The sequence below is a fragment of the Paenibacillus sp. sgz302148 genome, from assembly GCF_056120465.1.
Map to the genome: position 1 here is coordinate 1 of NZ_JBVYOJ010000034.1, position 50,025 is coordinate 50,025.

Annotated in this window: 29 protein-coding genes and 1 rRNA gene; 7 read left to right on the plus strand and 23 right to left on the minus strand. The window is 40.7% G+C overall.

Annotated features, from left to right (window positions below; genetic code table 11):
* A 16S ribosomal RNA gene (locus AC0LWM_RS30785) occupies nt 1–62 on the minus strand; the annotation flags it as partial.
* Nucleotides 63–1,188: 1,126 nt separating this feature from the next.
* On the opposite strand from AC0LWM_RS30785, the gene AC0LWM_RS30790 reads away from it, so the two are divergent.
* Both AC0LWM_RS30790 and AC0LWM_RS30795 read left to right on the plus strand, forming a co-directional pair.
* Nucleotides 1,189–1,353, plus strand: coding sequence for an ATP-binding protein (locus AC0LWM_RS30790; protein WP_474678870.1), 165 nt, complete (start codon nt 1,189–1,191; stop codon nt 1,351–1,353).
* Between the two features lie 146 nt (nt 1,354–1,499).
* Nucleotides 1,500–2,726 (plus strand): hypothetical protein, encoded by a 1,227-nt coding sequence (locus AC0LWM_RS30795; RefSeq protein WP_474678871.1) that lies wholly within the window; start codon nt 1,500–1,502, stop codon nt 2,724–2,726.
* Nucleotides 2,727–3,048: 322 nt separating this feature from the next.
* Here AC0LWM_RS30795 and AC0LWM_RS30800 read toward each other — a convergent pair whose 3' ends face one another.
* The 6 genes from AC0LWM_RS30800 to AC0LWM_RS30825 form a co-directional block, all read right to left on the minus strand.
* Nucleotides 3,049–8,031 carry a sacsin N-terminal ATP-binding-like domain-containing protein gene (locus tag AC0LWM_RS30800; protein ID WP_474678872.1) on the minus strand — a complete coding sequence of 1,661 codons (4,983 nt, stop codon included), beginning with the start codon at nt 8,029–8,031 and terminating at the stop codon, nt 3,049–3,051.
* A 92-nt stretch (nt 8,032–8,123) separates the two neighbouring features.
* The gene (locus AC0LWM_RS30805) at nt 8,124–10,001 is read right to left on the minus strand and encodes an ATP-dependent nuclease (RefSeq protein WP_474678873.1); all 1,878 of its coding nucleotides are present in this window, start codon (nt 9,999–10,001) and stop codon (nt 8,124–8,126) included.
* Between the two features lie 99 nt (nt 10,002–10,100).
* Nucleotides 10,101–11,030 (minus strand): hypothetical protein, encoded by a 930-nt coding sequence (locus tag AC0LWM_RS30810; protein ID WP_474678874.1) that lies wholly within the window; start codon nt 11,028–11,030, stop codon nt 10,101–10,103.
* Nucleotides 11,023–12,951, minus strand: coding sequence for an AAA family ATPase (locus AC0LWM_RS30815; protein WP_474678875.1), 1,929 nt, complete (start codon nt 12,949–12,951; stop codon nt 11,023–11,025). The genes AC0LWM_RS30810 and AC0LWM_RS30815 overlap by 8 nt, the downstream gene beginning before the upstream one ends.
* Before the next feature lie 99 nt (nt 12,952–13,050).
* Nucleotides 13,051–13,533, minus strand: coding sequence for a hypothetical protein (locus AC0LWM_RS30820; RefSeq protein WP_474678876.1), 483 nt, complete (start codon nt 13,531–13,533; stop codon nt 13,051–13,053).
* A 912-nt stretch (nt 13,534–14,445) separates the two neighbouring features.
* Nucleotides 14,446–14,772, minus strand: a complete 327-nt coding sequence (locus tag AC0LWM_RS30825) for a helix-turn-helix domain-containing protein (protein ID WP_474678877.1) — start codon at nt 14,770–14,772, stop codon at nt 14,446–14,448.
* Nucleotides 14,773–15,286: 514 nt separating this feature from the next.
* Between AC0LWM_RS30825 and AC0LWM_RS30830 the strand changes: the two genes are divergently transcribed.
* The 5 genes from AC0LWM_RS30830 to AC0LWM_RS30850 all read left to right on the plus strand — a co-directional run bounded on the left by AC0LWM_RS30830 (nt 15,287) and on the right by AC0LWM_RS30850 (nt 21,767).
* On the plus strand, nt 15,287–16,135 hold the full coding sequence (locus AC0LWM_RS30830; RefSeq protein ID WP_474678878.1) for a hypothetical protein: 849 nt from the start codon (nt 15,287–15,289) through the stop codon (nt 16,133–16,135).
* 75 nt (nt 16,136–16,210) lie between these two features.
* Complete coding sequence (locus tag AC0LWM_RS30835) at nt 16,211–17,716, plus strand: tyrosine-type recombinase/integrase (RefSeq protein ID WP_474678879.1); 1,506 nt, start codon at nt 16,211–16,213, stop codon at nt 17,714–17,716.
* Nucleotides 17,717–17,726: 10 nt separating this feature from the next.
* The gene (locus AC0LWM_RS30840) at nt 17,727–18,827 is read left to right on the plus strand and encodes a tyrosine-type recombinase/integrase (protein ID WP_474678880.1); all 1,101 of its coding nucleotides are present in this window, start codon (nt 17,727–17,729) and stop codon (nt 18,825–18,827) included.
* A 17-nt stretch (nt 18,828–18,844) separates the two neighbouring features.
* Nucleotides 18,845–19,774: a tyrosine-type recombinase/integrase gene (locus AC0LWM_RS30845; RefSeq protein WP_474678881.1), complete on the plus strand. Its 930-nt coding sequence runs from the start codon at nt 18,845–18,847 to the stop codon at nt 19,772–19,774.
* 820 nt (nt 19,775–20,594) lie between these two features.
* Nucleotides 20,595–21,767: a tyrosine-type recombinase/integrase gene (locus tag AC0LWM_RS30850; RefSeq protein WP_474678882.1), complete on the plus strand. Its 1,173-nt coding sequence runs from the start codon at nt 20,595–20,597 to the stop codon at nt 21,765–21,767.
* A 200-nt stretch (nt 21,768–21,967) separates the two neighbouring features.
* On the opposite strand, the gene AC0LWM_RS30855 is transcribed toward AC0LWM_RS30850, so the two are convergent.
* The 16 genes from AC0LWM_RS30855 to AC0LWM_RS30930 form a co-directional block, all read right to left on the minus strand.
* Nucleotides 21,968–22,216: an IS3 family transposase gene (locus AC0LWM_RS30855; RefSeq protein WP_474678883.1), complete on the minus strand. Its 249-nt coding sequence runs from the start codon at nt 22,214–22,216 to the stop codon at nt 21,968–21,970.
* A gap of 632 nt (nt 22,217–22,848) precedes the next feature.
* Entirely contained in the window at nt 22,849–23,331 is a 483-nt protein-coding gene (locus tag AC0LWM_RS30860) for a transposase (protein WP_474678884.1), read from the minus strand.
* Nucleotides 23,332–23,489: 158 nt separating this feature from the next.
* Nucleotides 23,490–23,684 carry a hypothetical protein gene (locus AC0LWM_RS30865; protein WP_474678898.1) on the minus strand — a complete coding sequence of 65 codons (195 nt, stop codon included), beginning with the start codon at nt 23,682–23,684 and terminating at the stop codon, nt 23,490–23,492.
* A complete protein-coding gene (locus AC0LWM_RS30870) occupies nt 23,677–24,087 on the minus strand; it encodes a hypothetical protein (protein ID WP_474678885.1) in 411 nt (136 codons plus the stop codon). Before AC0LWM_RS30870 ends, AC0LWM_RS30865 begins: the two co-directional genes overlap by 8 nt.
* 1,431 nt (nt 24,088–25,518) lie before the next feature.
* The gene (locus AC0LWM_RS30875) at nt 25,519–26,583 is read right to left on the minus strand and encodes a hypothetical protein (RefSeq protein WP_474678886.1); all 1,065 of its coding nucleotides are present in this window, start codon (nt 26,581–26,583) and stop codon (nt 25,519–25,521) included.
* 539 nt (nt 26,584–27,122) lie between these two features.
* A complete protein-coding gene (locus AC0LWM_RS30880; protein WP_474678887.1) occupies nt 27,123–28,148 on the minus strand; it encodes a hypothetical protein in 1,026 nt (341 codons plus the stop codon).
* 1,816 nt (nt 28,149–29,964) lie between these two features.
* The gene (locus tag AC0LWM_RS30885; RefSeq protein WP_474678897.1) at nt 29,965–30,687 is read right to left on the minus strand and encodes a thioesterase II family protein; all 723 of its coding nucleotides are present in this window, start codon (nt 30,685–30,687) and stop codon (nt 29,965–29,967) included.
* Between the two features lie 278 nt (nt 30,688–30,965).
* Nucleotides 30,966–32,069, minus strand: a complete 1,104-nt coding sequence (locus AC0LWM_RS30890) for a Gfo/Idh/MocA family protein (protein WP_474678888.1) — start codon at nt 32,067–32,069, stop codon at nt 30,966–30,968.
* A gap of 9 nt (nt 32,070–32,078) precedes the next feature.
* Complete coding sequence (locus AC0LWM_RS30895) at nt 32,079–32,720, minus strand: spermine/spermidine synthase domain-containing protein (RefSeq protein WP_474678889.1); 642 nt, start codon at nt 32,718–32,720, stop codon at nt 32,079–32,081.
* A gap of 15 nt (nt 32,721–32,735) precedes the next feature.
* On the minus strand, nt 32,736–33,749 hold the full coding sequence (locus AC0LWM_RS30900; protein ID WP_474678890.1) for an LLM class flavin-dependent oxidoreductase: 1,014 nt from the start codon (nt 33,747–33,749) through the stop codon (nt 32,736–32,738).
* Nucleotides 33,750–33,784: 35 nt separating this feature from the next.
* Nucleotides 33,785–34,840, minus strand: a complete 1,056-nt coding sequence (locus AC0LWM_RS30905; protein ID WP_474678891.1) for a serine hydrolase domain-containing protein — start codon at nt 34,838–34,840, stop codon at nt 33,785–33,787.
* A gap of 8 nt (nt 34,841–34,848) precedes the next feature.
* Entirely contained in the window at nt 34,849–35,091 is a 243-nt protein-coding gene (locus AC0LWM_RS30910) for an acyl carrier protein (RefSeq protein ID WP_474678892.1), read from the minus strand.
* 28 nt (nt 35,092–35,119) lie between these two features.
* Nucleotides 35,120–36,859, minus strand: coding sequence for an ABC transporter ATP-binding protein (locus AC0LWM_RS30915; protein WP_474678893.1), 1,740 nt, complete (start codon nt 36,857–36,859; stop codon nt 35,120–35,122).
* A gap of 7 nt (nt 36,860–36,866) precedes the next feature.
* On the minus strand, nt 36,867–38,606 hold the full coding sequence (locus AC0LWM_RS30920; protein WP_474678894.1) for an ABC transporter ATP-binding protein: 1,740 nt from the start codon (nt 38,604–38,606) through the stop codon (nt 36,867–36,869).
* Nucleotides 38,603–48,439 carry an amino acid adenylation domain-containing protein gene (locus tag AC0LWM_RS30925; RefSeq protein ID WP_474678895.1) on the minus strand — a complete coding sequence of 3,279 codons (9,837 nt, stop codon included), beginning with the start codon at nt 48,437–48,439 and terminating at the stop codon, nt 38,603–38,605. The genes AC0LWM_RS30920 and AC0LWM_RS30925 overlap by 4 nt, the downstream gene beginning before the upstream one ends.
* Nucleotides 48,440–48,492: 53 nt before the next feature.
* Nucleotides 48,493–50,025 (minus strand): condensation domain-containing protein (locus AC0LWM_RS30930; protein ID WP_474678896.1); only part of this gene is annotated, 1,533 nt, incomplete at its 5' end.

Genomic DNA, 50,025 nt, shown 5'->3' on the forward strand with positions numbered 1-50,025 from the left:
ACTTGCATGTATTAGGCACGCCGCCAGCGTTCGTCCTGAGCCAGGATCAAACTCTCCATTAAAGAAAAGCTGATTGTGCTCATTGTTTATTGCTGTTTCGGGGTCCCCGGAAAGTATTCGGATTAAGCTTCGCAGCTCATCTTCACTTTTTGGGGTTCCGTTTGGCTTATTCGCTCGTTGTTCAGTTTTCAAAGAACAATCATTCATTCTTGTTTTCGTCCTAACCGCTTGTCTCTCGCGGCTGGAGTTATAATGTATCATAGATTATCGGATTAATGCAACAACAATTTCTTCCAAACGATAAATTAATTCATTTCAAGTAATATTTTTAGAAATGCATCGATGTTGGAATGATTTTCGCATATTATTATCCGGCCATTGTACACATCTGTTTTAAGTTATTACAACATATATAGCTTCTGTTACAATAACTTGATCTATTCGTCGATGAACTGAAGGTTCTAAGCGTAGGTTGGATCGGCAATCCCTGTTACAATATATTACTACTCATATTATTGGGAGAACCTAGTGGACGGAAAACGTTCCTTCATCCCGCTTTCCATTAAATTTTCATTCCACAAATCGTCCCCAATTACCTAAAAACAAATTTGTCTCGCTAATAGAAATAAAATCCAAACAACAAAAAAAGCCTTGATTATCAAGACTTTACGCTTTTAAATATTATGGTGCGGTCGGAGGGATTTGAACCCTCACGCCTTTTGGGCGCCACCCCCTCAAAGTGAACGCCCGTATAGGTTGCAATTCGATCGAGTCCGATAAAACCTTGATTTATAAGGGTTTTTACCGTTCGCATTCTGTTCTATTTGGCTCGTTAAGGATGTATTATGATGAATTTCGTCCCCAATATGTCCCCAATTGACCCCAGCTGTATCAACGATGGCGAGTAGGGGATCTCCCATTATAAAAATATCTTAAGCAATTCCAATTCTTAGGGACACTAGTAACTGGAATGACTTTGAGAACGAAACGCTCAACATCAGGCAGATTCGTCTCCTTACTCCCATTAATCACTCACTTAAATACCCTTTCATACCAACAAACTTACGCTCTCCATATGCACCGTATGCGGATTGCGCCGCGGCTCCGATTGAATCTGTTATAGTGGGCTAAACCCTTGATTTTACTGGGTTTTTCCGTTCGCATTTTGTTCTATTTGGGTCATTTGGGGTGGTTGGGGACACAGTTTATCACCACTTTCTTTATCCCCAATTTAGCATTAATTTAGAGAGCAAGATTCTACCGGTTGATCTATGGCATCAGCACTTTACAGATTCGACTTTGGCGGATGTAGTTCTGGATCGCCTGATCCACCATGAGAAGGGTATCACTTAGCTTGCCAACAGGTGGAAATTCTGGTATGTAAGAAAGGAGCCTGCTTGAGCGATTACGAGTGTCCACGAAATTATATCATGATAGGCAAATTCGTAAATATTCAGAAATAGTCGGAACCGTATACAATATAGTGAGGAGTTAAATATATGAAGGCAGATTTTGAAAATGAAGAAGAACTTTTCCCAAGACGCATCACTGATATTTCACAAGCTGTAACAAAGTTAACTTTAGAATATTTCCAAGCTAATTATAAAGTTGACATGAGCCATTCATTTCATAATTATAAATTGATAAGACTTCTGATTATGTTGAATCCAAATAAAAGCAGTATACTAGGTGAATCACTAGTAGATGCAGTTGAGTTTATTATCAATACACATAATTCGAAATTAGAACTTATGGATGATATAGTAACAGATTCCTTTAAAAAGCGTGATGAAGCACTACACTTTTTTTGGGAATATATTTGTACGATACAACTGTTAAAAGATAAAAAGTTATCGTTTAGGAAAAAAGCCGCTTATAGATTTAGCATGATTCACCAAATCATAGAACACATGCTGAAACGCGAATCATATTTATTATATGCTTCATTTAATGTAGAAAATGAAAAAAATATAGTAAACGATGTAAAATTAAATGAAATAATTGAGACTCTGCTTAAACTGCCATTTGAGTACTTCAAGAGTATTGACCAAAACAAACTTAAAAATATTACAATAAACCAATGGAGAAACATTGCTGCACATTCTTCTTACGAATGTAGAAATGAAACAATTAAATGTACATATAGTAACAATAAAAATAAAGTAATAACATTGAGTGAACTAGATGAGATTATATCAGAAATTTATGGTTTGAGACTTTTTGTAAAACTAGTTACAAATCTAACACTTGAGATATTACAAATCCGATTACCAAAGTATCAAAAGGTAATGATGTTTGTTCCGGAGAGCGTTGTAACTGATCTTAATACTTATTATGAGCAATTTAAAACCAGAATTAAAGCAATTGAATTAAAAGATTCAATTATGATTGAAGATAAGTTGTATAGTCAGGAAAATGAATCATATTTCGAGATTGATATTGAAAGTGAGTATAATGAGCGGTTAACAGTTGTTCAACTCGCAATACTGTCAATAATTCAACTTTCAAATATTATAAATGGTAATAACTGTTCTGTGAAACTAGAGGATTTAGTGTGGATCTTTAATATTATATTTTCTGAAGACGGTACAAGACTAAAACTTGCTATAAGTTTTGACGAAGTGTCTCTTCTTTTGGATAACCCAGTAGCATATATCGAGGTAATTAAAAGAAAACTACTACAATCATCTCCGGAGGAGATGAAGAGAATGTTGAAAATAGAGTAACTCTAACTTGATTACGTAACTTTGCTGCGGGCCTATCATAAACCCTTTTATGTTACGGTAACGCCCGCCTTTCCCTGGCAACAGTCGCCGGTCTGTCAAACTGTGTTTTATCAAGTTAACTCCCTTGGTTTTGTTACAAAATATTTTTACTAAAATAGAGCAAGCAACCTTTCAATTCATGTGCGAGTTGGTATCCAAAGATAATGAGCCCTCCCCCAAACGGAGGAGCCACCTGCATGGAGGTAGCCCCTGATAAATCATTTTCACTTTGAAATTAGTTCCAACTCAGATCTCCAAATGTGCTTATCCAATAATATAACTATTAAATTTTTATTTCTGTAATAATGTTCTCGTGGCTTAAATCTAGAATGGCTTTGGGATTCTGATTATACCCAAGCTCCTTTCTTGTGTATTCTGATACACAACTTGAAAGGTATTTCATTAACAAAATGTCGGTAATATATTTGTTCTTGTACAAGACCTCTGATACATCACCATTTATCGCCTTGACTAAATGATGAGTCCATATTCCATTTTCCAAGATGTCACTTGAATAAGAACTTTGTCCTGGCTGACATGATAGAAATGTTGCAAAATGGGGGAACTCATTTGTAAGCATTAAAATTTCATCATCATTAATATTTGTAATTTGTCTACGTTCATTTTCATCCTTGAAGCTCTGCGCACAAGCATCTATGAAAATAAGTGCGTTTTTACAGTTGGATGCTAGTAAAGGATCAAGTAGAATTTTACGCAAAGAAACTGCAGTTTCTGAGATATGGAATGGATGCATATCATAAGTTGATAAGAAATTTGTGATACCATTATGGAAACCATGTCCAACATAATAAAAAACTAAACGATCTTCTTCTGATAATGAATAAAATAAGCCTTTTAAATCATACTCTAGACTACTTTTCAAAGCCTGTTCATCCACATACATATATATATCATTTTCATCTACACCCATTGATTTTATCAATACTTCTTTAAATTTTAGTGCATCATTAGTAGCATATTTCACTTTTGGTACTTGATTTTCTTCCCTATAAGAATAGTTTTCTATAGCAATAATAATCGCTATCGTTTTTTTATAAGTAGAAACACTTATTGTCAATTTACCCTCAAGAGTTTTATTTTCTAAGATGCTGTCAAACCCATCTCTTATATACTTTTGATTTTCAAGCAATATTTCATTGGATGCTTTTTCCGTTTTTATTACAAAAACTGAATTTTCCCCACTTTTTACCCAGTCATAAGTTACAGTTGGAATCGGTGAAAGTAGAGAAATTGCTTTTTTCGTTGTATTCGAGATATAAAAATCAGTACTAAGTCCTACAATTTTATTTACAGTAGGTGAAATTTCTTTAAGTCCAAAAATCAATGTTCCTCCATTTGTGTTTGCAAAGGAAGAGACAATTTTCGCTATTTTATGAGGACCATATGGTATAGCATTAAAATCTAACACTTCAGACTTAGGTTCATTCAGAAATGTTTGTAGATCAGCATCTTCAAAATCAATATTCTCAATAGGTATTCTATTAATTTTAGCTTTTTTCAGAAGTTGCCCCAACGTAATTTGTTTAGGAGGGGCAATTCCATCTTCGCACCAAAGTTCGGCGTCCACATATTCAAGAACATCAAATTCAGAGTCATAAAAAATCAATACTTTATCTGCATCTGATGGCCTAGCTACTACAGTTATCTCATTACCATTTTTCGTAATTCCACTAATAACACTTTTTGCAATACCATGAATATGCGAACAATCGTATTCCGGTAATCCTTTGAGATGTTCTATTACGTTAGTTACCGCTCTTGGAATACGTTCTTCTATGTATTTCCGTCGACTATAATCATGTTTTGTCATATGATAAAATGCGGGAGATATATCATTTTCGTTGCCATCGATCCCAAATTCCGCCGATGAATTTATTTCAGCTTCAAAATCATATCTCAATTCAAGAAGTTCATCTGGCAAATTGAACTCTTCCTGTATAAAATACTTTTGTATCTCGTTGACAGTAGATCTAAGTAAAAAATCCAGTTTTTTATCATGTCCCATCAGGTCAAAATAGTTGCACAAAACTTCGGTTAACCTTAATAGTACACTATTGGAATTCCAAGGATTAGTTACATGAAGACTGTTTTCATTAAAATGTATATTCACACTCTTAATAAAATTAATACCTTTATACGTAATTTTAAGATCTTCAGACTGAAAAAAATTTAAGGCTCCAACTTTACCTTGTAGTTCTTCTAAACATTTTTTTGTTTTATCATCACCATCTTCATTTTCAATCCAGATTTTTAAATATGGGATAATAATCTCCAATTTTGTTTTCAAGTCCGAACACTCTTCTTCTTGAGTGTGGATTAGTTCAAATTCACTTTGTCTCAATAATTGTATATTAAAGTATTTTAAGAATGTTTCTAGGTTAGGATTTTTTTTATTTTCAGCACTGAGCCTTATAAAACAATATTGATCTTGAAAAATAGCCTCATTTCCATCTAAGAAATATTTGAGAGTTGTGCATTCTGTAAATTGTGCTTTCGTATTCAATAACAGCCCCGTACTAGCCCATTCTACAACTTCCGAAATATCATCAATACTCCAATTAGCACATTGTGCTAATAAAACGGAGTAAACAGATTGAACTCTTTTGTAATTATCATTTTTTATATTTCCATTAACGTCAATGTCTGATGATATTTTACTAAGTAAATCTAAATAGTCTGATAATTCAAAGTTTGTTCGAAAATTAAAGAGGGCCCTCCAATCTGCAGATAATTCTGGTCCGTTGAACACCTTCAAATATTTACCTGAAATATCTTTTATATCTTCTGTATTAAGAAATACCGAAGATGCCGTTGCACATTTCCCTGAAAGAGTAGGAATACACTCTATGTTGTTAACAAACCATGGAATGTAGTTTTCAACTTTATCCCCGACTGTTTTTCCATGCATATGCTCGTAGCCCCAATATGCAGTTGCTAATGCTTTAATTTCATCTGGGGAATAGTTTTCTATATAATCGAACCAAAATTTAAAGGCGAACTTAGGGTTATTTTCTGTATATTGAATATAGTTAAGAGTTCTTAAGCCGCGGAAAAAATCCACTCCAAACCCATATCTAAATACTTTAAAAGACTCGCTATATTCACTTTTAATTCCATGATTAATTAAATCTGATCTAAATAGTTTATCAGGGGTTACTAGTGTTGAAATGCCTTCTTGAACCCCAAGCATTTTAAAGAAACGTTTCCACTCATCTTTTTCAAGTTTATTTGAACAATATGATTCATGAACAAAAATATCTTTTTCTATAATTCTTTCAATTTCTAGCCTTGGGTTATAATAATCTGAAAGAAAACACTCTTGAGCTGGGCACAAGGAACCTTTTTGAGTAAGCAACTTTAGTCTCGATAATTTTCTTATCAATTCTTCTTTAAGAATCCCCTTGCAATACAAACTAAACAAGTCTCGTAATGTTTGCAAGGCATTCTGATTTGTAATATAACCATCTACATTGGGTATAACAGTCTGAGTTATATATGTAATATCTGTTTTTTCTCTTACTCCTAAGCTCTCTAGCCAATGTCTACTTTCTAAATCTTCGAGAAGCCATTTCTGTAAATCTCGATGCAAAAAGGATAAATCACTATTAGGATTATCCCAGTTTTGATCATCTGCTGTCGGAAAGCAGACTTGATATGGATAATTGATGCGACTTTTATGATCCCAAATAAAAGGAAGTTTCATTAGTACATCTTTTGAAATACCTTTATCTTGATCAGATTCACAAGTTTTTTTAAAATATTTAATGAGTTCAATATTATAAGGTATAGTATGGGTATCAGTGAAACATGTTGAGGTAAGAAAAGACTTGAGTTGCTTCCAGTCAAAATATGAAGAACCAAGCCGTTTAAATTCAGAGAAATTTCCACAATTTTCAGCAAATTGTTTCACGTTATTCTTATCAATAAATTTCTTAATAGGTTCTTCTCCAATAAAAGATTTCTCAGATAAATAGGTAAAATCAACTATAGTTTCTTCAATTTTAATCAACTGTCCTTCTCTAGAAGTAACAAACGGGATATTTTTTAATGCTTCCTTAATCCCTTCATTAAATCTTTTTCCCAACTCGTCAACTGCGATATCATTAGGTATTAATTGATATGCTTGAAAATGAACCTTAGTGCGCACTAAATTTGCGATCCATTTGAAAATCTCAATGGCGATTGTTTTAAAAATCCATTGGTTCCATTTTGAATCAGCATGAAGCGATTCACGATTTGAAGTAGTTAGAAAGCTTGTGTTGACAAGTACTGGAAGATGATACCTTTTCTCACCTGTTGGCAAATATGAATATAGAAGGTTTTCTTCACTAGAGAGTTTAGTGACACCATTACCACCCAATTTGGCAGCTAATGACAACTCTATTGAATCAGCATTTAATAATTTCTCAGGAATATTTCGTTCATCTTGTAGAACAGCTTTTAAGTCTCTAGGAACAGTTAAACTAACAGTATTTATCAACCAATCGGTTTTTGAACTGTTGCCCTTATTCAATGTTATCTTATTTCCTATTCGATTGATTTCAACAGAAACTAATTCTGTTATATCAAAATTAATCTCCGAAATATTTTTAAGAAATAAAAACATGTTTAAGTTTTGAGATAGGCTTTGTGCGGCTTGACTTGTCTCACTTGCATTCTTCATCTGAATTATCGTTGCAACACTTGCTTTCTTATCTTTAAGAAATTGATTAATTGGCTCTGGGATTACTTCTCTTTCTGTATATATCGGGATTATCTGCCAAGGGAATTGAAATTTTCGGTCATTCGTTTTTTCCCATATTATCTTCGAATCCTCCCATTTCCAATCAAACGGATAGGTAGAATCAAATCTAAAATATTCATCATCTGAGAATATTGTTACTTTATCGGATTGTCCAAAAACTGATTTAAAACCAATCCCCTTATACCCTGTTTTCGTCAAATCTGATTTTTTCGTACCGTTATTAACATTGCAAATTCCTTGAAGATCACGAGAATTGAAGGGTTTTCCAGAATGTGCAACAACTAAGTTATCACCAAATATTTTTATCCATACTTTAATAGCTTTTCTCTCTTGAGAAGAGTCATCTGCATTTTGTAAAAGTTCATAAATAAATCGCTTTGAATCTGTATATAAATCACCAGATAATGCATTAAGTGAACTTGCTTGATTTACTGCTTGACCAGGATTTGCATAATCAGTATTGTCTAAAAAAATTTTTTCAATATCTGTTTTTAAACTCATACCAATCTCCCTTCCGAATTCTATCTCTTGCGAAATACAATAAAATTCAAAGAACTCCTATTTCACTTTCACTTTATACTCATGCCTTTATTCTAAATTGTTGCCGCGGCTTCTGCCACACCCCTCTTGATTTCTTCTAATGCCATATTCATAGTTTGAGACATCAATTTCAAATCACTTATTATTTCAACAATTTCTTTTTCAATTGATTCGATTGGCATTTTTTCTGCTACTACCTTACTGTGTTCGGGTTCGTTATACCGTCGGGCGTTTTTACTCCCTGCTTCTATTGCTTTGCGTGTAGCAAGTTTCAATTGTTCTTTCGGGTCAATGGCATACTGTATATCATCAATATACTGTCGTGGAATCTTTAACTCTGCCGCTAACGTTTCAAGACAATAGTAATTCTCCAGCTCACCCTTCTGTAACATAACAAAACAGTTACTTTTAAGTTTCGGAAGCCTTTGTTTCAGAAACTTGATTCGTTCTGAAGTATTAGTTTCCCCATGGCTATCGTTATCAAGGATTATTTTAAAGGGCACATTAAAGTCGTGAAGTATAGAGACGTTAGCGAAATAGTCCATGTTTTTGCATCCGTCCATTGAGATGAAGTGAATACCCTGCCTTTTCATATCATACCCCAGTCTTGTTGCCCAACGTTCAAATGCATACTTATCAGATATGCCTTCAACCAAGCAACAGACCTTTCCGGTTAACAGTTCGCTTAGTTTGATACGTTCACCAAGCTGTTCCCGTATCTCCTCTTGTGGAAGATGTTGTCGTGAAATTGTTTTCCCCTTTTCCCTTACGAGTAGAACCACATCGTCCATATCTGATTCATCAATAAAAAGTGTAGAATGTGTTGTTAAGATGATCTGACTATTTTGTTTGGATAGGTCCTTTAATGAGTAGAACAGATCTTTTTGTGCTGATAAATGAAGAAAAGCTTCAGGTTCTTCAAAAATATAAAGAATTGGTTTCTCAATGAATACTGCAGGATCCTCACCTTTCAAATCTCCTCTACTGGCATCCTTCATCCGTGCTACAGTTTCATTAATTTCACTTTGAGCACGAATTACTGCTACAAGCACGGCTCGCTGTACCCCACTCCCACGTTGACTCAAAGGTGTCCTAATACCATGACTGTCCTCCACTTGCATAGTGAAAGAGAATCCCTTGCTTACATCAAGTGGATCTATCTCTTGACTAAGACCTTCAGCAAGTGGTAACTGTTCCCGTAGTTTTTCCTCAACAATTTTTATGAAATTACTATTGATGGTCTCTACTTTACTATTAATTATCTGCAGTGCACTCTTACTTTCAGGATCTGTGCTAAGCCAATTACGTATCCCGACTCTAAATAATTTCCCAAAGACGGAAGAATCGCTAGACATTTTCTGCTCATTCTCATAATCTTGTGAAGCCGGAATGAATATGATCTCCGGCAGATATTTGTCGAGTTCATCCCAATCTGCAAGTATCCAGTCATCGTCGGGCTGGGACCGAAGTTTCGCAATCACCCTACTTCTTATGATTTGAATATCACCCTCATTGGGTTTTGTAGCGGGTGTTTCAATACCAAGCTTTTTTGCCCATTGCTTTAAGATATTGTACTTCTGTAACTCCTGTTCGTTCACTTTCTGCACTCCACAGAAAATTAACTTCTCGCTGTTGATTTTTTCCTTTACTTTACTATGTATTTGCTTTAGTTTTATTAGCCCATTATGCTTTAATTCGTCCAGCCCTTCACACTCAAGGTGAACTTCGATTTCTATTGGAAGATGTTCATTCCCTTTCTGAAAATCCTCTTTCACCACTTTTTCCTTATAAAAAAATGTACATAGCGCTCGTAATACTGAAGATTTGCCTACGTCATTTTGACCAACTATAGAAATAAGGTTTTTAGACATATATGCAGAAAACTCATATATCCCCCTAAAGTTCTGAATGCGTATATACCGAACCTTCATTTCATATTCCTCCTGCTCAATTACCAATATTGTACATCAGTCTGATTTCCTTTGCAGACAAATGGCCCTTTAGCCACTTCAAGCTCCATGAAAAATTCATCAAATCCTTGTCGTACCTCGAAGTTGTTCATCCCTCTGAAGCAGTTCGAATACATCCTTCTTCAGCTTGGCGAGCACTTGTTTCTTTAATTGATCTTTCTGCAAGTAGCTGCCAAATAATTGGTCCCGAAGCTCTAACTCATCCCGATATAAGCCTGGGAAGGTGCTATGGATTTCTTCTCGAAGCAACTTCGTGTAATGTCTGAATTTCCGAACGATTTCGAATGCGACATCGTTATGGCTCGCATATAAGCTCTCCAGTCCTAATACCTCGATATTTAGCTTCATATCGTCGTGATGATCTAATCCGACAATGAGCTTCTGCTCGTCAAATAGATCATCCACTTCGTGAATGTTGAATCCAATGCGAACTAGAGGGTCCATGTCCTTTGAACTGTATGGAGATAACGCGATATCATCCTTCCCCTTCGCGTGGTTGCAACTTGGACAAGAAGGAATTAAATTAAAAAACGACATAGCGAGGAATGGATAATCAGACTTATTGTGGAAATGATCGAGCTGGCTTGTTCGCTTCATTCCTCGATTCGGCCGGTACACATTACCGATATGGTTACGATTGCACAGGGGACATACACGTAAGCCCAGCTTCTCAATTAGACTAATTGCGTTATAGCCGTTATCACCGATAGAAGCGTTCTGCCCACCGGAGAAATAGAGGTACATCGTACGGAAATACATAATCTCATCTGGGAAAGTACCAGAACTGGGTACGCATACAGTACGAAGTGTTTCAAGCTGGTCCGGTTTTGCAGTGATAACGAATTTTAAAGTATAACTGCTATCAAAGCTCTTAAACCAATTTTCGACAGCGGTCACGCTATACGTTCTGCTTTTATTTAGTTGTGCTACTACTTCTTCGTAATGCTCCAATGCAAACCTATCTTGTTCTGATTCGTATATATTAATCATGTCGCTTTCCCTGTTCCTGCTTATACCGATTAACTTCTTTCGTCCAATAATCCAATTGCCACTGCGCATACTCCTCACGTTTACGGTCCGGCAAAAGAGAATTATACATATCTAACAACCGACCATATAAAACAGGTTCCCCAATAAGTTGAATAGTCCTAAGCAGAGGCGCTAGATCAATTTCTTGGAAATGTTCTATATGTTCTTCCTTCTCAAAAGCTTCTTTCAATTGCCTTAACTGGTTAATCACCCCGTTAATCTTGTACTTCGCAAATTCTCCAATAGTCGAACTCATGAAGAACCCGATGGTAAACATATCATGGATGTTGGCAGCGAACGTTCGCTTTCTCATCTCATATCCATCAGTAACTATCGTCGCCCCCTCCGGCCCACGTTCTAAATAAATAACATGAGAGCCCGGTAAATCTGAAAGCAAGAACGGGGAATGAGAAGTCAAGATGATCTGAATTCTCCGGTGCTTCGCATAAATGACCGAGAGGTAACGTATTAGTGTGAAAATAAAATTGCGTTGCCACTCCGGATGAAAATACAGCTCTCCCTCGTCAATCAACAGAAGTACATTACTGGTTAATTGAACATTACTTCCGAATGTCTGCCCTTCTGCCCTCGTGTATAATCTTGCAAATAAGTTAAGAAAGGCCTTTTCTCCTGAGCTTAAATTCGACCACTCGAAATCCAAATACGCATATGCTCGATACGATCCTCGGTACGACTTCATAAATTTGTAGGACTCGCTCTCTAGCATGGACTCTCTTTGGATTGGAATCATGAAGGTCGGGTCTGTCCAGTGTATTGATGAGTTGCCGACATATTTCCTGAGGTATCCTAAGACTATAATGATATGGTCCAACCATACAGCATCCTTTTTATCCATGATTCTGTTGCGAATCGCTTGAAAAAAACGACGTTCAACATAATCCAAGAGTGATACTTTCCCCGACACCACATCTTTTAGATCAAGAATAGGACTGTCAACAGTAAGCAATTTATTCGAGTAAATAGACAACTCTTTAAGAAAATTACGCAACGTTTGTCGATATGCACGTAACAAAAAGATGTTTTCCTTAATTTGTTTAAGATCATTTCCCTGGTTTTGAATCCGCTCCCTTGCTGCTGATAAACTGCTGTTGAATAATGCATTTATTTCGTTATAAAAAGGTGCAAACCTTCCTAAAGATTTCTCATCATTCTCATTCCAATCTCTTATTTTAACAATAAAGTGATCTGGAATGCGGATAGGAAGCTCTTCCTGGAATGTCTCCGAATATTGATGAACAAAAATGATCTGTCGATTCATATCTTCGTCACGATGAAAGTCAATCTCGCTCTGTTCTCCCGACCCTATGCCATCTTCAAGCCGTCGCAACTTATCGCCCTTCACTAAATAATTCGTCGACAAGTTGTAATAGTTACTAAGCTCCTCTTCAGAGGAATGATCGAATAGATTCGAGAAAAAAATTACAGAACTATCTGGCAACTGACGAGAGCTGTCCGATTTCCGATAGCACTGTTTCAGCTTAAGCAAATTGTGATCTATAATTTCTGTTAGCATGATGGTCGAATCGTCATAGAGGATAATATGCTCACCTCTCTCGTTCCGAAGCACAGCTAAGGCTTGGGTAATATCCTGACCTTGGGATCGCACTAAATATCTCTTAATATAATCTAGGACAGTGGATTTTCCCGCTCCATTGCTTCCAACGATGGCCGTAATGTTCGTAACAACGGCGAGTTCTGGATCATCATTTATTTTGAAAAAATTCGGCAGATACTCCTTATTTTTCTCTACTGTTAACACCCCATTCTCCGGTTCAAATGTGAAACGGAGCTCCGAACTTAACTGAAAGCCTTGACTTCGGAACGGCCCAAACATATTAAACCAAATATATAGAATCTCCATTGTATTTCCACCCCATTGATATGTTTCATAATTGCTCTTGAAGTCAACCATTGTTTTCTGTTTTCAACAAGTGTTTAATAATCCGTATTAATCGAAGTATTACATAATCTTGGGTACTTTCAACTTTTTAAAATCAAGATCATTTTTCGTTCGAATAAGCATCCTAATATAGCTTTGGTTAGGAAGATACGAAACATGAGCTGTTACTTGATAGTTATACGGAGGCTCTAACAGTTTTCTTAACTTTAACTTATCGTGTTGACTAGGATATCCCTTTTTTGCTTCAATCGCGATTAAATTATCTGGGCTCATTCTGCGATGAACGATGATATCAGGACGAATATTAATGGTTTGGTTTTGATAAGTAATCCTTTTAGGGTCCAAATAGTCTTTGTTATATTCGAGGTCCACATGATAAGTATAACTTTCCATTAAAGCGTTATTTAAAGCCAGCTCTAGATAAAAGGCAAATCTATGATTGATACATTCCTCTTTAACCAAGTTATCGATTAGTATGATATCTCTACGAATTAAGTTGTTAATACTATCTAATAGAATGGTATGGATATCCGAATTATCCAAGTTTGATCGTCCCAATAAAGTTCCTCATTCCTTTGTTCTTCATGAGCTTTTATTCAAAATTGAATGAATAATTCCAAAAATATAGGCTGTGTTCCTAGACTTATTGGCTACTTCGCGTCTCACTCCGATCCGTTGTACTCACCATAAGCTATCCTTGCCGTCATAGGAAAAATGCATTACTATGTACCTCTTTGTTCTGACATTAATGCCTTCGTGAGGGATTGCCTTTTCAAAAAAGTGGCCTCTTGCGTATTTTTTAGAAGCCGCGGCGAAACACCAGTATATAGACACATTTTGCTTTTATCAGATGAAGGTCTAAACACTTTTAATTTCCTATACATTCAGCCACTTCCATTCAAGAACAGTTAATAATATCAATATTCTGAATCTAACCGACGTAAAAACAAACTAATTCAGTGTTACTACTTTCGACAGGAAGAGGCAAATTCCTCCAAATTCACACAGTATTCGAACATTTCGTTACCGGGTAAAGTTGAAACATTTATTCCGTCGGGGTAAGTACCACCACCGTAAGTGAACAAGTGAAGACGGAAGCATTGTCACATTAGCTTTGATTGGCAACCCTCCACTTCATGCAACACCCTGAAGGGCTTCCTTCACTTCTAAAATGCAGAGTTGAACCAATCTGCCATATACATTATCAAAAAAATGGACTATAATTTAGAAATTATGTACCTTGCCTAGAGGGGGTAAATCTAGGTGGTTTTAAAAGATAATTTTGATGAAAAAGCACTACATCGATTACTCGATGTAGTGCTTTTTCATCTGTCATTACTTTCATTTAATTTTCATTAATTAATCAGGAGCCAGGTAAGGATCAGTCTGCTTTTCGTCCATTCTCGATAACCCTCCAAAATTGGACAAGAGGTGTTCCCCACACTTAATTGATAATTAACCGTTACTTCCTAACCACGTATCGATTGACTCCTTTCTAAATACAATCCTCTTACGGACTCGAACAAATGGAATCTGCTTTTCCCGTACCATTGTATAAATACAATCTGAGGATACTCCAAGATACTCCGCTAGTTCAATTACGGAAAGCACCTCCTTCAATCGGGCCTGATTGTTCTGCTTTATACTAGGCATTTTACTAGTTATATCCATTGTATTACTAATATCATGAACCTGGTGTTTAGTGTCACTTAAAATTTGTTCTTCTAGTTCCAGTAATGTCTTAAGCAGTTCTATTCGAAGTAATTGCTGCTGTTCCCTCATAAGTCGTTCCCACCTCTAATTCATTTCTACTTCTAATTTTTCTATACCTAGCGAAAAGCACTATGACATAAAAGTCACAATGCATTTTTATTCTCTTATATGTAATTTTGCCCGGTAATCCTTATGGATCGCCAATTTTTAGTTGAACTAAAAATCTCTACATCGTGTCTATGTGTAGTCCTTTGATAAGAAAGATGGTCCCTTATTACGAAATAAATATCACGTATTATATTGCAATGTCATATAAATATTTTATCACATGTAATATTTTGATTCGTTATTTTTATGAAAACTATTGAAAGGTAGCTGCATTTTCTATATTATTTTTTCAGGAAGTGTTTTTCCATTTGTAGGAATGACGCTTCCAATGTTTTTATAGTTTGCTGGGCAGGAGGTGCATATTTATAAGTATGTGTGTTCTAAGGCCGATCATTCGATCGCCTCCTTCTATTCCGACTAAAGAAATCTATAGGGTCTTCCCAATAGCCATAGAATGGTTATTGGTGATTATAAGATGAAGTTTAGCCCATCAAGTTATTTATTGACCCGTGCGGATACCCTTAGTCTATTTAAGAAATACGAAGCCATGATTTCTTTAGGGGACGTTGACAAATGGACATTTATCCAATGTAAAAATGAGTTGCTTTCTCTTCATTACAATGAGCTACTAATAATCCAGAGCTCTATTGAGCTTTGGAACAAGCTCATGAGTGACTCCGATCTCAATTTTAGACGTTCTGTACTTGCTAAAGTTAACAATCTTATGCGATCACATATCATGGATGAGCTTGCGATTACGGATGGCGCTGCCAGCAATTTATTTAATAATGCGACCGTACCCAAGTGGCCCCGTCCATATCAACTTAGTATTCTCATGAATCACCCTTGGCAGCTTGTAAACAAATTCACTCCAGATCCCCTATCCTACGGGGAATCACCTGAATATTTTCAAGGAGGTGTTTCGCAACAAACCTCCGTAATGAAACTTCAAGATGAACGATCAAGTGTAAAGAGTATTAGCGGTTATGTAATTATAGACCCTGCCTTGTTATTTCCGTATGAGAGCACTGCCATAACCGGACGATGGGTCACCACCTATCACGAATTTGATTACTTCGAGTTCCATGTTAATAAAGAGCCTCTTGTGGATAGGCAGCTCCAAACACAAATACAGAAATTATTCCCTCAAGCAGAATACATCTACACAACCTTTCTGCCTTATAAGCCCCTTAAAAGAGCAGTATGGATCATCATTCCGAAAAACAGAAACTTAGGCTCATATTACGGAATGCTTCATGAGTTCAAAAGATATCGAAAAGAAACCGTTTTCCATTCCTTAAAACAAGATAATGATCTCTTTTAGTTGAACTAAAGAAAATCAAACAACCCCGCCCAATGTCAATGCTAATACCATTCGAAACGAATGGAGGAACCTGACATGAATGGGTTTGATTCAAATCCCTCGAAAAACCACCCGCATGACCACATACGCAATAACCCTCATTCCCAAGAATCTTTTCGGCAGAATTATTCTTTTGCCGAAAAGATTCTTGACGTTTCGGGTATTTTCCCGACTCTCAGTGACGATCATGATATTAAGAAAGTCACGCGGGAGAAGGTGGAAAACATGCTGTATGCTAAGCAGCAGTTAATGCCTAGAATTCAAAATACCAAGGACAGCACTCATCTAGGTCCGCAGGGTATTAATCAGTGGATATGGGAAAACAGAGTGGAGAATGAAATTCCCGTAAGCATTTTACGGGAATTTCTAAGCCGCGGCATGAAGATCGTCCCCCATGCCTTCTTCAAGAAATTTGAACATACTCGTAATCTGTTGATTCAGACTGCGAAATTCCATGGGATCACGCCTACCCAGGTTCAAAATAGTCACTTGCTTGATCCTGAGTCTTTTCGTCATGGCATGAAGCATCTGGCCAAGAATGAGAGGACGTCATCGCTTTTTCATTTCTTAATGCAGAAATCGAATCAAGCCGGAATACTGGATAAAAAATTCTCGATGGCTAAAGCACCACTTGAGCAGCCACGCATGCATCCTAGGATTAATAGCTTCAAAATACATATGGAGGAAAAAGGATTCGCCCGCAAACACGTTCGGAACACAATTACCCACGTTCACCAGCTTTTTGATTGGCTGTGTGCAAATGTCCGAATATTTGCGGAAACTTCCCCCGAAGAGATTTCGGTTCTTCAGATTCAGAATGAACATTTGCTGATGTACCGTACCTACAAACTGAAGTTGGTCAAAGGGGGACTTTGCAGCCGGATAACGTTCACTCACAGCATATACGCCATTCGGTCGTTCTACCGCTTTTTGAAAGAACGTTTTGGATATGAGCCTCCGCTTCAGCGTTTCTGCGCGATTAAGGCCCCCCGTTACAGCCCCCGTGAAGTCCCGACGGATGAGCAAATTGAAGCTTTCTTTCACGTGGTGAAGCGGTACGCAGGAGATCCCGTGCGCGAACAGATTGGATATCGAATGATGTTGCATCTAGGCCTACGGTTATCAGAAGTTGCGAACATCAAATGGAAAGACATTAATTTGGGTACACGAACGATTGTCATCCATAGTAAAGGCAAGAAAACCCACGTTCTGCCGCTCGCAGGGAAACTCTATGAACTTTTGCGAGAGCTTCAATACCAACCGATGACAACCTACCTCATGGGAGAGAAAACCTCCACCATTGCGGGCAACTTATATGAATACTTCAAACTCTACGCCATGATCACGGGCTGGGCTTTTCCTGGCGGTGTGCATCTCTTTCGACATACCTTTGTCACACGTCTTGCGCACAAAGGGACCCTACCGCAAGCGATTAAAGAATTGGCCCGCGTATCCATGCTGGATACCGTCGGCTTGTACATGCATGTGGCACGCCACGACCAGCACATGCTCAGTCAAATCAATATGCTGAATTACGAGTGAGGACAAACCGATGCCAATATTTGATGATGCTGTGACAAACGAAGTCGCCTTGGAAGAGACCCTATTCCAACTGGCAGATCAGTATGGACCGGATACGTTTAAGCGCCTGTTACATTCACTATCACCCTCTAACGATCCCGATTCAATGAAGCGATACGAAGAGATTCTGCTTGATGATGCGGCTCTTCATTACTTCACAAGTGATGCATTTCAAAGTTTGGCAATCTCTTCGCAGCAAGCCTATCGATACGAGATGGACTTGTTCTTGCGGTATTGCCGACGTTTAAAAGGGACCAATCCGTCAATCAAAGAGGTTTGTTCTGCTGTCTTTTTGACCGAATATTTGGCACCTGTTCAGAAGCTCAATACACGCAGTAAAAAGGCTGCATTTTTGAGAAGTTTTCTCGGCGAGATTTTTTCGCATTTCTTTAACCGTGATATCGGGAAACTGAAAAGAACCCTTTCCATTGAAATAGATCGAAATCGCGAACCACGAGCTTTCACTAAAGAACAGTTGGATGAGCTCCTTTGTCATGTCAGGCTCGGCCGCGAGGCTCATCGCAATTTCACCATATTATGGACCTTTCTTGGTTCCGGCATTCGGTTAAGCGAATTGTTACATTTGCAGATCGGAGATATTGTTGCATCCCGTCAAGAAATTCTTGTACGTGGAAAAGGAAAAAAGGGATATAAACAGCCGAGCAAAATCACCAGATCAGCCCTTGATATACTGAATGCATACGTGAACTTTCGTTACCACGGCGTGAAGAAAGAGCAGGATATTCTGGAACGATTTATTTTTTCCGATGACAAAGGAAAATCCCCCCTACATGAAAGCACGATTCAGAAAATGTTTGCATCCTTGATCGATGAGGCGAAGTCGATACCAGAATCCGATAAAAGACCATATCAGCTTTCCGTACACTCACTGCGGCATTCCTTTGCCCTCTATTTGCTCGAGTCCGGCGTAAACCTCTATACGATAAAGGAACTGATGCGACATTCGTGGCTCAGTTCAACGGAGGTTTATTTGAAATTGTTTGATAGTATGCTGATCACGGCAATTGATCAGCATCCCCTGGCGCAGCTAAAAGCCAGTGAACTCTTTTGAGAAAGCAGGTGATTCATTTGGCTTTTTTACTTCAGTCCGGCTATTTTCAGTTCTGGAGCGACCATTTTAAACTGAGTAAGAGCACAAAGCAAACCTATATTATCGCTCTAAAAAGGTTCGAAGCCTTCCTGAATCAGGAAGGCTTCGAAGGAGAACTTAATTTTGATCGATTTCATGCCAGCCGTGAACACCCGGAGAGGTACTTACCTATTCAGCGACAAGTCATTGACCGTTTTGTTTTTGATTTAAAGCAAAATGATCAAGTAACGGATAGATTGATAGCGGTCACTATTTCCGCACTAAAACGTTTCTTTGAATTCCTTCATGATATGGATCTGATCCAGCATAACCCGATGCTTGGTTATCCTAGGCCTAAATTCGAGAGTCCGATTCAGAACACCTCATTATCCAAAGAAGAATGCCTTGCCCTGCTTAAAGCTGCTTTGCGGAGAAACCCATTCTACCGGCAGGAATTTGTGTTTATATGGTTCATGCTTATTACGGGACTGCGCATTGCAGAGGTCCGCTTTCTTCGGCGGAAGCGGCTGAACTTGGAGATCAGAATCGTACACATTTTTGAAGCACAAAAAACAGAACAACGGCCTGTTGCGATCCCCAAGGACCTTACCGTAGAGCTTGAACGTTATACACAACATCCTGAATATTTAAAATATGCAAATCAAGGGGATGAGTACCTATTCCATCAACAAGGAAAAAACATGACAGTTGACACGATTAAACGGTTATTATCCGAATTATCTCGCGATGCGGGCCTATCAAGACACATTCGTCCGCACGACCTTAGAAGAACAGCAGGATATTTGATGCAAGCAGGCGGCATGAACATTGTCGATATTCAACACCAGCTACGCCACAAAAACGTAGGAACAACGCTACGCTATGTACCACCATTGAACGATTTGGCTAAAATTCTCGAGGATACTTAAGCGATGTAAATCATTATCAATCAATCTTTCAATGTAAACTTAGCTCGGAGTTGAATATGTTATTAATCCCTGGTCATAAAGAATGGCAGAAAAAAGGTAATAGCAATTTATTTCTCACAAGTAGAAGTAAAAATTTCAAGAATGTCCCCCACTGTCTAAACTGTACCATGGCAGCAGTTTTGCTCGGTCGAGGTGTAGAGATTTCGATTATACAGAGGCAATTACCACATAAATTCACTGAAACCACATTACGTTACTTACCAATTGCCACTTTAGGCGAAATACAGTTGGATGATTTTAAGACTGGAGGGTCATGATTTCCTTGGCACTTACATCTGGCTTAAGACGAAGCGAGTTGCTTATGGAGCTAAAGGAATATTCCGCTTATAGAATGCAAGAACGTACTGACTTAGGGGATGCCGCGGCGGCAATTGGTTTTGCATGTTCTCACTTTCACATGGACATTTCCATCATCTTTGGTTTAGTTCCCGCTAATTGCTAAATTCATTCTGTAGTGACTAGGCCACGGGAGTATTCAGGCAGCTGCTGATAAATTCCCAATCCATTTTACATCTGATGCTGCATAAGTACAATAAGAGGATGCATAGGAGTTTCCTGGCATCTTCTGTTCATTTAGACAGCGATCCAACCTATTTTTTACATCAATTATAATAATCCGGCCAGAACTCTTGATTTTAGGCAGCAAGTTTAAAATATAAAAGTGTATGTTCGATTGGGAATACTTCTTATACAAACAGCCCATACAGGTAATAATGGCCCTTTAGGGTCAATAGGCATAACAAAAGGATGGAGGCTTTCCATGGCGACGATCGAGAAGCGCGGGGATAAATCGTGGCGACTTACTGTTGAAGTAGGTTTCGGACCAAACGGCAAGCGAATTAGGCGAAGAAAAACGGTTAATGGAATTACAAAGCGTGAAGCGGAGAAAGAATTAGCGAAGTTTATAACTGAAATTGAAGCAGGTGAGTACATTGCTCCGGAAAAAATGACTTTCGAAGCGTTTGTCGACGAATGGCGAAAGAAATATGCAGAAAAGGAGTTAGCTCCAAAAACACTTAAAAACTACATTATACACTTAAAAAATCACATCTTGCCTGCTATCGGACACAAACGAATTGATCAAATTAAGCCGCTGCATATTATTACACTATTGGACGATTTACATAAACCAGGAGCACGTAAAGACGGTCGTGATGTGACTTTATCGAGTGGGACCGTACAGTACATTCACCGTATCATTAAAAATGTTCTTAATAGGGCGATGGACTGGAAATTATTAAACTCCCATCCTATTCTGGGTATAAAAAAACCAAAAGCTACCCAAGCAGCAATCCAGTATTATGATGAGGAAGAAGCACAGGCAGTTATAAATGCCCTGTACAAGGAGCCGTTGATGTGGAGGGTCTATTTCCTAGGCGCTATGCTTGGAGGGTTTAGGCGGGGAGAATTACTTGCCCTAGAGTGGGCAGATATTAATTATGACGATATGACAATTACAATTGATGAAAGTATTTCGCTTACAGTCAATGGTAAAGCCATCATCAGGAAACCAAAAACCAAAAGCTCAATTGGTACGGTCGATATGCCCAAGTGGTATATGGATGAACTTAAGACATATCAAAAGGAATGGGAAGAAAATAAGATGAATGTTGGTGAACTCTGGAATGGAGGAGAACGTCACTTCGTTTTTCATGGCGGTTATGGGAAACCACTCTATTTCACGTACCCATCAAAATGTTGGGGTATGTTCATTGCACGTCACAATCTTAAGCGAATCTCCCTGCATGGGTTGCGACACAGCACAGCAACTATCTTACTTGAAAACAATACGGATTTAAAAACGATTCAGGAAAGGTTAAGACATTCACAATATTCTACTACAGCCGACCTTTATACTCACGTCACCAAAAAAGTGAGTAAAGCAGCAGCTGAGAAATTCAATAAGCTAGATCCCAAGAAATTGAACGGATAACATAAAAATATAATTTAACTGGATTGTACAAGCCCTCCTTTATTATTCCCGCAGATACTCTGTAGTGTCTTGGAAAAATTAAAGTAGACTGGTTGTTTTGATCCCACGAGGCCCTTTCAATTACAATACCATAACACTCTGTAAACAGACGAAAATGAACTACACCCCGTCAAGTAGACAGTACAATTAATAAAAAACAATTAAGCGGCCTTGGTCCTAAAATCCATAGGACTGAGGCCGTTTAGTTTTGCCTGTAACCTTTCGTTATTGTAAAAGTGGATGTAGGCCTCAATGTCCCTCTTAAGCTCCTCAAGAGTATGGTACGTGTGCAAATAATACTTCTCACATTTCAAGATCCCCCAGAAAGATTCCATTGGACCGATGAAGAAGATGGAGTACGAAATTGAGTGACTTCGGGCGGATAATGCATGCTGTCTTTTGGTAATCATGTTGATTGGTCAGGCAATACTGGACAATCTCGATCCGTTCTTGCCAAGTCGTAGAGCGACCTTTTATCATAACTTTTGCTTCCCCTTTATAGGCTTTTAAGCTGTTATGACCATTATACTTGTTATCCAATTAAAAAGCTGCCTCGTGCTAGCAATCTTGTATTTATCGATGATCTGGTACTGAGACAATTCCCCCTCAAGGTAATCCTTCACCGCTCGGAGCTTAAGCACAGCACTGTAGCTTTGAAGATGCGTACGGCGTTCCAGCCCTTCATATCCATACGTTTTGTACCGACGCTGCTATTTCGTTAAAGTCGTCTTGTTAATCCCTTATTTCTTCGCAGCCGCCAGAAAACCAATTTCCCATTCGGTACTTCCTCGAGAATGGCGAGTTTCTCCAAAGCATTATATTTTCCTCTAGACATGAAAAAGTTCCCCTCACAGTAGCACTTTTTTTATTCCACCTGTCTAACGTATGGGGAGCATATCAATGTCCCGTTCAAGCTCCTCAAAAGTACGGTACGTATTCAAATAACACTTTTCGCATTTTGGGGTTCCCCAGAACGACTCCATGGGACCGTTATCGATGCATCTCCCTACGCGAGACATGCTTTGCACGATCTTGCCCTTCTTCAGGATCTTCTTGATTTTAGCGATGAGTATTGAAAACCTCGGTCACTATGCAGCATGGGTCTGCTCCTTGGTGCTGCCTTCATCGCCTTTTTGACGGTTTGAAATACGAGGCTGTTGTTATTGGAGTGCCCGAAAACGTAGGACACAATGGTATTGTCGTGGAGGTCTAAGATGGCTCTTAAATACGCCTTTCGACCTTGACCATATTTGAATTCCGTTACATAGGTTACCCATTTCTCGTTTGGCTTTGTCGCAGCGAATATGCGGTTTAGCAGTGCCACGGTGTTGAGGCGTTGAAGCTGTATATTTCTTTCGTTTTCTGCGACGGTCACGGACTGAATGTCCTGAAGCTGCATGAGGCGCTGGATGCGCTTGTGGTTAATCTGCTGCTGCCTTTCTTTGCATAAGTGAAGCGTTAATCGACGGTACCCATAGATGCCGCTTACCTTCTCATGGAGTGAGATCATCGCTTTTGTGAGCATACGGTTTTCCAGTTCACGTGCGCTTGGCTTTCGGTTCAGCCATTTGTAATAACTTGACCGTGGTATCTCTGCGATTTCCCACAGCGTCTTGATGTTGAATTGTCTGTCTTGCCCTACAGCTTGAATGGCGAGGTAGATGTGCTTCAGACGTACTTGGCTTAGCGTCGCCTCCTTTCGAGTTCCTCTAACTTTTTTAGGAACGCATTTTCTGCCCGTAGACCTTCAATTTCTGCCTCCATCTTCTTCATGGCAAGCTTTTGGTGGTCTTCGTCGCTTAACTCTTCTTCGACCTTTTTACGTCCCCGGCCATCTTGGAGCGCATCTGCCCCCCGTCTTGGTATTTCTTCACCCACTGGTATACCTGTTGGTAAGGACCTGATGCTTCTCCGCTGTCTTCCTGTAGTCCTGGTTATGTGTCAGACAATATTGAACAATCTCCATCCGTTCCTGCCAAGTTGTAGAACGTCCTTTCGTCATAGCTTTTGCTCCCCCTTTGTAGGCCTTTAAGCTGCTATGACTATTATACTTCTTACCCAATTCGATAACTGTGCTACTCGCAATCTTGTATTTATCAATGATGTAGTATTGGGACAATTCCCCTTGGAGGTAATCCAACACAGCCTGTAGCTTAAGTTCTGCGGAATAGCTACGGTTGTTCGTTATTAGCTCTAATCCTTCAAAGCCATAGACTTCATACCGGCGTCGCCATTTTTCCAAGGTTGTTTTGGATATCCCATATTTATACGAAACGGCCATAAGGCCAAGTTCACCATTTCCACATGAAAATGCCCCCCTCGAAGCAGCAGGTTTTTATTATTTCAAGGGGAGCATATCAATTCCGCGGCAACCTCGTATTGTAGTTTATTGCGCTATTGTACTCGTCGTAACGTGATGACCAATTTACTTTCGAAAACCTACTAAATCATCAGGGCTTTCACTATCCCATATAACCGCCCAACACTCTTTTACGCGCCTGCTCTTCTCATTTCATGTCTGTGGCTTCCATCTCTAACAGTCAACGTACCATTGTCATGTTCTACAATCAACGGAGGATAATCCCAGCCTTCTTGAATTAACTTAACAAACGAGTCGACATGTGCCTCCCAGTGATGCGAATGAATTCCAAGTGCTCTTCAGGTCCACAGCATCTGTCTAATATTTCTATTGGCATTAATAATAAGGGGCCAATCCAATTTCGTCTTTGATTTTTTAACCCATCTGATAAATCTAAATTATTACTCTGATTTTAGATCAAAAAAAGAGAAGCAGCTGCCGCGGCACGCTACTCCACTCTCAATTTAAAGTTGCATTTTTTGAAAACAAGTAATTCGATACCATGGGATTGTGCATAGTAGAATTATTGTTCGAAATATCTGGATTGTAATACCAAATCGCAACTTCGGTTGGGTCCCATCCAGTAATAGTGTCTCAGACAGCTCTTCGGGATTCTTCACTGATCTCGGTGTTTTTGTTATTTTCACAGCCATTGTCTAGTCGATGACGCAACAAGGATGTCCTGCACACCAAGGTTATTCAAGTCGTTCAGGAGTTAGCCAGAACTTCGCAGACTCGTTCTCGCCATTCCACATGCCCAGTAAGCCTTTGATTCCATCCAAATACTGGTGAACATATAGGCTGCCTTGTTCACAACGGCACCATCCTGCTTCACTTTGAAGTGGATGGCGTCAAGGAACACGCCAGCATAAACGCCTTGCAGCCGCTTGGTGAGCGGAACAACGTTCGAGATCATTGATGACACGTTGATGTCATATTACCGATACAGGGAACCTGAATGTCCCGTGGGCTGAGAGACCCATGGCACACATGGCCATAACCTGATCATCAATACCCATTATTCGACTGATACGTCTTGACAATGACGGGTTCAACTCGCCATGACGATCGCAAGTACCCTGTATCTGACTTTTCCGTATTCACTCTTCACGGTCTTTTGGTCTGTTTCAGCTGTTACTGGTCTCTTTGCGCCTGATATCGTGCTTTTCATACCCTCGCTCTATATCGAGTTCAGCATCTAACTTGGACTGGAGCATCTCAGTAACAGCTCTGTCGTTGATTGTATGTCGTCCATCCTCTCACCCGACCTTCTTCTTATAAATCATATTATTGGTTTGAGAGTTTACATCAAATTCACAGATTCGTCAGCTCCGAATACTTCCCCTCAATAGTTTAACTATTTTTTGTGATGTGAAATTGTATAGGTAAGCTTAAGCTATCCAATAAACAAGACAATATATCTCTTTCTTCGTGATGAATTCTGTGTAACAAATCACTAATACGCAATAATATATTTTTATCTTTTGAAATATTGTATTTTATTGCCATGTTTTTTATAGTTAATGCGTTTTCCAAAATATCTTTGTACATATTAACAATATCATAACGATCGCCAATTATACCTATTTCAATCAAATATTCCATCCTTTTTAACATAACATTTTTATGTTCATAATGCATATGAAATGGTCTTATATCACATTGTACTTTGTCTGCAGCAATAAATTCTATGTATTCTCTGAAGTCTTTATAAATATCTATACCAAATTTCAATTTATTTATTTGAATATCACCATCATTTCCCAATGAGTTTCTGCTAAATATATAGTCTTCTATGTAAGATCTCATCTGGTTGATATTCAAATTAATATTAAAGTTCGATTTCTTATCTTCCTGTAATTTTAATAAAAATATATCATGAAAACGAAAATCTGTTTGCCAATGAGGGAAAATGACATTGCTATAACCTTGCTCAATTTCATGAAAATGTGCTTCAGAGCGTACATATTTCATTTCTTTATCATACCCAGATATATTTAATACTCTTTTTTCTAAATCGTAACCATGAATTAATATGTCATGACTATTATGCTCTTTCTGATATGCCTTTTTATCCTTCAAATAATATTCATCTAGATGAAAATATAAATAGTAGCCTAAGTCAATCGATTTGATAATAAACTCACATATTTCAGTTGAAAAAGTGGATAGAATATCTCTCGGAATTGGTTTCACAACCAAAATAGAATTCATTGGATTTCCATAAAAAATATATGAGCAAAAATCTATTTTAAATTGATTTTTGCCTGAATTCTCCCATTCAGAATATAATTGAATGTGGTCACTAAAAAACCATGATTTAAATCCACTATGTTGTTCCATTATAGAAATAGGATATGCCCTATACTGGAGACAATTAATAATAGGATCTACTATAGGTAATATAACTTTTTTCATCCATTTCTCTCCATTATGAATGTTTTTTGTTTGACTTACTCGTTGAACAACAGACAAACATTCAACAACTACCCAATCATTCAAGACTTTTGTAGGGAATGAGTTATTTCATTGATTTCACACTGGTTCTCCGTGCGCATGTACCAGTACGTTAGAGAATTTGCTTAAGGCAATATATTTCTTTCTAGTACCTTTTTCGCATAATGCGGGGTTAAGTAACCGATGGAAGTTTGAATACGAATGAAGTTGTAGCTCATTCTTGATCACGCTTTGAAAGGATTCGGCGCAGGCATTATCGTAACAGTTCCCCTTGCGACTCATGCTCTTCCATTTAACTCATAACTCATTAAACGCTCGCTATTCTGTTGAAGCATATTGCAACCACGGTCCGAATGGTGAACAAGACCAAGCCTAGGCATATGGCCCCTACAGGCTTTGTCAAACGCCTCTAATACAAGTTCCTTGGTCAACCAGACCTAACGTCCAATTTGGACGATAACAAATCCATGTGCCGTGGAAATGTTTAAAGCAGAGTTTACTCAGTTTATTGAGTCTACAACAATTTGAATTGCATCGTATTCTTCAAGTTGCATCTGACGATAAATCTCAATTAGTCTTTTTACAAGTTCACTATCGTTGGTCAGTTTATACTTTAGAACCATGTTTTTTCCTGTTTGGGCTTTTTTTACTATTGATTCAAATTTTTTGATACAATCAAATTTATTGTAGAGGTATTTGTGTTGCATCATATATTTTACTCTCGAATACATACATTTTTTATGTTCCAACATAATATGAATTGGCCTAATATCATATGATGTACGACCCGTTATCCAACCTTCCAAAAAAAATAAAAGTTGCTCATAAATCGCCATACCATAAACCCTTTTTCTTGGATTTATATACATACTTATCCTTTCATCGAGATTTTTTGATTCCAAATACTCTCTCAATGATTTTTTTACAAAACTAACGTCAAAACGAAAACTTGCATTTTCATTGTATGTCCACAAGTTACATAGGGCCAGCTCATCTCCACTATCTTTATAACCCCTCAGAGATTTTTCCAAATCGTTAAATTTAACAGGCAATTCGGTAAATTTACCTTTTTTATCAAAACCAAGACCGTAAATTGTTTGCTCACCCATACTATATCCAAATACCATGAATTGATGCTTGAATCTATTTTCACCATATGCAGAAGTATTAGGGATATAATACTCATCCACATTTAATTCAACATATTGTCCATTGTTTATACAGTCAGTTATAAACTTAATTGGCCCACCTTTATATCCTCCAAAAATTCTGCCATCAATTCCAGCAGCATTAACCCATGGACTATTTATTGGGCCATCATACCCTTTATATGCATAGTTGTAGAAATTTAATATAGATTTTTGGATTCTAGCATCAGGTGAATTACTCCCATAATATAGATGAATGTAGTTAGTATAAAACCAAGGTAAATAATGATCAGACTGTGCCATGATGGCAAGTGGATAAGCTTGACCTAAATAGCCGAAGACTGGTGGAAACGCAATAGGAAGTCGTTTTGTACCCATAATACTACTCCTCGATTATTTGTACGAATACATGCCTTTTTTTAAATCAAATTTGTGACAAAAGAACGCTCGATCTTAGGACACCATTCAAACAGAGCTTCTATAGATAGATGGGCTTCAAATTGACACTAATGTTTCATTAAATTCCACGAAAGTGATTTGTTCCTAATATTTGCAAATGGGGAGATTTAATGTTAGGCTATTGTATAAAAAACGAATTACTCACCAAGTAACTTGCTAATTACTATGTATATTCCTTACTTCACACTAAACTTGCATTTTTAGAAACTAACCCCATACACCACATCATCGTACCATCAAACCTGTGTAATACATTTAAGCAAATCAATAACTATTAAGTATAAAACAGTTTTTTGTATGGACTCGTTGCATCCATGATGCCATGACTTTCAAACTGTGCTAGAGCTCCGAACTTATATTTATCTTGCCAATAACAAAGTCATCAATCTACTTCTATATCTATTTTCCATTATAGTATAAAACAAGTATTTTTAATAGCATTTTCATTTTATGCGCATTTTTAAAACCTCAATCAATTTGTTTGTATAGTAAAAAGCTTGATTTTGTTATTCTAGCCAGTTTCCTTGCGTTTCCACTAGGGGTAAATATCTGGTCCTTTTTTTAAATTTATAGTTCCAGTAAATAAAGCCATTAGGCTGTTAATCTCGGTGTAAAGTGATATTGATGAGTTAAAGAAGCAACTTAAATAATCTTCCCCTTAGGTGAATCCCCTGCCGCTAAATCAACATAATTTTACTGAAAACCATTCCTTTGATGTCCATGCAAATTTGTTCGCCCTCTATAATAATGATTTTCGTATGATCCTCGAATCCAATGTCGTAGGCCTTTAACGCCATGTCATTTTCAAAGTTGATGTAGGACTTTGCGAACCGATATGCCTGGAAACGGGGGGTAATATGTTATTAATACCTCGAAAAAAGAATAGCCTTATTGAAATAATAAATAACAAAATCTAACTTGGAATTCGGTAGCACCTCATGGTTTGCCTTGAACGGTTTTCGGAAATGTGTGATGGTAGGCGATTAATGCACTCCATGTGTGGTAGTGGGTATATTCTTTCCTAATCAAATCCACTTCTTACTTGCGACATTTCTTTTTTGATTATGGCAACTGGAATAAATGCTCCGTGATTTGATACATGATAAAGTTCACCGCTCTACCTGTAAAGACATGTTTTAAAGAAGTCTGTTCCTTGTGCAGGATAGCCTTTTCTTTGCTAATTTTCTCTTATTAAACTCCCTGGGTGTGGTTGTATTAGCAAATGATCAATTGAACTCGCTTCCCTCAATTGAGGCAACAAAGCGTAAAATCTAGATCTCATGTATTTTTATGCCCATTGCTTGCTACACCAGCACTTTTGTGATACATAGTCTATACAGTATCGTGTGGGGACTCTCAGTTTCAGTTATGCTGCCCCATACACATTAGGAGTACGATCCTCATCTTCTACTTTTGATAATCTAGGTTCGTGAAGTCCCAATCATCTTACTAGAATCCAACGTTTTTTATGGATCAGCTAAGATGACACCTTTTTTCTTTCTCATGCGGATAACTTCCAAATTACTAATTCGGCTTTCGCGGCGACTTCGTGGATCAAATTCGAACAGTTGTTGTAATGCGACCAATTCAGTCCTCCTTCATCGCATAGCAAAAAACAAGCTTCCAGTTGAACGAGAATCGGTGCTTTGCCAATGCTGCCACTTAAGAAGAATGTATTATCGTCTTGGTTATTCGATAACCTGCGAAAACCAATGTCCAACGATTTTTAACTAGACTATGTATTTTTGTTCATACAATATTCTTGAATAAAAGCAACTACAGCTTCTTCTGATTCCCTATGAATAAAAAAATGCTCACCTTCAAAATACTTTACAACAGGTTCAGTGCTTAGAATTTGGGACCAATCTTCAACGCTTCCTTCCACAAAGGGATCATTTTTACCCAGCAAAAGACAAACTGGTATATCAAGTTTATCTTCCGAATCTAAGTATTGATATGTTTCAACAACCCTAAAATCCGCCCTAATAATTGGTAGTAGATATTCACTTAATATGCGATTTTCAAATACGTACCTCGGCGTTCCTCCAATAGCAAGAACTTCATTAATTAAGTTTTCATTTGATAGTAAATGAATCACTTTGCTTTTTGATCTTATTATATGAGGAGCATTGCAACCGGATATAAAGATACAGCTTGGCAATTGAATTTCTTCCCTTACAAGCCTTCTAGTCAGTTCATAAACTATCAACCCGCCCATACTATGCCCAAAAAGATAATAGGGATCTTTCGACGTCCATAATTGTACCTTACTTATTTGTTGATAAGCATCGTTAACCAAATCTTTCAAATTTCCTAAGGATAATTCATTAGATCTTTGACCGCGTCCCGGAAGTTCAACCGGACAAATCTGAATTCCCTTTACGTATTTTACCCATTTGTTATATACCGTAGTTGATCCACCAGCGTGTGGAAAACAAAAGAGCTTTTTGATAACTATTTCTCCTCATATCATATATTTCGTAAGTTATTCCGAACTGATTCCCAGTTTCTCGTGGAATGGAATTCCACTGGAGCTTCTACCAACAGCTCTCTACTTTTCTAAAACGTAATGGTTCATTCGGGGAAATCCTTTCTCCTCGTGTAGCAACGACCTATTATAAAGTCTGCTGCCTGGCGTTTGCGCGGCTCATCTTACCTGTTGGCTGTTCCCTATTGCCCCATGCCCGAAGATATCAGATTCGGACATGGGTGATGGATAGGCGAATGCGCTTTGTTTCATATACTCAAGGTATCATACGAAATGACTTCATTTTGGTAGAGTTGTTCTATTAATGACACCGTAAATTGCCCACATCTTGTTATAGTTTCCGGCAACTTATTTTCATTTATACACTTCACTAAAAAAATGCACAATCGTTGAAAACTTTTCATCTGTTCATTTTGAATATCAGTAAAGGTGTATTCCTTCTCCTGACCGGAGTATAGCTCCATCTTTAATTTATTAAAATCAGTTATACGATTAGTGCTAAATCCAAACAGGGAATGTAATTCTAATATTCCTTTACTCCCCTCTAAAATAAAATAAGTAATATCATGTTCGACCGGTGCATTCCAGCTTACTTTTAATTCGATACTTTTGTTGTCGGCTAGAGTGACGCTCCCAAAACATGTTGATTCTACATCGACCTCAAGCTCCTGGTCATATTGTAAACCATACCACATAGCGCTGTTTGCGGACTTGTTAATCGCGTTATGGTCATCATACCATGTTGTACAATGTAGCTGTTCATATTCTATATTTTCAAAAAGCGATACACAGATATCAATCAAGTGAGGTCCTAGATCAACTAATGCCCCGCCTCCGGAAAACTCTTTTTTCGTAAACCAACTTCCAAGGTTAGGGTAACCGTCTTTCCTTAACCAGCCTGCTTTAATCGAAAATATCTCCCCGATGGCCCCCCCTTTTACAAACCCAATCATACTTTCCACATCAGCGCGAAATCGATTGACAAAGGCGGGAATAAAGAGTAGATTGCTTTCATTGGCAACTTCCTTCAAGAGTACGTATTCATTTGTTGTTAAGACCGTAGGTTTCTCGCATACGACATGCTTTCCGTTTTTTAATGCCTTCATTGCATAATCAAAGTGCGAATAATTCGGTGTTATGATTATAGCGACATCGAAGTCGTCTCGAAAAAACTCAGCTTCATCTGCGAAGTAATTGGAAATGCCGAATTGCCTAGCAGTCTTTTCGCATCGGTTCCAATCATAATCAAACAAGGTTGAAACGGAAACATTGTCCAATTCTTTCAAAATTGGAATATAGACTTTATTAGACAACCAGCCACATCCTATTATACCAAAGCGTATATCTGTCATATTATTCCCTCATCCTCTAACGATGTATATAATATCTGGTTCTCCACGTTTCTTAGGTACGGATATCTTTTCCATTTGTCCAAATTCGTGTATTAGACGATCTTTGAACAGGTCCGATTCAGAGGCACTCCAAAAAGTAATCAATCCGTCAGGCATTAATCGTTGGTGTAGTTTTTGTAATCCGATGTCACTGTATAAATTATTGTTTTTTTCATTAACAACCCAGTCTGGCCCGTTATCAATATCCAAACATATAATGTCAAACTGCTCCTTTGTATCGCTAATCCATTGTACGAGGTCGGCTTGAATGATTTTAATTCTAGGATCATTGAATTCGTAGCCCGTAACTGGTGAAATGTATTCCTTATTCCAGTTAATAATAATTTTCTCAATTTCGACGACCGTAACCGATTTCACTTCTTGATCAATTAATGTTTCCGCAACGGTGTACCCTACCCCAAGACCACCTATCAACACTTTTTGCTTGTTTCCTTTTCGCTCAAAGGCCGCGCGGACAAGTAGACGCTCCGAGTCACCATTTTCTGTCGACATTAAAAAGACACCATTATAAATCAGTTCGTAATGCCCATTTCTTTTTTGCAACTGTATTTCACCTGTGGCGGAATGATGTCGTTCAATAACCTCCAACATATAATACTCCTCTCTTCACCTCAAATATGGAATAATATGGGTTCCGATTCTCTCTATTTCCGATATATCGTCAGCATTGGAGAAGAGGAAGTACTCCACTCCGCAATCGATGTACTTTTTGACCATTTCCAAAACGTCCTGATAATCTCCGACAATGGATAAACCCACCGTCATGCTGATTTGGCTGTACCCCCCCCAAAGTGTGTCTCCTATCGTATGGTTGCTGTTTTTCCTAAATTGTTTATTTATTTCAAGACCGGTCGAATCCGAAGTGGCATAAAACATTTGAACGAACTTTTTCTGGAAAGGCGAGGCAGACGAGACGAGGGAATTTGCATGTTCCCATGCCTCCGTTCGGGAACTCCTAGAAATAACATTAATTATCAAACCGCATTTTACGGAACGGCCCAACATTCTCGCCTTCTCTTTAACCGAATTGAACTTCTGCCGCAATTTGTCCGGTTCATCGGGATAAACAATATAAACGTCTCCTAATTCTGAAGCAATGTTCAGAGCAGATTCTGAACTGCCCGCTATAAAAATCTGTGCGGGACTGGTCGGATCTTCCTTTGGGAAAATATCGGCATCGGCAAATTGGATGAACGATCCTTGATAGCTACACTTTCCGGTTCGCAACAACCGGAAGGCCTCGACGAATTCCTTTGTCTTCTGGTATCGGATATCGTGCGGTTCGACTCTCGTATCGTTTTTTAAATATGATTTTGAGTTGCCTGTCACAATATTAATATCAATGCGGTCTCCAATTATTGCTTTAAGGGTATTCACCCCCTTGGCGGTATAAGTAGGCAGGACATGTGCGGTATTTTGCGCAACGAGAAACCTAATTTTTTCAGTGGCCGATGCCAAATAAGTAGTCAAAATCCACGGGTCAAAAGCAAGCGGCATCTTGGATACGAGCAGCGTGTCGAAATGATACGTTTCTGCTAAACGCGCTTGTTTCATATTGTAGTCAAGTAATTCGTGGTATTCGATCGGACGGAACATATTCAAAACAATGCCATATTGCACGCTAAAGCATCCCTTCTATACATTTTGTCAAGATCTCATAATCTTAGTAACTGTTTTTGTTTTTCCGATATATCCCCATTCTCCCCGGATATCCAGCATTCCACAGTATTGTCTATTAATTTGCCCGAACGTTCCCCGTTCGCTAAGATAACGATGCCCCGTTTATTCAACGGGAAAAAAACGATGCGTGATCGCCATCCCCGATTTACTCCGCCGCTGATGATCAGCTTGGCGTTCATCATCTGAACTACTTTGCAACCGAGCCCATTGGGAATGGCACGGTATACCTTTTTGTGCATCAACGCGATCATTCGATCCGATAAGACAGGTTGTCCTGTACGGGAATTAGGTAGAGCATAGAAATTGTTCCTCACAAACTGGATCATATCGGCAAGCGTGGAGTATAAACCGGCTGCAGCCTGCTCAGGGTATAAATAATTCGGGATAGAGCGGCCGAAAATTCCGTGAGGAAGGGCTAAGTCGGACTTCATGGAATCGGAATAAACGAAAGAGCTTTTTGTCATTCCTAACGGTTCCAGTATGAATTCCTTCATGAACTCGGCAAACTGACGTCCTGTAATCTCTTCAATCAACAGCTGAAGAACGGAATATCCGCCTCCTGAATACCGAAATGTTCCAGGTGGTTGAACGAGTTTTACTTTCGTATAGTGAAAAGGGCCGTATCCATTCAAGGAGGTTACAATATCAGGAAGCTCCTTTCCCTGTCTGTTCCCCAGATAGCCTCGGGTGGAAAGACCGGCGGCATGACAGAGAATATCTATGATGGTTACTTTATTCACATCGTACTCACTACCCGGAATTGTCCATCTAGTCAAGTATTTTCCGACCGGATCTTCTAATTTCAGCTTGTTCTTTTCGGCCAAATATACAACCCCCCAGGCCGTCACAAACTTAGAAATAGAGCCGACTTGAAACAAGTTTTCTTCCTTCATGAACTCACCGAACCGCTTATCCCTATAGCCGTAACTGTTTTGCCATATCGTCTCGTTATCCTCAAGTACCGCGATATTCATTCCGAAGGCCGGCGTCCTTTTCATATACGTGGAAATAAGCAGATCCAACTTTTCCATAACGTGTTTCATCTTATCGAAACTTTTTTGGCTATGTTACTCAAGAGATCGTCCAGGGTATGAAATTCTTCTGGATTAAGCTCTTCATCGTTGAATTCCACGCCAAACCGTTCTTCAATGGCAACGACCACTTGAATAAATTGTAATGAATTTATTCCGATTTCGTTTATAGGGCTGGAAAGATCAAAATTGTCCGCGTCCTTCTCTAGCACCTCAGAAATTACTTCAATGACTTGTTGTTCGATTTCCATCCTCTTTCACTCCTCATGTGTTTTCTCCTCAAACCGCCGCGGCATACAGTTGTTTGAATAGACCGTTTCGGTTAAGCAGTTCGCTATGGGTTCCGGACTCCGCCATCTGACCGTCGCGCATGCAATAAATGTAGTCAGCATCCTTTGTAAGATTTAACCGATGGGTAACTAGTATCACGGTTTTATTCCGGCAAATGTTGACAAGCACCTTCCGGATAAGTTCCTCGTTTTCCTGATCCAGCGCAGAGGTCGGTTCATCCAATAGAAGAACCGGCGCATTCCGAATCAGCGCTCTTGCAATCGCGATCCTTTGCCGTTGTCCTCCAGAAAGGGAGGTGCCGTTTTCCGAAATTACGGTATCGTATCCATCCGGAAGCTTCGAGATAAAGTCGTTAGCATTCGCTTTTTTTGCTGCCTCGACAACCTCCTCCTTAGTAGCGTTCAAGTTGCCGAATTTAATATTCTCCATAATCGTTCCATAGAACAATGACGGGTTCTGGGGGACATAGGCTAGTAAGCTCCTCAGATCACGGATAGAGAGTTCCTTATGGGATACACCATCGATTTGAATCATTCCGGAATACGAGGGATAAAACCCTAATATCAGTTTGAGCAAAGTGGATTTTCCGCTGCCGCTCGACCCAACAATGGCTATGTATGAATTAGCAGGGACCGATATATTTAAACCGCGTATCACTTTGTCTTGATTAAAGCTAAACTGCAAATCTTGAATGGATAGCATGGCTCCGCTTGGTTCCGTTTTAGGAGATACGCTGCCGCCGCCCAGTATCTCAGTTTCGCCATCCAATAGCTCGAACACACGACGAGCGCCCACTAACGATTCCTGCATCTCCGACAATACCGTGCCCATGTTCATAAACATAAAAGACACGCCTCCCTGCAGCGTAATAATGGCAAGAACGTCTCCAAAACCAATAATCCCTCTGACCGCCATGTAACTGCCTACAATAAAGACTCCGACCAAACCCGCCGACGTTAGAACGAAATTGATTCCGTTCATTTTGGAATAGGTTTTAATCCGGTCCAATTGATGACCCGATAATCTTTTGGTTACTTGTTGATATTTGCTTAGTAATAGCTCTCCCAAGTTAAACAGCCTGATGATTCGAAAGCCAGATAATAGATCCTCCACATGCTTCGTGGCAACGCCTAACGCATCCTGAACCTTCTCGCTTTCGTTCTGAAGAGGTTTCGCAAATTTCAAATTGATGAAGGCCGAAACCGCACCAACGGCCACCGCGAGCAAAGACAGCCTCCAGTCTATCAGCAGCATGGAGACAAGAGAGCTTATCCCCCATATGAAAGATGTAAATACCGAATCCATATTATGACCATAGATTGTTTCGATAATATTGAGATCGTTGGACAGCTTCGTTTGAATCTCCCCACTGTGGTTCTGATCATAGTACGATTTCGGAGAGTTTATCACGCGCCTGAAAGCCTTGATTCTAATGCCCGTCATCACTTGTTTGATCGTGCTGTGATAAAGGTAATTGAAGATGGGAAATACAACGCATGTAATCAGGACGGCGAAGACGACCAAGATAACGGAGTGAAATAATTGCGTTTTATTATCCGTTTCGATGGAATCGATCACTACTTTATTCGCGAAAGCCACAATCAACTGAAGACTTGTAAAGGCAACACACGTCACAATCAGGCTGATCAAATACATCGCCGATTTTTTTTCGAGCAGCCTCATAACCCTTACAAGTTCCGGAAACAATAGACTTTTTGCTGTTTTCATTGTCCCACTACTCCTCTTTGCCGGACTCCGCACGGCTTTGCATCTGTTCAAAGCCATATCCGCCCGTCTTGTTCAATTCCTGGTGCAGGCCGGATTCGACAATCCTTCCTTCATTCACGACCAAGACATAGTCGGAATCATTAATGGTGTTCAAGTCATGATTTACCATTAACACGGTTTTGTTCTCGCTCCACTTCTCCAGAGAAGTCAGAACATCATGACTTGTTTTCTGATCCAGAGCTGAAGTCGGCTCATCGAACAGCACGATAGGGCTATCCTTCAAAACCGCTCTCGCGATGGAAATTCTTTGACGCTGCCCTCCGGACAGTGAACCTCCATTATCCATGATCTCAGTTTTGTAGCCATCCTGAAGCTTACTGACAAATTCATCAACCGACCCCTGATTCGCAGCCTCCCGGATTTCCCGGGGAGAGGCCGATAAGCGGCCGTATTGGATATTTTCCTCTATTGTACCGCTAAAAAGATGGGAGTCCTGCGAGACCACAGCTACAAGGTCTCGCAGTTTCGTTAAGTTCCATCGGCTGATATCCTCTCCCAAGACTTTGATTTTCCCGGCAGAAGGTTCTTCCATCCCACAAATCAGATTAAGTATCGTGCTTTTTCCGCTCCCACTCGGACCAACCAATACGACCTTCTGATTTTGAAAAATGCGAAAACTTACATTCTCAATAATTTGTTTGGCCCCTTTGCGGACAGAAACATTCTCGAACTCTATCACTGGCAGCCCGTTTTTTGGTGCAAACTCTTCTCCCGTCGTTCTCTCGGCACCTTGATTAAGGATTTCAACCATATGATTCCCTACACCGAAGATCCTCCGCACATCCTTAATCAGATACGGAAGCTGAATCGAAGGCTGAACGAGCATTCTTAACAACTGGATGAAGGCGATTACGCTGGCTAACCCGATCTCTCCCCGATAAGCCAAGTAGCCGCCGCCTACGATGCATAGCAGGAAAGGAAGCTCATACATCATAATAGTAACCGGCAACATTACCGATGAGATTTTCTCCACTTTCAAACCGTACTCTAAGCCCTTATGGAGAGTATCGATGTATTTTCGCTCCATCTCCTCTTGAAGATTATAGGCTTTCACAACCTCCGCCCCACCGATGGCATCCTGCACAATGACCGTCCCTGCCGAAAGAGATTCCTGCATCTTTTCGGCGTTCTTACTGATTGGTTTGCTAATATGAGTGGACGCATACATTCCAACTGGCACTATGATAAAGCTAAATAGAAACAGTCTCCAATCGATCAAGGCAAGGTAAATGCTTACCGACACGATGATAATAGGAATATAAATCACATTGGTTAACTGGTTTTTCAAAAAGTTTTCCACTTCAAACATGTCATTCGTTATTCGTGACAAATGTTCTCCAGAGTGAGCTTTGTTGTAATCCTCCATTCGCATTCGGGTAATGGCCGCCGCCATGTCACTGCGAAGATCTCTTGCGATATAGGTCGCGTTCCGGCCGGCAGCATAGGTGACGAGATATTTGGATATTGTACCGATTATGATACTTAAAACGGCTAACATTACGATGGGGGCGAGTTTGAAATCATCGCCCGCGCTTGAATGATCGATTAACTGCTGCACTACATATACCGTTATCAGGTCGAATCCTGCGATCAGTATGGAGCATGCAACCGCCAATGCGAGCCAAGTTCGATATCGTCCTTCATACTGAACCATATGCTTCATAAAGAGCTTGGGCGGTACTTTCATTGAGCTCCCCGCTTTTCTATCAGATATAAATTGCAGTTCGTTTCATAAAATTGTTCATAAAAGCTTTTTTCCACTTCATACATTTGACTCAATTTCATCATGATTTTCTTGTAGGCTCCCTCTCGGTTCCCGGATGCATAAGCCGTTTTGCCGACAAGATTTCGCAGCAACTTCCATTCGTTCACGGTCTCCTCAAATCCTCGAACGGCCCCACTTTCATGGGGATAAATCCTGCTGATTTTATACAACTCCGCCGACTTTCCTCTCAGTATTCCGTTCAGCAGTTCCATTAATTGGCCCGCCATCGATTTAAACGCTGCGGCTTCCGGCACTCGATGTTCAAATTTCTTCTTCACTTCCTTGAGCTGTTCTACCCCTTTAAATACTTGGTCTTTGAAGGATAAGTAGTTCCGCGAGCTGATGAGTGCCAATTCCTCTCGGGATAAGTAATAATCGGACATTCCGGGCGAAAAAGTGTAGAACGTCGGCTCAGAATTAAGTCCGCCGAAGTGGTCGATATACCCGTTGTAACTGGATACAGCCTCGTCATAAGACACAGTAAGCTTGGTGTAAGACAAATTATCGCGTATCAAGTGTTCAATGATATGAAGGGATTGCTGGTCCTCGTCGTATCCGTAAACCACCCACGTATGGGGCCAATGCTCTTTCCGGTACATATCTTTGCGAATGGATTCGTAAAAGCAATCAATCCAAACGACAACCGGACTTCCCCCATCGATCGAGCTCTTAATATCGCGGATAAGATCGGCACTCCGAAACTTAGCCGAGATAGGAAGGCCAAGCTCACTGCAGACCTTTTCCGTTGGCTTACTATCGTGATAGCTGACCCCGCCGCCCGATTCATAGTTATATACCATCATCGTGTTCGCTAGAAAGTAATCGATGTCCCGGCCAAAATAGCGAATTATCGGGAACAACGAATTATAGAAACAGCTCCGGAAGAAAACCTCGTTAAAAGGTTCAATCCCTTGCAAAACCGTTCCCCTATCGTCTGCAACATGATAGACCTCTCTAGCCTCAGCCGCGGGACGCCTAACGGCCGATGGCATAGCCCCCGCATGATCGGGCTCCGCTTTGCCAGTTAATCTTGAAGAAAGGACGGCGGAAATCTCGCGAACCGTACTGTATTGATAAAGATCGGTCGGAGTTATCGATAGGTTGCGGTTTTCCAATTCAAGTTCCAGCCTTATAGCGACCAATGAATTTCCGCCGAGGTCGAAGAAATTCTGAGTAACCCCGACTGTTTCGATCCCGAGTACCGTTTGCCAGGCTTCCGCCACTACCTTTTCCATTTCGGTAGAGGGCCACTCAATTTCCTCTTCCATCAGAAAATGCTGGCCTATTGCGGGCAGTTTGCTGCGATCCAGTTTTCCATTGAAGGTGAGAGGAAGCTTGTCCAAAACCACAAGGAAGGAAGGTACCATATAGGCTGGCAATTTTCGTTGCAAATACGAGCGCAGCTCGTTCATTTCGATATTCTCGCCCAGCACCAAATAAGCGGTCAGAATTTGGTTCCCGTGATGTTGGTTCGCTATAACAACAGCTTCCGTTATGCCAGGCTTCTGCAAGAGAAGATGTTCAATCTCGACTGTTTCCACCCGATACCCCCGAACCTTAACCTGATGATCGATTCGGCCCATCATTTCAATTTCACCATTTGGCAGCCATCTGGCCAAGTCGCCCGTCCGATACATGCACCATCCCGCCCGAAACGGATCTGGAACAAACTTAGTTTCATTTAACTCCGGACGATTTAAATACCCCCTGCCTACCCCGGAACCTGAAATGCAAAGCTCTCCCGTAACCCCAATAGGCTTGAGATCGTTTCCGTCGCCTAAAATATAAATATTCGTGTTGGCGATCGGCCTGCCTATCGTAACGGAATTGCTTTGGGTTAGGTCTTTCATAGTGGACCAGACTGTAGTTTCCGTCGGCCCGTACATATTGAATATCCTCAACTTAGAAAAAGCTCGAAGCTTATTCAGTAGAACGGGCGGGAAGCTTTCGCCGCCTACAAGGATTGCTTTCAGATTTGAAAATTGTACCCCGCCCTCATTCAGCCAAAGCCCGATTCTCGTCGGGGTCGATTGCAAAATATCGACTTTATGTGATTCAAGTAGGTGGTTTACTGCCTTAGGGTTGTTAACCTGTTTTTCGTCGGCAACGACAACCTTCATTCCAACCGCAAGTGGTACCACAGTTTCAAGCAGACTGATATCGAATGATAGCGAAGTAACGGATAAAATCGTGTTTCCCTTATAAAACGGAATGCTATCCCGCAACCCTGCCGCTAAATTGGTTAAGGAACGATGTTCAATCATAACCCCTTTGGGCACTCCGGTTGAGCCTGAAGTATACATGATATAAGCCAACTGTTCCTGAAGGATGGAGTGCTTCAGGTTCCTCCCGCTATCTTTATCCGGCTGCAAGCCATCCAATAAAACGATTTTACCGGGTAAACCTTGGCACTCCTCCAACCAAGAGGACAAGGATGATTCGGTTATCAAAACTTCGACCTGGCTGTCTTCGAGAATCATCTTGATCCGGTCAAACGGATGATCGGGATCCAGTGGAACGAAAGCGGAAGATGATTTCAAAGCGCCGAGAATCGCGACAATCATTTTTTCCGAACGCTTCATCAGGATACCGACTTTCGAATTCGGCTGGACACCGCGGCTTTCCAGCATACGGGCTAGTGCGTTCGCCTGGGCATTAATTTCGCCGTAGCTGAACGATTGCTCTCCCGAAACGATCGCAATCCGATCCGGCTCTTCAGCAGCGTGCTCCTCGAACATATCTACAAGTGAAAGCTCTTGATCAACATGCAACTCCGTATCATTAAAGCCGAAGATCAACTGCTCCATTTCCCTACGTTCCATCAATGGAATCCGTGCGATTTGAATATCCGGATTTTCCGCTATTTGCTGGAGCAAATTCAAAAAATGAAGGCAAACCTTTGCTATCGTCTCCCGACGAAACAGCGCCGTACAGTACTCCAGCTCGAACTGAAGGGTATCGCCAATTTCGGAGGCATATAGCGTCATATCGAACTTGCTCACTTTATTTCGATAAGATACGGTCTCCAGACGTAGCCGATCTGTTTTAGCGCGCGTTCCCTCGTTTTGATGCCAGATAAACATGGAGTCGAATACAGGATTACGGCTCAAATCCCGGGGAATCTGCAATTTGTCCACCAGATCGTCGAAAGGATATTCCTCATGGTCCAGTGCATCGATACTGACATTCTTGACTTCCCTGACGAAGTCCAAAAACACTTTGTCCGGCTTAGGCTGAGTACGGATAACCAGAGTATTAATAAACACCCCTATGACGGACTGTAAATCCGGATGCTTTCGTCCGGCTGTCGGAATGCCGATAAGGATATCCTCTTGGCCTGAATACTTGGCAAGGAATGCTTTAAAGGCTGCCAGAATGAGCATATTCATCGTCGCTCCCGCACGAACGGCGACTCCAGATAATTGAGAGTACAAATTAGGATCAATGCCAAAAAGATACGTGTCCCCTTCAAAGCTTTGCATGAGAGGACGTGGATAATCCGTCGGAAACCCCGATACCGGCAGGTTCCCGGACAATTGCTTCAGCCAGTACTCTTCATGCCGGCCGTTAACTTCCGCGATTTGTTCTCTTTGGATTTCCGCATAATCTTTGTACTGGATACCCTGTTTCTCCAAGGGGACGCCTTGGTACAACTTCAGTAGTTCGTCTATCAAAATCCTCATGGAAGACATATCCGAGATGATATGGTGGATATCAAAAAACAAATAATTTAACCGGTCTGAAATCTTCATCACTTGCACCCGAAATAATTCGTTAGAGCTCAGATCAAAAGGACGAAAAAATTGTTCGATAGCTACATCCAGCGCCTCTTCGGTTCCTTCGATAACTTCCAGTCTGACCATTTGGGGAGGGTGGATCTTTTGCCTGGGCTCTCCGTCGATCAAATGGAATGAAGTCCTTAATGCTTCATGTCTTGCGACCAACCGGTTCAGTGCGAATTCGAATGCCTCTATATCCAATTCGCCCGTCATTTTAAAAACCATCGGCAAATTGTATGCCTTAGCGGAGTTGTCAATTCTCGAGGCTAGAAAGATTCTTCTCTGAGCGGATGACAATGGATATTGTTCCTTATCTGCCGCGGGCATGATTCGCTCGAAGGTTGTCTCGTTAGACTTGGATACTAGGACAGCCAATGAACGGATGGTCGGATATTCAAAGAGCTCCCGGAGAGAAAACGATACTCCCAATTGCTTCACTGTCATCAGAAGCAAAGAAATTGCCTTTAAGGAATGGCCTCCCAATTCAAAGAAATTATCGGTTACGCCAATCTCTTCTCGCTCCAGGCATTCCTTCCAGATCGATAGCATTCTTTCTTCCATGGCGTCGCGCGGGCCGATTATCTCTCTTCGAAGAAATCTATCCGGTTCGGGAAGCTTGTTTTTATCCAGCTTGCCGCTTGATGTTAACGGGAAACGGTCAAGCCGTACAAATGCCACCGGCACCATATACGCCGGGAGCCGGTCAAGCAAGTGATTTCGGACGTCAATAAAATCCGGTTCCTGATCCGCCAAAATATAGGCGCACAAATAGGGATCCCCCGAGCCGTTATGTCGTACAGCAGCAACTGCCTCTTTTACCATTCCCGTTCTTACCAGCACTTGCTCAATTTCGCTCAGTTCAATGCGATACCCCCTAATCTTGACTTGGAAATCCATTCTCCCTAAATATTCGATTCTTCCATCAGGCAGCCACTTTGCCAAATCTCCTGTCCGGTAGATCCTCTCTTCCCGCGTATACGGACTCGGCAGAAACTTCTCCGATGTCAGCTCCGAACGGTTTAAATAACCCTGGGCTACGCCATCGCCAGAAATCCATAATTCGCCCGGTACTCCGACCGGTTGAATATGGTGGTTTCCATCAACAATATAAGCACGGACGTTGGGGAACGGTTTTCCAATTGTTATTTTACCATCTTTATCCTCTATTGTATCGTGAGTCGCATAAATCGTAGTCTCGGTAGGGCCGTATGCGTTTATCAGTCGGATCCGTTCTTCCATGCATCTGTAAAATTTCTTGATGATGGGTTCGGTTAAAGCTTCCCCGGCAACAAACACATATTTTAGAAAACGAAACCGGGATGAAGAGAACTCCTCCACCATATTCAAAAATACGGAAAAAGCGGATGGAACGAAATTTACATGAGTAATTTTATATCGATCCAAAGCCTCAATAATAGATTGGGGGTCTTTCTCCTCTCCTTTCGGAAGAATCACCAATCCTCCGTCTCCGAAAAACCACCCGAAAAGCTCCGTTACTGAAACATCGAATGTATAATTAGTTTTAAGGAGATAGAAATCTCCCTGCATGACTGGATATTGCTCCTGCATTCCCTGCAATATATTGACCACACTGCGGTGTTGAACCAATACACCTTTTGGCACGCCTGTCGATCCAGAAGTGTAAATGATGTAAGCAAGCTGATCGGCGGAGCACCGGACGTTAACATTTTCCTTGGTCGAACTGTCGCAAGCTGACACATCAACTAACTCAACATCCAACTGGAAAATTTTCGTCAATCTCTCTTTATTAGTCAGAAGAATTCGGCAGCCGCTGTCTTGTAGTAGAAACACCAAACGTTCATAAGGTGTTTCGGGATCGATCGGCAGGATTCCTCCTCCCGCTTTCAACACCGCCAAGGCCGCTACGACCATCTCCACCGAACGTTCTAGTAGGATCGCAATTGGTTGGTTGGGCCTGACGCCCTTAGCCAGGAGGACATGGGCCATCTGGTTGGCAAGCTCATTCAACTGCTTATATGAAATTTCCTGATCGGCTTCCTTGAGAGCAATCTCATCAGGTCTTGCCATTACTTTACTTTCGAAAATCTCGTGGATTGTTGTGACGGGGCGTGTAACCGTCGGCGTATTGAAAGACTTCGTAATTTGAAAAACTTCTTCCGGTGTCGCCAGCGAAATGTCACCAATAAGAACTTCCGGATCGCGAACAACCTGAGAGGCAATATGCTCAAAGTGCCGTCCCATCCGTTGAATGGTCTCGGGTGTAAATAATTTGGTACAAAATTCCATTTTACACATGAAGGCATCGTTATGTTCCGTTACTTCGAATGTGAGGTCAAACTTGGAAACGTCGTACTGCACATCGATAGGATTTGCTTCAAGCCCATTCAATTTCATTGTTTGAACGCCGACATTTTGCATGACAAATACAGCGTCAAACAGAGGATTTCTACTTAAATCCCTCTCTACGTCCAGACACCTTATAATATCCTCATACTGAAAGGCGCGGTGCTCCAGTACTTTTAAGCATTTGTTTCCGAGCTCTCTTAAATAGCCGGAGTAGCTCATCTTATTGTCTGGATTGCTTCTGACCGGCAGGGTATTGACAAATAAACCAATCATGCCGTCCAACTGCACATGTTCCCGGCCACTCATCACTGTCCCAACTACAAGATCGTCTTGTCCACTATATTTTGCCAATAGTATGTTATATATAGAGAACAAAACCGTGAATAAAGTCGTGTCATGTTTAAGAGTTACCTCATTCAACTTGCGCGACAGTTCTTTTTCAATTTGAAAGGTAAAGCAACTTCCTTCAAAACTTTTCCGTTCTGGACGGGAAAAATCCGTTGGCAGGTTCAGGGAAGGAATTGCTCCAGATAATTCATTTATCCAAAAGGTCTGCCGAGCCCCCCAATCCTCGGCCTTACGCTGCCGTTTAAGCCAAACGGCGTAATCCTTGTACTGCAAATTCAACTCCGGTAGCTCATCCCCATTGTACAGCTGCATAAGTTCCCGAATAAGGATCCCCAAGGAAATGCCATCCATGATTAAATGATGGACGTCAAAGAATAGAACATGCTCTTTTTCCGATAATTGAAACAGCCTACATCGCAGCAATGGCGCTTCCGTTAAGAGGAACGGCTCATTCATGACAGCCTGGATATGGGAGCCGATAGTCTTCTCGTCGCAGGATATAGCGTGCAGAAGGAACGGATGATGTGGATGAACTTTCTGAACAATTTCTCCTTCGACGGTATGAAAGGAGGTTCTTAAGATCTCATGTCTTTCCAGCAGCCTATTCACAGCTTGTTCGAACTGCTCCGCGCGCAATATTCCCATCAGTCTTATGCCCATCGGGATTCGGTAACTTAATGCCGCGCCGCCGTCGTGCTCGTTTAAGATATAGAACCTCTGCTGAGCGGAGGTTGCGGGATAATACTCCGAGAGAGCGGCAGGTTCAATCCACTCGCAAGTCACCGTAACGGCCTGTTCGATCCGTTCGGCCAAACAGGCGATCGTCGGATTCTCAAAAAACTCGGTGAGCGGTACTTCCACCGCAAACTCTTTGGTGATCAAAGCCATTAAGCGCGTCGCGCTTAATGAGTGACCTCCAATTTCAAAGAAGCGATCAAAGACACTGATTTCGCACCGTTCGAGAATTTCCGTCCAAATCCGGTGTACTCTTTTCTCCGTCTTGTTTCGGGGTCCGGTTATGGGCTTCGCAAGCTGGTGATCTAGGATTTCGGCAAGTTTCCTTCTATCAATTTTGCCGCTGACCAACAATGGCATCTCCTTCAACACGACAAAATGACCGGGAACCATGTAATGGGGGAGCCGCTCCTCAAGATAAGCCCGCAGTTCTTCGGCCGTCACGCTGCGATCCGCAACCAAATAGGCGAACAGCTCATTACCGGATCCGCCGTGATTAAGCAGGACTGCACATTCCCTTACTGGGAATTGAAGCAATTGGGCCTCTATTTCACCAAGTTCAATCCTGAAACCTCTCACTTTAACTTGGTTGTCCACACGGGAGATGAACTCGATCGTTCCGTCTTCCAATCTTCGAACAAGATCACCCGTCCGGTACATGAACTCTGCACCATCGAAAGGAGCTTTCCCAAACTTCTGCCGAGTGAGTTCGTCTTGGTGTAGGTAACCCAGCGCCAATCCTTCCCCCGAAATGCAAAGCTCTCCAGGAATGCCGACAGGCTGAAGCTCATAATTCGGATTAACGACATATATAGAGGTATTGGCAACGGGCTTGCCGATGCTGCTTCGGACAGACTCGGTCATATTCCTATGGAAGGTAGTGGCCACACTATTTTCCGTAGGTCCATATTCATTAACAATCTCGATATGCGGAAACGCACTACGGCTTTTCTCCAATAAGTTTGGTGGAATTCGGTCTCCGGCGAGCGTCACAATTTTAAGGCTTGGATAAGCGCCCGGTAGCGCGCTTTCCATGATCGCCTGATACAAGCCGGGGATGCAAATAAAGTGGGTGACTCCCATTTGATCGATCATTTTACTTATTGCCAGGGCATCCCTCGCCGTGTGGCTATCAGGGAGAATGAGCTTAGAGCCCGAAATGACGGGTGTAAAGAAGCTCGTAATGAATCCGTCAAAGGAATGAGAAAAAAGTTGCAGGGCAACATCGTCCGTCCCAAGCCCGTACTCTTCTTTTCTCCACAAAATCGTATTGATGAGGCCCTTGTTCGGAATCATAACTCCCTTTGGCTTTCCGGTAGATCCCGACGTATAAATGACATACGCCAAATCTCTGCCAGCGTAAGAAAGATTTAAGTTTGAACGGCTCTCACCATCCAGATCCGCCTTGTTGAAAAGGATTCGGACTCCCTCATACGAAAGGCTGCTTATAAAGTCTGACTCCGTCAGCAAAAACGGAGACTTGCTTTCCCCAAGAATCTGCTCAACTCTATGGATTGGAATTTCAGGATCGATTGGTAAAAAAGCCGCTCCCGCCTTCAAAATGCCAAGGATACCGACGACGAGATCCTCCGACCTTTGCATGACAAGCGCAACAAGACTTCCCCGAGCTACGCCGACCCTATGAAGATACCGTGCCATTTGGTTTGATTGTTCATTTAATTGCTTATACGTAAGCTGACCACCACCGGCGATAACACAAATGTTGTCCGGTTTTTGAGCTGCTTGGTCTTCAAAAAGCGTAACGATGCTTTCATAGGTTTTGTACCGCATTTCGTCCGTAGCATTGCATGCTTTCAGGAACTGATCTTCTTCTGTCGAGATCAGCGAAAGTGAAGAAATAGGCTTGTCCGGGTATGCCAAGCAATGCTTCAGAAGCGATACGAAATGCTTTGCCGCTTGCCGCATGGCGAGCGTGTCAATAGAACTGGAGTAGATAAGGCTGCCCTCGAGGATTTCCTCGTTTGTTCGTTCGAATGTAAATGCAATCTGTGAATGCGCCACATGTGTGTCATGATTCGAGTGAATATTTTTATGCTGGCACATGATGGGCGTGAAGAACGGCTCGCCTTCTTCTCCACCACCCTTTAATATTTCTTCGAGAGGATAGTCTTGATTCTCGTACGCCCCCAACACATCGGTGCGTACTTTCATCAAGAACTCCTTGAAGGACTGCTGACCATCCCTTAGCGCGGTCGCTATGATTAGTTGGCGGTTCAAGGTATACGAGCTGCGGTTCGGTTCATAGACCGGCAACCCTATTGTCGCTTGGACATTTGCGGTATATTTGTAAATCAGGACCTTCAATACGGTGAGAAGAAGAACATAACAGGAGAGATCTGAATTCCGGCTAGCTTTCACAAGCATATGTTGAAGCTCGTGATCCAGAATGAGTTTCTCTTCTCGCTTATCCCTCCTTTCACTAAAATGATCCAAACCTAACAGGAACTCCGTATAAGTGTCCGTAACGTCACGAAACATGTTTATCCAATAACTTTTCTGCTTATGATAATGCTTATCCGATAACAACAGAAACTCACTACTCATCTGGATTCCATCCTTCTCTTGGGTTGAAGAAATATTCCGGTCCCATTTCATTTCTAGAGGTCAAAAGCCGCTGAAAGATCGGCTCGGTTATCCTTTATTTCATTTGCGGTCAAACCGATATCACCGATGGGGATTTTCGTATTCTCAAGAACAGCCTGCGTGATTCGGAGAAACGAGTCGCACAAAAATTTGACCCAGTCGGAATCATACTTGTCCGAGCGGTAGATCAACTTTACGTCCAGCATTTCGTTCCCTGAAATATCTGCGTACAAATCATAGTGGGCAATTTCGTCTATGGTAATGTTCGTTAACGAAATATCGCCCGAATGAGTGGCGTCTCTTTTTGTCTCGAAAATCGAGTGGTTCAGGAAATTAACTACCAACGGAAACCATTCATTCGATTTCTGTGCAAGAGCCATCTCCGCCATTGATACATAGCCATACTTCTCAATGTCAGGTGCGGTTTGCTGGATTTTACCTACCGCTTGCTCGAATGTCGTTTCCGGAGCAGTAACGATCCTAACCGGCACAGCATTAACAAACAATCCCGCCATTTTATCAATCCCAAGGACAGGGCCTGTTCTGCCGGACACCACGGAACCAACGACAACGTCGTCCACGTTGTAAGCCTTTTGCAGCAGGATCCCCCATAAAGCTTGGATGGCCGTATGCAGCGTTACCTGCCGCTGCTGACAAAATCGTTTCAATTGCATGGTTACCTGTTCCTCGATGGCAAAGGTAATGACGGATCTTGCCCCGAAAGACTTTGTCGGCTGCGAACTGAAATTACCGCGGCGGCGAATCGGGCGATATCCCTTTAAATAGTCGTCCCAAAAATGGAGCGCCGCTTGTTTATTTTGATTGAGTACCCATTCCAAATAGCGGGAATAGGGAGCCGCAGCTTCCAAAGCAATACGCTTCGAATTCTTAAGAGAGTCATAAATAAAAAACAATTCATTTATAAGTAGGCTCATGGACCAACCATCCAGTATGATATGGTGAAAACTCCAAACCATTTTATACTTTTCGCCATTCATTCTAACGAGCGCCATTCTTATCAAAGGCTCTTGGTCAAAACGGAATCCTTTCTGCTGATCTTCTATTAGAAATTTCGAATACGCTAGGTCTCCGTCTTTGGTCCACGTCGGACTGAAGTTATATTCCTCCACCTTGTGAGGATAATCCGTAAGAATAATCTGCAGCGGCAGCGGATTTTCCGTAAAACGGTGTACAATAACGGTCCTTAACATTTCATGTCTTTGTGTCAGAATGCCGATGCATTTGCTAATAAGAGAGATATCGACATCTCCGGCCAAATCCATCTGAATTTGCTCGAAATAGGCGCTGGTTCCCCTATCAAGCAGTAAATTAAAAAATAGACCTTCCTGGAGAGGACTCAGAGGATATATTTTTTGTATGGAGTCACCATAGCTATTCCGGATGGCATGAAACTCATCCAGCGTCAAGTAAGGATATCCGTAATCGCTAGGCGTCGGCTGCGGTACCCTGCCGGTACAATGATCGAGTACGGCGTCCAGATGATGGGCGAACCTATGCAGCAATAGCGTGATCGTCTCTTCGTCGTA

Bases quoted from the DNA above. Each gene is read 5' to 3' on its own strand.
- AC0LWM_RS30870 (WP_474678885.1), bottom strand. From the start codon at position 24,087: ATGGCCGTTTCGTATAAATATGGGATATCCAAAACAACCTTGGAAAAA.
- AC0LWM_RS30850 (WP_474678882.1), top strand. From the start codon at position 20,595: ATGGCGACGATCGAGAAGCGCGGGGATAAATCGTGGCGACTTACTGTT.
- AC0LWM_RS30830 (WP_474678878.1), top strand. From the start codon at position 15,287: ATGAAGTTTAGCCCATCAAGTTATTTATTGACCCGTGCGGATACCCTT.
- AC0LWM_RS30910 (WP_474678892.1), bottom strand. From the start codon at position 35,091: ATGGAAATCGAACAACAAGTCATTGAAGTAATTTCTGAGGTGCTAGAG.
- AC0LWM_RS30815 (WP_474678875.1), bottom strand. From the start codon at position 12,951: ATGGAGATTCTATATATTTGGTTTAATATGTTTGGGCCGTTCCGAAGT.
- AC0LWM_RS30915 (WP_474678893.1), bottom strand. From the start codon at position 36,859: ATGAAAACAGCAAAAAGTCTATTGTTTCCGGAACTTGTAAGGGTTATG.
- AC0LWM_RS30860 (WP_474678884.1), bottom strand. From the start codon at position 23,331: ATGCTCACAAAAGCGATGATCTCACTCCATGAGAAGGTAAGCGGCATC.
- AC0LWM_RS30840 (WP_474678880.1), top strand. From the start codon at position 17,727: ATGCCAATATTTGATGATGCTGTGACAAACGAAGTCGCCTTGGAAGAG.
- AC0LWM_RS30890 (WP_474678888.1), bottom strand. From the start codon at position 32,069: ATGACAGATATACGCTTTGGTATAATAGGATGTGGCTGGTTGTCTAAT.
- AC0LWM_RS30875 (WP_474678886.1), bottom strand. From the start codon at position 26,583: ATGAAAAAAGTTATATTACCTATAGTAGATCCTATTATTAATTGTCTC.
- AC0LWM_RS30825 (WP_474678877.1), bottom strand. From the start codon at position 14,772: ATGAGGGAACAGCAGCAATTACTTCGAATAGAACTGCTTAAGACATTA.
- AC0LWM_RS30805 (WP_474678873.1), bottom strand. From the start codon at position 10,001: ATGAAGGTTCGGTATATACGCATTCAGAACTTTAGGGGGATATATGAG.
- AC0LWM_RS30880 (WP_474678887.1), bottom strand. From the start codon at position 28,148: ATGGGTACAAAACGACTTCCTATTGCGTTTCCACCAGTCTTCGGCTAT.
- AC0LWM_RS30795 (WP_474678871.1), top strand. From the start codon at position 1,500: ATGAAGGCAGATTTTGAAAATGAAGAAGAACTTTTCCCAAGACGCATC.
- AC0LWM_RS30800 (WP_474678872.1), bottom strand. From the start codon at position 8,031: ATGAGTTTAAAAACAGATATTGAAAAAATTTTTTTAGACAATACTGAT.
- AC0LWM_RS30835 (WP_474678879.1), top strand. From the start codon at position 16,211: ATGAATGGGTTTGATTCAAATCCCTCGAAAAACCACCCGCATGACCAC.
- AC0LWM_RS30905 (WP_474678891.1), bottom strand. From the start codon at position 34,840: ATGGAAAAGTTGGATCTGCTTATTTCCACGTATATGAAAAGGACGCCG.
- AC0LWM_RS30920 (WP_474678894.1), bottom strand. From the start codon at position 38,606: ATGAAAGTACCGCCCAAGCTCTTTATGAAGCATATGGTTCAGTATGAA.
- AC0LWM_RS30925 (WP_474678895.1), bottom strand. From the start codon at position 48,439: ATGAGTAGTGAGTTTCTGTTGTTATCGGATAAGCATTATCATAAGCAG.
- AC0LWM_RS30895 (WP_474678889.1), bottom strand. From the start codon at position 32,720: ATGTTGGAGGTTATTGAACGACATCATTCCGCCACAGGTGAAATACAG.
- AC0LWM_RS30855 (WP_474678883.1), bottom strand. From the start codon at position 22,216: ATGATTACCAAAAGACAGCATGCATTATCCGCCCGAAGTCACTCAATT.
- AC0LWM_RS30810 (WP_474678874.1), bottom strand. From the start codon at position 11,030: ATGATTAATATATACGAATCAGAACAAGATAGGTTTGCATTGGAGCAT.